The sequence below is a fragment of the Mariniflexile gromovii genome (genome assembly GCF_017814435.1).
In the GTDB taxonomy this organism is placed as follows: domain Bacteria; phylum Bacteroidota; class Bacteroidia; order Flavobacteriales; family Flavobacteriaceae; genus Mariniflexile; species Mariniflexile gromovii.
Map to the genome: position 1 here is coordinate 57,672 of NZ_JAGJCB010000006.1, position 57,671 is coordinate 115,342.

Genomic DNA, 57,671 nt, shown 5'->3' on the forward strand with positions numbered 1-57,671 from the left:
AAAAGCCATAATCCAAGTAGTGGCAACACCAACCACCGAAAAAGCGACTGCTTTACGTGCCTCTTTTAAATTTTTACAACATAAGGCTCGTTGTGTTACCACTTGATCTACAGCATTAGAGCCAAATTCGAAAAATGTACAACCCAAAATACCTACCCATAAGGTGTAGGTTTTATGAGGATCTAAAGACAAATCGAACAGCACCAATTTTGCTTTTTTATCGGCTATGGCCATCATTTCACCAAAGCCACCTGGAACATCGCCAATGGCATAAAACAATGCAAAAAAAGCACCTGCAATAAAAATTATAAACTGGATAGCATCCGTCCAAACCACCGTAGTAATACCGCCTATATACGACCAAACAATAGCGAACAACGCAATAATACCAATACACACTACGGTACTTTGCCCCGTAATAACACTAAGCACTAAAGCAGTACCCAATAAGCGGACACCTTGGCTCATGGTGGCACCAATCATAAAAAAAGTGCGGGATAGTTGGCTGGCTTTTATGCCTAATCTATTTTGAATAAAATCGTATGGACTAAAAACACCTTCTTCATAATACTCTTTCAACAAAACGTAAACGAACAACACATTACCCAATGCAAAACCAAGAGTCATTTGCAAATAGGTCAAATTCCCATCCATAGAAAAAACAAAAGCCGGTACTGCTATAAACGTAGCAACACTGGTTTTAGTAGCTATTAAGGATAACGAAACCGCCCACCAAGGCAAATTGTTTCCGCCTTTAAAAAAGGCATCCAAGCCTTTGTCTTTGTTTTTTACCAATTCCCCGATTACTGTGGTGCCTAGTAAAAAAACAATAAGGATGATCCAATTTACAGTTGAAAAATGACTGGATGCTATTTCGTTTGATTGTTGTGCGAACATTGCTAAGCCACAAAATAAGGCTATCATTACCATGAAAAATTTCTTCATTCCTGTGTTTTTATTTTTTTTCAAATACATTGTTTTTACCTAAATCTTGAGATAATTCTCCGTTAGAAACCACTATGTTATTTTCTGATAGTTCCTTAAAAACTATAGGCATACCTGTTAGGTTATGCCTTCTTCACCTAAACACATCATATAGCCTTTAGGCAATTTGTAACCGAACACTGTATTGAAATCTACCTTATCAGCATCAGATCCTGTTCCTTTTTCGGTCCACATATCATCTGTGGAACGCATAACACCTTCAATGTAGCATCCTTCTATAATTGGCCAATCGGCTGCCTGCATAAACAAGGCATGACCATATGAACGATGAATAATGGTATCATTTTTAGCGTGATTTTTATAACCTCTTACCAAAAACGAGGAATGTTTTCTGTGGTTAATGACACTCTTTCCTCCTTTTCCGAAAGCTTCTCCATAACCATAAGGATAAGAACCTCTGGTTGTGATATGAAAGCCTTCAATTCTGTTCTCTGAACCATCCATAACAATATTGGTAGCACGCCTTGTTGGCGCATCGTGAACGGAACCATCATCAACAATGGTCAGGTTTTTTAATACATTCTTGTTGCCTGTTATTTGTATCTCGTACAGTTCGGTGTTTTTACTTGTGAAAGCACTTAGCACTTCCGTTTTAACGTTGATGGTTACACCTGAAAAATCATAAACACTGTTTTTTCCTGAAAAAAGGAAAAGTACGTTCGCATGGTTTTTAACTACCGTAGCACTTGAAAAATCGCCATTATGGATATCTTTAGCGGTAATGGTGTAAGTGCCTGGTTTTAATTTAACTTCTACGTTATTATCATCTAGATACGGCATTAATTCAGTTAGAGAACTTACTGTGATTTGCGCTTGGGTTTTTAAACCAAGCAAAGCTAGTAACCCTATCAAAAGAAAACGGTTTTGAAGCTTAGAAAAGCATGTGTTTTGAATATGCAACATTAATTTATTCAGTTAGTAATTTAATAAAGTTTTAGAAACCTAAAATTACTTTTCTTAAAGAGCATTTCATATAAACTATGATGCAAGTACTATAACTTTAAATTCAAGTTGTAGGAATGCCGTAAAAAAATAAGTCTTGGAGGTGATTATCTCCAAGACTTATTAAAAATTCAATAAGACAAACTTGCTTAATTTATTTGTTCTATAAGGACTAAACTCCAAGGACTCATGTCACGATTGATGGTGAATTTACCATCTTCTCCAACCGTGATTATTTCTGTTTTTAAGTTTTCGGCGTAGTCTTTCATTATTTTAATTTGCTCACGTGTTGGCGGTTCTGGTTTACCCATTTTTTCCCAATAATTGTAAATATTACCGTGATCTTTATCTAATGTTTCTAATTTAAATTGCGTCCCAGGCTTTAAATTAGTAAGCTCCATTTTTAGCTGACGAGGCTTACCGTTTTCGTACTTATCTATCTTTTTTATACTAGATGGCACAGCATTGTAATGGTCTTCAGGATAGTTATACGCCAAAGCCACTACTTTGCCGTTGCCCGATTTTCGGCTTACAAACAAGTAATCGTTTTTAAACAATTTTTCATCACCCAACTGATGTAACATGCGGTAGGCATGGTAAGATGGCTTCACCAATCCTTGATAGTTTATCATTCCAAAACCACCATGAAAGATGCTTTCTCCACCTCCTTTTTCTTCAAAAATATCAGTAAAGGTCCAAAACGCCAACGAGTTTGCTAGCCCAATACAGTCTAAATTTACTTTGGTTATATAAGCAGCTGGTGGTAAAAAATCGTGCATGGCATCGCGACTGTTAGGACTCGTGTTCCATTCGGTTAAATGAATTTCGGCATTTGGATAAGCACTGTTTTTAATCACTTTGTTTAACCATTCCATATCATCTTTTGTAGAATTTACGTAGCGTGAAAAGTCTTTTCCTTTTCCCGTAGTAGGATTGAAAGGATAATCGGTTGGATACGGATGCGTCGATACAAAATCTACCGGCAATTTCTCTTTTTCACAGTATTTTAAAAAGTCTACTATCCAAGAACCTTTCCATTGCAAATCGTTGATATTATCAGCTGTAAATGTGATTAAATCGCCACTTCGACTTTCAACTTCACCATCATAACGTCCATCGGCCACAAAATTACTACTAGAAGGCCCGCCAACTTTTAAACGCTTATCGACAGAACGAACCGCCAACACCGATTGCTTGTACAATTCGAAATATTGTGATTTGGTGCCATCAAAAAATCCATAATGTAAATTGGGTTCGTTCCAGACTTCAAAATACCATGTAAGTACCTCATCAATTCCGTAACGATCTACGCAATGTTGTGTAAAGGCTTTTACCATATTGTGCCACTCACCGTATTTAGATTCATCGGGCGTAATATTGGCTTTCCACCAAAATTGTGTTTTGCTATTTTCAGCCGCCAAAGGTGTTGGAAAAAATGCCAATTCTACGAATGGACGTACATTTAAATCGAGCATTCTGTCGAACAAATCATCAATGTATTGCCAATTGTAGGTGTACTTGCCATCCTTTTCAAATACAGGAAACATATCATCGTGAAAAATTCCGTGGAATCGCACAAATTCAAACCCACAGTTTTCTTGAACTTTTTCCAGTTGTTCTAACCAACCCGCTCGCAACCCTTCATTGGCGCGACCAGCTCCGACACTTTTACTCCAAAAATGCTCGAATTTTTCGCCTTTTTCTTTTGAATTTACTGAGACGCTTTGTGCCACCCCAATTTTAACTTGTGCTAACAATAGTGCTAGTAATAATACCTTTTTCATGTGTTTATATTTATTTTTTTTCAATGGTCACATTTATCATCCATAACCTCATCGTTCTTAGGTATTATTTTTTTACATTGGATGTTTAAACATATTATATAATTTTTAATGGTTGTTCAACTTTCTAGCTGATTATTATTTTTCTATTATATGGTTGTTTTCACCCTTATTTTCTTTAATACTTCCTTTGGTTTCTATAGTACAATTTTTTGCCATTGCCCCAATGGACATAGGCATTCCTGTTTCATTCTTTAAATGAAGACCAATCACCTCTGCATCACTATACGGAGACATCGACTCTCCATGCATCGGTGGTGTATAGCCCACTAAAATAGGGAGTTCTTGTTTTCTCTTTTTCCCATCAGCGGATTTAAGCACTACTTTATTATTTTCACCAAAAACCGTCATTAAAGCATGTACCATTCGATCGGATTCTGAAGAATCAACCATTAATTCTACATCTACATTACTACCTTCCACAAACAATAGGGGTCCGTAATTAGCATCTCCTTTGCAATTAATAAGCTTGGTGTTATCTCCAATCCAATATCCACGTTCTGTTCCAATAGTTGTGCAATTTTCTACATGTGCACTGTTAAAACGAAGCTCAAATCCGCCACGAGTGTTTTTGGCAGTACAATTTTTAAAGGTGATGTTTTCACTTTTTCCATAGGTTCTAAATCCATCTTCACAAAGTGATTTCATATAACCAGGTGTTACCACATATTCACCTTCACGATTTTGAGTCCATGTTTTGAAATTTACATCGAACGCTGGACCCGATGTTTCCGCCAGAATCTCATCGGTTGAACGCACCTCCCCTTCAGCATAACAATCTTCAAAATATACATTCTTAGGATGTTGTTGAATGAAGAAGCAGTGCCCAAAAGAACGGTTATAAATTTTACATCCATAGAGTTTGGTATTATTTCCCGTAACTAAAAGGCCACTATGCTTTTGGTGTTTTATGGTCGTTTCTGCTTGTTTGCCTTTACCAAATAAATCGCCGTACCCATACGGATAAGATCCTGCTACATGCAAAGTGATGTCTCTAAGAATATTTGATTCGCCTGCCACTTGAAGTACGGTACCTCCAGGAGAGGTTCCTTGTCCAACACATCTAATGGTAAGTCCGAGAAAGGAATTATTAGATCCGGTTATTAAAAATTCGTCCGAATGAATAGGCGGTTTTAATGAGTTTCTAATCTCTGTTTCCAATTCTATTTCAACTCCTTTTAGATTAAAAGTATTATTGCTACCGCTAAACGTGATGTATTGATATTCCTTGTTAGTTCTACGAGCTTTAATAATATCCAGAGTTAAATAATCTGTTAATTTATAGACACCAGGTTTCATGGTAATGGTGTTACCACTTTCCGTAGCGTATTTTGCTAGCGCCTGTAAAGAGTTGATTTTTATGTCTTTGGCATTTATGATTTGACTAACTAAGAATACACCAAATAAAAATAGACTAGATTTTATCGTCATGACTTTTACTTATCGTATTTTATTATCGTTTGGTTCTGTTACCTTCATTTACCAAATTTTCTGAATTGGTAGCTTCACGTACGTTTCCAACACTCTTTACTTTTAAATTTTCTGTACCTTTAAACGTGATGACTTCTGCCGAGGTTTGATTATCCAATGTAATATCCGTAGCATGCATTTTCGCTTTTTCATTAAAATTGCCATAGCCTTCCCATACCGACAACTTAATCGCCATAGTATCTGGAATGTATTCTGAATTATCGGTTTTAATAACTACTGTATGCCCCGTTCCGTTTATTTTCGCTAACAAATTATTAGCCATTCCATTTCTACTATCTAGAATGGTCATTTCAACTTTAGCATTTTTAGCATTAGTATAAGGAATACAAAACGCCTCGCCATATTTAGCATCGGCACTACAATTAATAATAACATCTTCATTTCCTACATTGTATCCTGTTGTTACGCAATCGCGCACTACACAATCAATGATTTTATCCCCTGAAGTGCTTAACCCTGTACAAATCCCTCTGCGCATTTGTGTAACCGTACATGCTTTAACGGTGGTGTTTAGGGTTTTATGTCCATTATAATCTGGGTACATACGTATGCCGTCTTCACTAAGCGAAATGATTTCTCCCGGTAAAATTTTGCCATCTTCGGCCACTATGGTGCCTTCTATATAATTGCCCTTTCCGGCATAAAATTTCTTATCGAACCCATACCCTGAAGTTTCTGCAAGCATAGCGTCGGTAGTACGAAGCAGTCCATCAACCTGACAGTTTTCAATCAACGTGTTTTCTGAGCCTTGTAAAAAGATGGCGTGCCCCATAGCCCGCATATGGACTTTACAACCAAGTAATTTCACGTTTTTTGCTGGATATCCTATACGAATGCCATTCATCTTACGGACATCGTTACCACCAAGTCCGTATAAATACCCATAACCCCAAGGACTTGAACCTGTTGTTCGCACCTCAACATCCTTTAAAGTCACATTCTCTCCAACAAGATTGAAAATTTTGTTTTTGCTTTGTCTACCTGGGGTATCGCCATAAGTCTCAATATATAAACCTTCTAAAGTGACGTTTTTTCCAGATATTTCGATGGCGCAATACATGCTGTTGCCATCATCACTTTTAATTAAATCTGGTCGACTGAATAGTTTGGTATCTACCATAAACCGTGCGCCCCTTAAATCGTAATAGGAATTAGTACTCGTGATTTCCATGAATCTGATTTTTTGAGCATCATCAATTTGATAGTTCCCTTCTTTAAGCTTAACATGTACGTTATCTTGATCCAGATATTTTTTAAATTCTGATAAGGTATTTACTTCTATAATGGCTTTCTTGTTGTCTGTTGATTGCGCTCGGCATGACAAAAACAGTAACAAAACTGAAAGCATAATAAGTGTTTGTTTATTCATTTTTTATTTTTTTTAATTCTAGATTCTTACAAACTCGTTTGAGGTTTCATATTAAACTTCTACCTCTTTATCCACAATAGTAGTTTCACCTGTGATGTAGGAACAAATGCCAGCTGCACCATTGGTTATATCAGACTATTCATAACAGAATTGATGTAAAAATTAATTATCTATTCAACTCTAAACCAATCAAAATCAGTAAAACCTTTACTTTGCTGCATATTAGGATTTACACAGAATAATCCAACTTTTGCACCAATCCAAACACCTTCCTTAGTTCTAAATTCATCACCAATTGCTTTAAAGTTTTTATTATCTAGGCTATATTCATATTGACCAGTAGTATTACCAACAATCTTTACTCTTAAATAAACAACGTCACTATCTAGAGCTATACTTTCAATGACTTCTGCAATGCCATCACACTTATTACTGTCACTTTTTGACATTTCTAATTTAAAACCAGTTTCATTTTTAGTAACATAAAGCGATGTCCAACTTCTACCCATAATAACTAAACCTCCCTTATCACCAACTAAATCACCTCTGAAAGAAACTTTCGTTGTTGCTACAAAATCAGGTCCTGGAAATTTTTGCAATAATAAATTAGGTGCATAATACAAATTACCTTCCTTAGTAATATTCTGAACAGCATTAAGCCTAATATTTCCTTTACCTGAAATTGAATACCACTCATTCCGAGGGTTAGCTTGCCACTGCCATTGTAGTCCAAACTTTTTTGCATTAAACTCATCAGTAGTTTGGGGTGTTTTTATTGGGTGTTTTTTACCAACATTAGGCATCTTGTATTCCGTTTGAGGCTCCCCAATACCATCGTTATTGATATCTTCACCCATTAACGGCCAACCGTCAACCCAATTTACCTTATTCAAGTGAACGATCCTTCCATTAGGTTTTAATTCCTGAAAATGAGCAAACCATGATTCTCCAGATTCCAAATCAACAAGGCCTCCTTGATGTGGACCATTGATTTTAGTATTTCCTGTGTGCAATACAGTCTTTCTTTCATAGGGACCATAAATATTTTTTGAACGAAGGGCAGTCTGCCAACCTTCTCCAACGCCGCCGGCAGGAGCCAAAATATAGTAATATCCATCTTTTTTAAAAAACTTAGGCCCTTCAATGACTGGGTCATTCTCTATATCCCTATATATTAATACTCCATTATCTAAAAGTTTTTTGCCGTCCTTACTCATTTTATGTAGAATTAAATCGTTACCGCATAGTTTACTACGTACCAAATAAGCATTTCCATTATCATCCCAAAGAGGACATGGATCTTCCCACATTTCAGTATCAACAACATGTGTTAGCTCCCAATCATTTTTTGGATCATTTGTTGTAGCCATAAATAACCCATCATAAGGAGTACAAAAATAGACATAGAACTTATTGTTGTGATAACGGATAGATGGTGCCCAAGCCCCTTGACCATGAGCCGTTTTATCATATTTTTCAAGAGGTAAACTCTGGTAAACATGATTTATTATCTCCCAGTTCACCATGTCTTTTGAATGCAAAACAGGAATACCAGGCATACAATTAAAACTTGATGCTACCATATAAAAATCGTCTCCAACTTTTATCATATCAGGATCAGAATAATCAGCATAAATAATAGGGTTTTTAAAATTTCCATTTCCTAAATCTGGAGTCCATTGTTGACCCGAAACAGAACTAATTAACACTATTTGAAATAAGATTATTTGTACTAGTTTTTTCATTTTTATTATTTTTATTATTTAAATTCACATTTCTTAAAATCAATATTGTTGCCGAATACTTCCTAATTATATTAAAGTACATCGACTATTCGCTCCATATCCATTATACTAACTTTATCAATTATTTAAATTTTAGATTTTTAACAAATTCGTTCGAAGTTACATTTTGAGCCTTTACCTTTTCCCCATCCAATATGACATTATCAAACACAACATCCTCAACCAAATGCTCATTATCAAAACCCACTAACTCTATACTGGCATGATCTTTAATAATATAAGGTTTCCAATCTGGACCATCTTGAAATCCTGTAAGTGTTGTATCGATGGGTGCCGACATTGCAGTAATATTTTTGAAAGTCACATTTTTAATGTGTCCTCGTTCTTCTGTTTTAGTCCATCTGGTTTTTCCTATCCAACAAGATATTAATCTGCGGGCTTCTTCAATTCTAATGTTATCAAAAGTAACATTACTAATCACGGCATCATCACAATGATATACTCTTAAGGCTGTTTCTCTTCCTACATCATGAATCACATCACAGTCTTCAAAAAGCACATTACTAATGTTTTCGTGTACTTCAGCTCCAATACTCAATGAGTGTGCTAATTCATTCCACACCACACATTTTCGAGTATGAACATTATTTACTTCTCCATAACCCTCAAAAGATTTAATCACAACTGCGTCATCAAACGTTCTCATAAAACAATTTTCTACCAAAACATCTCTGCTACTGCTAATATCAACACCATCTGCATTTCCCCTCCATCCGATAATTTTTATGTTATCCACATGTACGTTATCACAACTTTGAATAGGAATAGTCCAGTGACTTGGATCAAAAATGGTAACGCCTTCTATCGTTACATTTTCTGCTTTATGTGCCAAAATGGTATAACGTCTTATGTTATTCGGAATACCACTTTGATCTATAATGCCTCGACCGCGAATACTTACATTTTTTCCTTCAAGAATAAACGTTGGTAATTTTCTTAAACGACCTCTTACTTCAATCTCATTTTCACCATCTAATGTACCACAACGTAAATATGCGCCACCTGCAAGATAAATTGTTTGACCATCGCTTATAGTTACGTTGGTAACATCATGTACTCCAGGACCAAAATACACTACGTTTGGATCATCAGGACTAGGAATATTTTCTTCAAATGGATTCGCTAAAATTTGTAACGATTCATGCCATTCCCCATTCACCTCGACTGTTACATGGCCTGGTTTATTTAATTGGAAGGTAATTTTATTTCCCTTGAAAGTTGGTATAATGCCATATGAGGTGGGTAAAATTTTAACTGACTTAACTTTCTCAGGACAGTCTATAGAAACGGTAACACTAGCATTTATATCAAAAGATGCTACAGAAACAAATCCATAATCACCGGCTGGTTTTAATCGAGGAATGGGTCTCGAAGGTGGAATTTTTGTTTTGTACACGGGTACATCCTGTTCCTCAACCTTTACAGCAAAAGCTTTTGATAGTTCAATACCTTCAGGTGCGGAATACACTTTTACCTTTTGGGCTGTAGTATTACAACCAAAAAGAAAACTCACACTGTACAACAAAATTGCCTTTTTTACTCTATTTATCATATCACTTTATTTTAAAATTTAATTTGTTTTTCTGTTCCATCAAAAAAGAATTCTTCATATTTATCACTGCCTACCATGGTTACCAAAATAAGCATGCGTATATCGGGAAATCTCATATATTGGTCATACCCTTTTTTAATTTTTAGGGTTTTATTTTTTTCTGAATAGGTAATAATAACTTCTGAATACATGCCTTTTTCGTAGTTATAAGACTCATTATCATCAAGGTACATGACGTATTCGGCATCTTTCCCCGGATACACTCTAATTTCCATGGGGTCTTCTGTTCTTTCTGTAGCATATTGCACAGGCGGACTCATAGGAATGATGCTTCCCGCCTTCACATATAAAGGTGTTTCATCAAGGGGTGCTTTAACTGAAATATTTCTACCTCCTTCAATCTTTTCACTTGTCCAGAAATTGTACCAATCGCCCTTTGGAAAATACATTTCTTTTTCACGTTTTTGATACTCGGTAACAAAACCAGCCATCATCGATTCACCGAAAAGAAGTTGGTCTTTAATTTCCCAGGTGTTTTTATCGGTTGGATATTGATACACCAAAGGTGCCATCAATAATTTCCCATCGGCATTTACTTTTCTGGCCTCTGAATAAATGTAAGGCATCAGTAGATACCTAAGGTCTATAAATTTACGGGCAGTGTCTTCAAACTCTTGTCCGTACCTCCAAATCTCGGTTTCTGATACATAGCCATGAATACGGAAAATAGGGCTAAACGTACCAAATTGAAACCAACGGGTTAGCAGCTCAATATATTCAGGATTGGTATATTGGTCATCGTAAATAGGATTTAAGGATTTAGAATCTCTAAAAAAGCCGCCAATATCGTGTGTCCAGTAAGGAACACCCGCCATAGTAAAGTTAAGACCTGCAGGAATTTGTTCTGCAAACTGTTTCCAAGTACTTTGAACATCGCCAGACCATGATGCGGCTCCGTAACGCTGTTGACCAGCATAAGCCGAACGGGTTAAATTGAAAACCCTTTGCATAGGGAACTCTTCTCTTCGTCCTTCATACATCGATTTTGTAACCAAAAGCGAATAGGCATTGTAAACCTCATCGTTAGGTCCTACCGCTGTTTTGATGTCTTTACTTGACTTTCCTGCTGGTTCGGTACCATCTAACCAAATGGAATTTACACCAATATGAAACATAGAATCGCTAAGCATACGGTAAAATCGTTCTTGAACACCTGTATCATAGAAATCAAGTTTAGCACTTCCTTTAACCTTTGTTAGGTTATATTTTTTTTCTAAAGGTTCATGTTTAACTTCTGGCCATACCGAAACCATGAGCCTAATATTTAATTTTCTTAACGAATCAACCATGGCTTTTGGGTCTGGGTATTTTGTTCTATCCCACTCCGGACCTTTCATGCCTTCTGGCCAATAAAACCAATCTTGAACAATGTTATCAAACGGAATTTTTCGAGCTCTCATTTCGCTGGCATTCTCTAACAATTCTTCTTGGTTGTGATAACGCTCACGACATTGCCAAAAACCGTAAGCACTTTTAGGAAACATAGGAGCGTTTCCGGTAAGGTGTTGATATTCTGTAATAACATCTGAAGGTTTTTCTCCATACACAAAATAATAATCGATGGCATTTCCAGCTAAACTACTGAACACGGTTTTATTAAAATCGGGTTCGTTGTAATACAAATTACCAGGTATTTTTGCTCCCGTGTTTTGAAAAACTACCTTGTATTCTTTACCTGCTTCCAAATATTTTTTACCCGAATAGCGGGTAGGCACCCAAATGGTTGAATAGCTAATAACATCTTCCCCGTCAATGGTTACCTTAATTTCACCTCGCATTTTACCACCTTCATCACTTAAAGCCATAAAATAATATTCTCCGGTTTTGGTTGGTGTGAAGGTTGTTTCACGAATGTTTTTTTCTTCGTTTAAAGCCGAAGCATAAGCAGCTACATTTTCTTTTTCGATGGATGATTCTACTTTAGTATCAGTAACGATTTCTTTTTTAGGAACGGTAGCAAATTCAATTTCATTTGCAGGTAAATTAAAATCGGTAATACTGTAATTGTTCCAATAAATACCATAACTATTGGTTGAAACTAAAAATGGAATAGCTATTTCTTGATTATACTGTTGAAGACGGATAGGAACATTTTTCCAGTTCATGATACCACTTTGAAATTGCCCTAATCCATACAAAGCTTCATCGCCTGCATGAAATGCTTGCGAAACAGCATGTATTGCGGTGGTATCTTGCTTAATAAAAGTGTTTTCTTTGGTTTCTGCTAGTAACTTTTTATTGTCCTTGTTTTGATATTCTATTTTTCCATCGCTATGCACTAAAACTTTTAAATTATCTGTGCGAATGGTTAGCAAGTCTTCGGTTGTATCTAAATTCCACGATACGTCTTGGGGTTCTAAAACCGTTACATAATCTGGAATGGTTGATGGCGTGCTGCCATTCATTATTTTATTTATACGAATGATAGATTCGTTAATAACGGTAATATTAATATTGGTACTGTCATGATGAATGGTTACACCGTGCTTCGTTTTTTCAACTTGATGCTTAAACTTTGAACTGCATCCCACTGTTACTAGTAGCAATAATACAGCACATAAAATAGCGGACATTTTGGTTACTTTCATTGCTTGGTTCATAGTTTTAGTTAGTTTATTATATGATGACATTAATATTAAATTCTTTCTCACCTTATAACTGTAAAATTAAATCTTGATAAAAACTTTTAATATAAACCATGATTCATTTCCTATAAATAAACAACCCAAATAAGGCAAAAGCTGTTACTAAACGTCCACTTTGTCTTATTTGGGTTATTTAAGAATATATACTTACAATGCTACTTTTACATACATAGCTACGCATAGAATATTATTTTCTACATCATATAAATTGCTTTTTAAAGTTGTTTTTCCTGCATTTAGTTTCACTTTGAATTTCACAGATTTATCTTCTGGTTTAATAGAAATGGTTTTATTAAAATCCCCAATAATTAATTGTGCTTTAGCAATAGTTCGAATGCCATTTTCGAACCCATCATCATAGGAATCAATTATAGGTTTTTGTGATTCTTCAGACCAACGAAAAAAGTTCTATATCATAAGTTCCTTCATTTTCTATAATAATAATAATAATAATAATAATAATATCCCAATATCCATTCCCATCTGCTTTCATAAGGCAATCTGGATTGTCACAATAGCTTCCATTCCAATCGCTGACAGTAGCACCATAACGCTGCTGTCCTGCATATGCCGAACGGGTTAAATTGAAAACACGTTCGTTAGGAAACTCTTCCCTTCTACCTTCGTACATCATTTTTGTAACCAAAAGTGAATATGGATTTTGAACTTCTTATATGGTCCTACAGTCGTAGTTACTTTTGTGTTAGTAACATCTTTTGGTTCGGTACCATTTAACCAAATAGAACTTACACCTTTATGAAACATAGTATCGCTTAACATTCGATAGAAGCGTTCACTAACACACTTGTCATAAATATCAACATAATTACTACTTTTTATTTTTTTAAGATTGTACTTCGCTTCTAAAGCATCGTTCTTTACCTGTGGCTATACCGAAACCCATCAACTTTAGGTTTATTCTTTTTAGTTTATCAACCATGGCTTTGGGGTCTGGATATTTTGCTCTATCCCACTCTGGACCTTTCGTGCCTTTTGGCCAATAGAACCAATCTTGTACAATATTATCAAACGGAATTTTTCGTGCTCTCATTTCACGAGTATTCACTAATAATTCTTCTTGATCGTGATAGCGTTCGCGACATTGCCAAAAACCATAAGCACTTTTAGCGAACATGGGAGCTGTTCCCGTTAGGTTTTGATATTGGGAAATAACCTCATCTGGATTCTCCCCTTGAATTAAATAATAATCAATAGCCTTTCCTTTGGTGCTACTAAATACGGTTTTATTAAAATCTGGTTCGTTGTAAAATAATTTTTCTGGAATTTTAGCACCCGTATTTTGAAAAACCACTTTATAGGTTTTACCAGCTGGCAAATGTTTTTTGCCTGAATATCTCCTAGGCATCCAAATGGTTGAATAATTAATTATATCATCACCATCAATGCTTACTTTAATCTCACCACGCATGCGCCCGTCATTATCGCTCAATGCTAAAAAAGTATATTCACCGGATTTATTTGGTGTAAACGTGGTTTCACGAATGTTTTTCTCGATAGCTTCTTTTGTAATATGAGAGGCAATATCTTCCTTTTCACCATCTACAGCAATGTCTGTATTACTCTTTTTTGTTTGAACTTTTGCTGTTGAAGAAAATTGAATTTCATTTTGAGGTTGATTAAAATCCGTTAAACTAAAGTTTTACCAGTAAATTCCATAACCTATTGTAGAAACCAATAAGGGAATAGCGATTTCCTGATTGTATTGCTGAAAACGAATAGGAACGTTTTTCAAATTCATACTACCACTTTGATACTGACCTAAACCCTACAGCGCTTCATCGCCCGCATGAAACCCCTATGAAACCATATGTGTCTTGGTGGTATCTGCTTGAATGAAGGTATTTTAATTCGTTTTTGATACTAGGTTTATACAGTCCTTCGTTTGATAGTCAATAACATCATCATTTTTCACAAATACATTTAAAGCATTGGTACTGATGGTGATTACATCTTTAGCTTCCTTTAATTTCCAAGCTACATTTTGAGGTTTTAAAACCGTAACATAAACTGGAATGGTGGAAGGTTTACTACCATTCTTCATTTTGTTGACGTGAATGATATACTCATTAATCACTTCAATGTTTATAATAATACTATCTTGTTGAATGGTTACTCCATGACCTGCCTTTTTAATGTTAACAAAAACTTGATTTACGCCCAGTAATTAAAAACACTAAAACCAACAAACTAAAACTCGCAGTTTTATTAAAATTTATCATTATTTTTTTTAATCTACTCTTTATTTGTTATTCAGAAAACTCTATTGAATCATCTTTTGATACATGTCCTCTGTTTGTTTTCTTAACTTCTTAAGAATATCGAGATGCTCTAGACTGTTCACCAAATTATGCTGTTCCATGGGGTCGTTATTTGTATCGTATAACTCCTCGATTCTTGGTGTATGTTCGTAGTAAACGATGTACTTCCAACGGTCTGTACGCACGCCTCTGCTACGGTATGATTTATTGGTATCTATAAGATTTTTATTGATGTCATCAACCTCCTCACTATAACGTTTGCTGAACATGGCCGCCAAAAACAAGTCTTCCATAAAAACAGTATCGCGCCATTCGGACATATCTTGTGTTTGATACAACACACCACTAATATCACGTCCTTGCATGCTTTTTGGTGGTTGTAACCCTGCCATGGATACAATAGTAGACGCCATATCAACTGAAGAAACTAGGGCATTTTCGCGACGTTTGCGTTTAGCTTCTGGCATACGTCCATCATAAGCAATAAGTGGTGCTTTTACAGATTCATCATACAACAAACATTTGTCGAATAAGCCATGCGACCCTTGAAAACGTCCGTTATCACTCGTATAGATAATAATGGTGTTTTCCAACAACCCTTTGGCTTTTAATTTCTCTACTAAAAAACCGACTTGTTCATCGACGCTATAACCTTGCGTAGCGAAACGACGTACCAATTTTTGGTAAAGTTCGGGGGTTGATGATCTTTGACGATGTAAATAAACGCCACGGGCATTTTCTTTAACCACATCTGGAAGTACTGGATTATCGCCTTCAACCCAATTTCCCGGAACCGAAAAATCGTGGTCCTTAAACTGTTCAAAATGCGGCATGTACACATCCTTGTTATTGTCGTGCTTCACCGCATAAAAACTAACCGATAAACAAAATGGCTGATTAGCAGGTTGCGTATCCAAAAAACGCATCATAGCTTCTCCAGTTCTCTTGGTCCTGCCTGAGTTTTGGCGTCCTTCTTTGTAAATATCCAGTAAAGCTTCATCATCTTCTGGCCAGATTACAAAATCTTTTCTATCATAAGTTTCACTTCCTGCAAAAAAATCGAAAACGCCTCCCATTTGATTTTTATAATAATGTTCTTTGGGTGTGCTTGGTCGTACGGCTTCTTCAGTAACCGTAAATCCTACTTTGCCAATAAAACCTGTGCGATACCCGGCGTTTTTAAGGATTGCAGGGTAACTTTTGGAAAAATCTACTTGTGATAATGTATAATCATCAGGTGCCACAAACCCCACTTTGTGGTTTGAATTATACCGACCCGTCATCATCGTTACACGACTGGGCATACAAATAGCTACGGCATAAAAAGCCTTATCGAATATCACACCTTGTTCTGCCAACTTATCGATGTTGGGTGTATTGAATTCCGGTTTGCCATAACAACCCATATTATCCCAACGTTGGTCGTCAGTCATTAAAAAGATGATATTGGGTTTTGTAGTGTCACTTACCGAAATTTCTTTAGTTTGTGTTGTTTTTGATTTACAACCAATTGATAATAGCATTGAAATGAAAGAAAAAAGGATGAAGATTTTTTTTGGATTTGTATCTTTTATAATCATAATATTATCTTTATTGGTAACTAATTACTGGTTTTTAATATGGAGGCTGGCAAGCCTTCTTTATTATATAAATTAGCACCTTCTGGATTTGAAGACCAAGCATAACGAACCTCTATAGGATTTGATATCTCATTATGCCAAACCTCCACTTTATTTTTATCAATAATTTGAGCTTTTGCCCATTTCCACACACCGCTTTCATCACAAATTTGAAAACGTTTTAATGGTTCGTTTACTGGAACAGTGGGTTCTAACAGATGTTTTTTTCCAACCATTAAACCAGAGCCTACATGGTTGAACTCAATAATTATTTTATTGTTCTTTATTTCTGAACTTTTATACAAGGGACCACTGCAAACAATATCTTTATTATAGGCTTGTTTTAAAGCCCATAAAGACAGTCGTTTTCCAGCATCAACCTTGTTTTTTGGGTGAATAGCTTTAGATTCACCAATATCGTTAAGTACTGCTAAACCTGTGTTAGGAAGCTCTAGGATTTGACTTTGCCCATATGAAACCAATGCCCAGCCATCCTCATCACCAACAGGCATTTCGTTGGCTTTTCTATAATTAGCTAATTGACATGTATAAAAATAAAATGTTTCTTGCCCCCAAGCTGCTCTCCAATTTTCTATCATAGATTGAAGACGTACACCATACTGTTCTGCTAATTCACTAGAATTACTTTCTCCTTGATACCACAAAGCGCCTTTAACGGCATAGGGTATTAAAGGATGTATCATTGCATTGTACAAAGTTGCTGGCACTTGTTTATCTTTTGCTGGATGTACTTGTTTTACACCTTTTCTATTTACCAAACCTTCTTCCCAAGAAGCTAATCGTTTTTGGTAATCGGCTATTTCATTATTGTAGTAGACCGCAAAAGTTTCATTAGATTTATACGCACTAATGGGCATCCAAGGCTCTATTTTAGTACCCCCAAAATTACAACTTATTATGGCCACTGGAACCTGTAATTTTTCACGTAATTCACGCCCGAAGAAATAAGCGGTTCCTGAAAATTCATTGACTTGCCCGGGAACGGCTTTAGACCACTCCCCTGTACCCTGCGTTTTTTCTTTGAAAACACTAAAATCTTGACCTACTTTAAACTGGCGAAATAAAGGATCATTTGCTGTTGCTGCTTCTTTTCGTAAATATTCAGCAATTGGTTCGTATTTAGGTTCTACAGCTTCTCCTATTAACATCCTAAAAGAACGGTACATATTAGATTGTCCGCTACAAAGCCAAACTTCACCAACCAAAACATCTACAAACTTTAAAGTAGTTACTTCATTTTTATATTGAGCAGTAATGGATAAAATTCGTGATTCACTTGATGCGTCTAAAGCATCTAAATCAACACGCCAATTGCCTTGCGTATCTGCTTTTATTTCCTTTTTTTGTTCAGCAAATAAAACTTCAATTATCGCATTAGCTTCTGTAGTTCCCCAAATGGGCACTTTTTGACCTTGTTGTAAAACCATGCCATTAGAAAAAATACTAGGCAAATCTATTTCTAAAGCAAAAGCAGTATTGAAAATCAATATGCAAAAAACTACAAAGCTCAATTTTAATTTTATACTGTTCATCATATACTATTACGGCAAATACGATTAATTTTTAGGGAAATCTTTTGGTAAAGGGGGTACGTTTAAAACTTCCTTTTCGTCTGGAATTCTGTTTGATGTAGTTTGTTTATAACCATACCAATACATGCCCACGCCATAGCCCATTTCGCAATCGGTCCAACTCCAGATTTCCATATCCAGTTGCAAGGAGCTGCTAAAAGGCATAATATCCAACGATCGGGTTCGGGTTTCTGTACTATAACCTAAGGTGTTTTTTTCTTTGGTTGTTTTACGGTTTAACTTATTATAAATATAAGCATGAGGTTGTGCATGAAAAGGATGCTCATAGAATTCGGTACTTCTACCTCCCCAAGAATATGCGTAATAATCTTCGGTACCTGTTCCGAAAATAGATGGAAAATCTTCGCCATCTACCCAAATTTTTTCGTCACCTTCACCCCACCATTTTGTAACAGGATTCATAACAGTCAATGCATCACCCACATAAACACCTTTTCCTTTAAGTGTTACATAATTCCAATCGAAAAATGGTCTGGTAGCAACTGGATATTGTCCACGCCATGCCGCATTAAAATACATACTGTCATCATCCCATTTCCAATCGCCTACAATTGCCTTTAAATCTACCTGCACAGCTTTTTTTCCTAAGTTAACTACAGAGATTTTTCCGGATTTTTGATAAGGCATCGGCCATCTGCAAGTCATAGTTCCATCTTCACTTACGGCAATATGCCATCCTTGGTGCGGATTTAATCCAATACCACTACCAAAAAAATCGCCAACAGGCGTCCAGACTGTTTGTTCTCCATCAAATTCAATTTTCAAAACAACCGAACGTGTTACCTCTATGTTATTATAATCTTTTAACTTTAAGTTCAATTCTTTAATGGCTGCATTTCCTTCTGGCAATTCAATGGATTTTTCTTTTTTAGAACCCAATTTGGCTGAGAACGCCACTTGAGTTCCTTCTACAGTCTTTTTAGGCTCTAACAATAATTTCCCGATTTTTTTGATTAAAGGTACTGCTTTGGTAAAATCTTCATTTGTGAAGGTTTTTATAGGCGTATAATCTTCGTAAACCCTGTATGTAAATTGATAGAAGAAAGGTCTTTCAGTAGTTGTTATTTTACAACTTTTAGCATACGGAATGGGGAAAAACGACACCGCAGAACGCAACGATTGATGCGCTAACGGAAACGGAATTTCCCCAGTTCCGTCAAGCAACCCTAACATATTGCCTTCCAAAACTGGCTCGTCGTTGCCATCTAAATATATTTTAATTTGAATATCGGTATTCGGTTTATCGGCGCTTAAAAAAGGCATCCACGTACGTACTATGGCACCTGGCCCCACATGATCCATTAATACCCATTCTTTTTCTCCGTTTTTTTCCTCGGTTCTAATAAAATTGTGGTCGGTATCTTTCGAATTGAAATCATGATTATTAAACCAACCCGCAGTATCAGCAGGCATTATAGACGCTCTGTTATAGCTACTTTCTTGTTTTAACCTGAAATTTGTTTTGGGAAAACGTGCTACAGCATCTCTATCAACCATGTCGTTTAATAAAGATTCCATGGTAATTTTTTCTGCATTTTGAGCGGACGCCAAAAATGTATAAACTAAAAAAATACTGCTTAAGGTTGATTTCATATGTAATTCATTATTGATTTATGTAGACATAGCGTATTCTACAAGCATGCCCCAAACTTTGTGGATCTTTCTCATCAGTAATTCTAATTTCTAGTTGATGTTTTTTATTATTTAAACCGCTTGCCAATGTAAAATACCATGGTATGTGTAATGATTTACTCCATTTCAAAAAAAGATTTTGCTTTTGCCATACACCCTTATCTAAGCGGTATTCAATAATTCCCGCATCTTGCCCAGCGGCTACTGCAATACCCACTGTATTTCCTTCGAATGTTAAATTTATTGTTCTTCCAGGAGTTTCACTTATTAGCATAGGAACATTAACATAATTAGCTCTGGTTCCTTTACCGTCATGGGGATTCCAAGAAGGATCTATTTTCCAACCTTTTTTTAATTTAATATCTTTAACATCTAATAGAATACCATTTTCATAGCTAAATTCATCTAAGGGAATAGGTAAATTATGAGCTGTTAATTTATCATCATTATCCAGTTGACCTATAAAGGCATTATCTAAAAACTGAATCATAGAGTGTGCATAAATCCCTTGACCAAAAGGGGAAGGATGTAAGTTTTTAAAATCATCTTTCCATGTAAATTCGCCATGATCAATTCTTTCGGTAACTTCCTGTGCTAAGTTAATGGTTGGAATACTATAATGCTCGGCAACTTTATTGTGATTTTTAATAACTTCGGGTTCTTTTCCCGCTCGGTAGTCCTGCATTATATCTGGATCTACAAAATGCATCATGACGATATCTACCAGTGGATTGGCTTTTCGTGAATGACGAACAATACCTTCCATGCCCCTTATTTGTTGGGTTGCTGTGTTGCCATTAGTAGCGTCGTTCACAGCGGCTTCTTCAAACAACAAGTCAATTTTCCCTTTAGACAGTACATCTCTTTCTAATCTGAACGCCCCAGGAGTTGTTCCCATTGAAGGAATGCCTGCTGCTATAAATTCGAATTCGGTTTCAGGAAATTTATTTTTTAAGTAGTTACAAACACTATCGCGCCACCCTCTATTGTAGGTAATAGACCCTCCAAGAAAAGCCACACGTCCTTTTTTATGACGCTGAAATTGTATTTGACTATTCTGTAAGCCGCTTCGCATTTGATGGTAATTCGAAGAATTTAGTGGTCCATTTTTGGTACTATGATGAATGATGAAATCAACTACCATATCAGGATCATCAATTTCATAATGATGCCCATTGGATCTTTGTATTCCCGAACTACAAGCAGACACCGTTGCAGTTCCTCCTAATCGGATGTAATTGTTAATAAGCTTTAATGAGTTTTCTTCAGGCGGTACTACACCATCCTTTAAACTCACAGTATGCAAAATGGGCACTCTTGCTTTTGCCAATACGTCCAAATTATCAATGGGGTTATTTTTGTATGCTTTGGCTTCCTCATCATTTTTAAAGCCGTATTCAGCTTTTAAAACCTCCCAATCTTTTTTGCTTCCTTCACTTATACCATAACCTGCTGGCCAACTTTTAAAGTCGCACACTACAGCATCGGCATAAATACAGGCTACTTTTTCAGCATTTTCTTTTGCCCAATTGTAAATAAATAAACCACCACGACTATGTCCATGTAAAGCCACTTTGGCTTGTAATTTATATGTAGTCGTAAGATACTTATAAAAATCATTCCAGACAGTTACCGCTTTAGGACTTCCAAACTGATTATTAGTATTTATATAAGCAATGTGAAACCCTTTAGCTAAAAGCGTGCTGTCTATTTCGGCATGATAATCAGGGAATCGTGCTCGCCAAACCCAAGGATTACCTGGTGACGGTTTTTTAGGTAGTGTTAAAGATGCTTCTTTACCCTCAAATTTAAAGTTAATGTGTTCAAAACTTTTCCATGTAGTTTTAAATGTTTCATCAAATTTATTTTGTGAAATACCAACTGAAAAAGTAAATAATGCTATGAAAAGCACTAAAAACTGGCCTTTATTTTTCATTTAAATATTTTTTTAATTCGTTTACTTTTTTATGGGCGTTATTCGCTATATGGCGATTATAGTCCTGTGTATATAGAGTTGCTATTGTTTGATAATCACTTGAAAGTTTGTTATAATTTTCCCAAGCTTTATCATACCTTTTAATCCATTTTAGAACAGCTTTGTTATTACCTTTTGATTCTGCGTCAGATATATATACAAGTATTCTGTAAATTTCATACAGCCTTAAGCCATATTTTGCTGAACCTACGGCATGATCATTAGCCCCTTCACTACCCCAATCTATTGATTTGGCTAGTTTAACTATAGTCTTCCATTGGGCTACTGCTTCATCTTTTTGAAATAGGTTTCTTTTGCTAGCCACTTCATCTTTTACTCCTGCAGGCCATGCAATTCCTTGATCACGCGTCCACCAAGGATTCATATCTCTATATGTACTATTGCGACCCCTTACTATGGCTTGGGCAGATAACAAGCATAACTCTCTAAACTTGGTAACATCTTTTTCTTTTAAATTCAAACGTTCTATAGCATATCGTTTAAAAACGGTTTCCTCTGTTTGAGTAATATCTTTAGCCCATTGTGCCATGACCCAAGCATTTAAATCGCACCACATTTCATTTTTAATGTAAGGTCCATCCCAGCCACCACCACGTGACCAAGTCCAAATACCGGCATATAATTCTGGTCTTTCTTCAACAAATTCTCGTATACTTTTTATACGATCTTTTGGCATATTGAAATGCTCTTCAAATCCTTCAATAACACCATTAGCGATATAGTTAGGATATGCGCCTTTTCCTTCGTATTCGCGAGCTGACTGCACTTCTATAATTTGTTTGTGACGCCCTTGCCCAATTACTTTACTAAACGCATTGGCACGATGAAAATCGCCTTCACAATGTTTTACACTAATTGTTAGATTTTTATGAGGTTCTATAGATTCACTCACTTTCATATACGCATCCAAATCTACGTCAAAAGCACCCCAAGTTCTAAAAATCAGTTGCTTATTTCTCTTTTGACAAATCTCTTCTTTTAAAATCTGAATTAAAGGAATAATTGTTTTTTCCGGACTTTTCTTATTAGTAATAGAACCTAAATGAAAAGGAGCATCATGTAAATATGTTTCGCCTATTCGAACCACCAAACCATCTAAATCTGGAAACTGATCGAACATCTCATTAATTTGAATTCGAATGAATTTTTCTGTTAAAGGATGATTTAGGTCTCCAAATGTTTCTTGCATTCCAAATATTTCTATTAATCGTTTGGGAAACAGTACTAAATCGGACATAGCATATATTGCCAAATTTGATGCTTTACATGCTTTATGCATTTCTCTTATTTGTGTTGCCTTTTGATCTACCCAATTTCTATCTTCAGAACCTTTTGGCAAAATATTTTCATTTATAGATTCCCAAGTAATTGCTAAGGCTGGAGATTCAAAAAGAAAATACACCTTACCGTTGTATCCCATTTCTTTTATGGTAAGCGGATTATTATAAACCGTTTGATAGGGTAATTCTCCTGGATTATGATGTACCATGTCCAATATTAATGGTTTTGGTATTGGTATACTATTCTGTGCATCCAATTTTATTCCCAAAAAAGAAATTGATAATAATGTTAAATACGTTGTAATAATTAATTTGTTCATATATAAAAGTTTGTTAATGAAAACCAATAGAGTACTCTTTATTATTTTGTGATTTAACTCTATAGTATCAAATAAACTTAAATATTTCAATACATTTACTTTGATAAATTCGACTAATAACTTCTGTACTTCGATATTTAACCAAATTTCTTATTGACTATTATGGCCGAATAAAATTATTTCATCTCCAATTTTTGTTTGTATTTCATATAAATAAGATGTTTTTAAAGACAAGTTTTTTAATTGTAGAGATTCAGATACCAAAGGCTTTTTAATTTACTGAGCTTGACAAAATGGATTTCGATTTTTAGGACAACACAAAACCACCAATACAATCAAAATGAATAATGTATCATTTTTCATTAAAAATCAATTTATTTTTCAAAAGCCATCCATTTAATATCGTTTTAACCAAGCTTCCAATCGCTCTGTCCAAGTAGATAGATAGGCGTTATCGCGTGCTAAGGCGTAGCCATGCCACCCCATAGGATATAGATGCATTTCAGCCTCAACTTTGTTATTCAGTAATGCCTCGTAATACTTAAGTGAGTTCTGTACTGGAACCCCCGTATCGTCTGTTGAATGCATGATAAATGCAGGTGGTGTTTCTGTATTTACATGCAACTCGCTTGAAAAATGTTGGATTAATTTTTCATCTAAATTATTGTTTAACAAGCGTCTTCTTGAGCCAGGGTCTGTAAAATCATCTTTAAAAGTTATAACAGGATAGACTAAAACCGAAAAATCCGGTCTTGCACTCAATAAATCAATACCATCAGTTGGTTCTGCATATTTTTCATTGTAATGAACAGCAAGTGTTGCCGCCAAATGCCCACCTGCAGAAAACCCCATTATACCGATTCTTGAGGAATCTATCCCCCATTCTTTGGCATGATGTCTAGTTAAACGAACTGCCCGTTGCGCATCTAATATAGGCGATTTATATGAAACGATATTTGATTTTGAATGAGGCAAACGGTATTTTAAAACCACTGCTACAATGCCCTGTGAATTTAACCATTTGGCAATATCGGTACCTTCCCAATCCCAATTCATTATGGCATATCCACCTCCTGGACAAATAATCACTGCTTGTCCATTCCTTATTTTTTCTGATGGTATAAAAACTTCAACACCTGGCTTTTTTACATTTCTAATCTTTAAAACACCTTCCTGAACCCTAATTTCTCCCTCTCCAGTTTCCTGATAATTTGGAACAGTATCACTCCACAAGGGTAATTCTAAATGCTGAGCTGCACCTGAAAAACTTATTTGAACCAAAAGAAAAAATAAAATTGTTCTCATCTATTACTTTTTAATTAAGATTAGCTGTTGTCCTGCCTCAGTAGCTACATCATACTCATATACCGATGGTACTTTAAACGTTTGTAAATTGGCTTTGTCCGATACCAAAGGCTTTTTGATTTCAGGCACTTGATAAAATGAATTTGTGTTTTCAGCGGATGCTATTGCTAATTGCTTTCCATTTTGAAGTTTTAATTCATTATATGAACGCACGCGACAGTTTCCGCCTAAAGTTGATTTTATAACCACCTTCACTACTTCGCCGTTTTTCCATTCGAGTTCACTAATTTCGAAACCACCTCTAGCGCGTAATCCTGTTACGTTTCCATCTTTCCAAACATCGGGTAAAGCAGGAACTAAATGAATGGCGCCATCATGACTTTGCACCAACATTTCGGTTAAACCAGAAGTAAATCCGAAATTACCATCAATTTGAAATGGTGGATGCGCATCTAACATATTAGGATAGGTACCACCTCCTTTTGGAGAATCTGGTCTGCCTACTAATTTTATTTGATCGCCCATTAATTTATAGGCGTGATTTCCATCTAATAATCACGCCCAAAGATTGATTTTCCAGTTCATGGACCATCCTGTTGATGGGTCGCCTCTTTGAATCAACGTATTTTCAGCCCCTTGAAATAACTCTGGATGTCTATAAGGTGATATTTGATTGGACGGATACAATCCGTATAAATGCGATACATGGCGGTGGTCATCCTTTGGATCGTCTAAATCTTGCATCCATTCTTGTAATTGATTGTGCTGCCCCACCTTCATTGGAGGTAATTTTTGTAATGCATTTTCTATTTTGGATATCAATGCTGCATCAACATTTAAAATTTTAGCGGCACTGATGGTTTTGGTGAACATATCGAATACCAGTTGATTGTCCATTGTCGTGCCTGCTTCAATAGTTACATTTTTGGAACGTACACTCGGGCCATGTTCTGGAGAAATTGACGGTGCAATTACCAACCAGCCATTTTTAGGTTCTGGTGTTAAAACACTTAAGATGAATTCTGTAGCACCTTTCATGGCAGGATATACCGATTTTAAATACTCTAAATCGCCATTAAACATAAATTTATCCCATACGTGCTGCGTTAGCCAAGTACCACCTGTTGGCCACATGCCCCAAGTAGCTCCGTCTACAGGACCACAAATCCTCCATAAATCGGTATTGTGGTGCGTAACCCAACCATCGGCGCCATACATCACTTTGGCCGTTTCTTTACCAGCTTCCGATAATTCCCGTACCATTTGAATTAACGGTTCGTGCATTTCAGATAAATTGGTAACCTCGGCAGGCCAGTAATTCATTTCTGTGTTTATGTTTACGGTATAAGCACTTTTCCAAGGTGGTGTTAAATCATTACACCATAAACCTTGTAAATTGGCTGGTTGCCCCCCTGGTTGTGAGGAAGAAATTAGCAAATACCTTCCGAATTGGAAATACAAAGCAGCCAATGAAGGATCGAATCCGGTACTAAATTCCTTAATCCTCACATCTGTTGGATTTTTTGCAGCTTCAGAAGTGCCTAAATCCAAAGACACTCTGTTAAAATAGTTTTGGTAAAAGCTGGTATGGTCGTTTACCAACTGTTTGTAATTTTTCTTTTCAGCTTTCGCTATAAAATCTGCTGCCTTTTTATGGGCATTGGCACTCACATCTTGGTAGTTTACAAAATTGGTAGCGATAGAAATATAAAGCGTTACGCTGTTTGCTTTTGAAACGTTTAATTGATTGTTTTTTGCCGATAGCTTTCCCCCTTCTGGAACGATTTTTACACGAGAATCAAACTCTACCATACCCTTAATTGCCGGAGTACCCGGTGATAACCTAAAACTATTATCACCTCCAAACCCTGTCATAACCAATACGCCATTGGCTTCTGTAAATACGGAGACTTTTGCAGGCTCTGGTCGATCCATCGTAGCGTTAAAACTGATTTTCCCTTTTTTATTTGCTGTGATTTTCATTACAATCACCTGATCGGAAAAAGAAGTGAAAATTTCACGTTTGTAGGTAACACCATCTACGGTATAGGTGGTAGTGTTGATGGCTTTTTCGATATCCAATTCACGGTAGTAATCTGAAACGTTTTCTTGATTTTCAAAATTCAACCTTAAATTCCCCACTGTTTCATAAGGCATCCCGTGTGATGTTTTAGAAATAAACTTCTCATTCGCCAAACGGTGGGCTTCATCATATTTTTCTTGAAATAATAATTCCCTAACTTCTGAAAGCGCTCCTTTAGCATCTGGATTATCGTTTCTATGAGGACCTCCTGCCCATAATGTAAGCTCATTTAACTGGATATTTTCGTTGGAAGGGTTTCCAAAAACCATAGCGCCCAAACGACCATTTCCTAAAGGAAGGGCTTCGTTCCAATTGGCTGCTGGGGCATTGTACCAAAGTTTAAGATTATTATTGTCTTGCGCATTACAATTTAGAAGCACTACTAATATTAAAATCTTTAATATAATTTTCATCAACTCTTTGTTTATTATTTATTAATCTTTATTTATAATTCATCATACCATAAACTCAAAAAATATCTTGACTTTAAGGCATGACTATATTTATTCTAAAAGAAGAATATTACTAATAACGAAATTAATATTTTGTGATTTTTTTAATATAAATTATAGGTCATACACTATAAACTATAACTTATTTGTTTCCAAATTGATTTTTTTAAACCATTACAGCTTTTTTATTTGCTGTTTCCCATTCTTAAATGCGCTACTTAACAAGCTATTTGAAGAGTCACCCATCTGTACTGAAATTGCCAAAATTCGATTTTTGTTTGCTTGCTGAAAACGTATCTGGAATTATTGTGAATATTACTTTTTTAAGACGCTTCAGCCTTCCATTCTATTTTATTTGAGTGACCTTGTTGTTGGTTCCGTGGTCTGTAACTTTACCTAAACTTACAACAGTGTTTCCTCTTGATGATGCCTCTAAAACAATTGGATATTCAGTTTCATTTTTGATGGTAGAATTATTGTTTTTTACTACAATGGGTCGCAAATTGGTATCCATAGGCCCTTCAGTTCGATGAAAAACAATGGTGTGATTGTTCCCTAAAATATCGGCAACATTATGGTCTCCAACCGCATTTGGCGATGGAAGAATGGTCAATTCAATATTCTGGTTCGATTTTGATAGCCTAAAATCACTTAAAGGTGCATAAGTAAAGTTTCCTGATGAATTAGTAATTTTTCCACCTTGCGGTAAATTATAATTTGTAGCGCCACAATCAATTGCCGTAGAGTTGGTAACGGTTGCACTGCTAGCCAGATAAACCCTGATACCACCTCTCATTTTTTTGACGGTACAATTTTCAACCGTCACACTGCCACCATGTGTATAGACCCTGATACCATCTTCGGAAAGGGGATACATGACATTTTTAGGAATTGGTTCATTGTTGGTTTTATAATTGGATCTAACGGGCAAATCCACTGGATTGGTTTCCATATATAAATCGGCGCTTGGTCGCATTCTGCCTTCCACAAGTGTGTTTTTTATAACCGATGCATCTGCTGGCTCCTGCATATAAATGCCATGACCAAATGCTCTTTGCTGCACTTCGCAACTGTCTATGACATTGCGTTTGCCTTTTAACAAGATACCACAACGTTTATCCAGTCCAAACACATTATCGCGCCCTATTCCGTAGATGCTTCCATAACCGTATGGAAACGAACCTCTTACCGTTAACTTTATATTTAAAATTAAGTTATCATCACCTCTAACATCCAAAACTGCCTGCCCTTTTAAGCCACTTGCCAAGGTAGATCGTTCTTGATTGTAAGCACTAAAATCTGTTACTTCATCTAATCCGCTAACATAAGTATCTTCAAAAGCACCTCCTTTAAAAGTGTTGTGATTACCCGTAATAACGATGTAACTCTGTTTTGTGGAACCAACAGGTGCATTTACATAAACCCCAGACAAATCTATCATATTGTTAGAGCCAGAGCAAAGAATTTTCCTTTGGTCTTTCGGAAGTTCGGTAAGGTCATATTTACCAGGTTTCAAAATAATATTCTGATTACTGTTTTTTACAGCTTCACATAATTCTGATAAAGATGATACTTGCATCGTGGTTTGCGCCGATAATTCCAAGCCAATAAACCCAATGAATAATAAAGCTATTTTAAAAGTTTTCATATTCTTCATTTTAAATGAGAAAGTATAAAATTGGTAGCATAATCGTTGATTTCGTCGATGGAAGGCGCGATATTTTTTCCATTAAAACTGTGTGCTGCATTTTTAACGGTCAACAACTCTACATGGGCATTTTTTTCTTTTGCTACTTCCACCATGTAGGTAGAATTAATAATTGGAAGCACGGGATCTTCAGCGCCATGCAACAACAATATGGGCGGACTATTTTCTTCCAAAAGTTCTGTTGGACTTAACAACTTTGCCAAGTCCGGTTTTTCGCTTAATGGTGCTCCTAAAAGACGCTCAAAAAGCTTTCCATCTTCAAAAATAGAACCCGGCCTTAAATCTGGATTTAAACATGATGTAAAAGGAAAATACGAAGCCACACATTTAAAATTAAGGGAATAATTGGATAATTGTGGGTCTCCTTTAAAATCAGGATCCTTACCTAAAGCTGTTACCAAACTTAAATGTCCGCCAGCAGAACCACCCCAAACACCGTATTTTTCCTTATCCAATTTGTATTTTTCTGCATGTTTTAAAAGAAACCGAGCCGCATCCTTGGCATCTACAGCGGCATCATAAGCATTCGTTTTCCCCTTGGCCAACCTGTATTCAATAGTAGCACACACAACTCCATTATCAATTAAGGATTGTAAAGTGCCAAGAAACGCTTTTCTAAATATATTGTATTGAGTGCCTCCTGCCCAACCACCGCCATGAACATAAAGCATCCACGGATTATTTTGTTTCATTTTATCAGCCTCTGGATAGAAAATAGTCATTTTTAATTCTTTCCCATCTACCGTTTTATAGACTACTGCTTCTTGGTTCTTAAAAGTATTTAAAATTTCTTGTTCTTCTGGGTTTTGACCATAAACAACAGACACACTAATTAGTGACAGTAAAAACATGAAACATACTCTACTTAATAATGAATTTGTTCTAACTTGAATATAATTCCTCATAATATCGTTCTATAGTTAATGAATATTCTTGTTTGTTTATATTTAATTCGTTTATGTATGGAAGTTGCGTGTTTGTATGCGAGGATTTTCCGAAGGAAAATCAGAAGCTAGCAAACGAGCAACTAACTTTGGTTTATATAAAACTAGCAATTTTTTTTTACTGTGTTAGGCAGCGTTTTTTTTTTAATTTTCACTATTAGGTTCATAATCAAGAGGCAAAGAATGTGCAAACTTTTCATAAGACCAATATTCTTCATATAAAACATCTAATGGATTAGCTAAAATTCCTTGTGGATAAACTATAAATTTTTCTGTTAATGGAATTATGTTCGATGTTTGTGGAAACGCTTTACGGGGTTTACTAGATGGATTTCTTAAAATATAACCTTTTTCTTCATTTTCTCTGAGATATGTAATTCTTAAATTATTGTCAAACTGAAGATAAGTTGTATTATTTTCTTTATAAATGATATCTGAAGACGCTATTTCAGCCTTATCTAAATAGTCAATATATTTTGGCAGTTTTGCCTTTTTTAAAATAATTAGTGCTGAATCTATCGCATTTTCAGGTATGTCAATTTTTCTTGACAAATTAAGAGTAGCATTCGATTTAGATACTGCCTTTCTAGCTTTTAATATTTCTTCTTCACTAGGTCTATCTTTATTTTTCTTTCGCACAAATTCATTTATAACAAAACCTTCTTCTTTTGATGAATTTTTCAAAAGGCTTTTATAAAAGTGTACTTGAGAACCATTATAAGCCTTTAACCTATTTTTTATCCACTTCTTCTTATCACCTTTTAATGCTTTAAAATAAGAATACCCTAAATAGTTAGTGATTTGGTTTTCTATTGAAAAGTGTTTCAAATCGTAGAATATATCATAGCCTAGAGCTTCATTTTTTATATGTAATGGTTCAATTGCTTCTGCCGTGAAAATACTGTTTTCTGAATCAAATTCAAAAAACAAAACCTCTGGATTTTGTACAGTACAAAATTTTGAAAACTCACTAGCACCAATAAATGCACGAAAGAAAACGGAAAAATTATATTCCCATTTAAAATTGTTTTTTTCACCTTTAATAATAACTTCATCTAATACAAATTCTTCTTCTGACAGTGAAAAAACAAGTGGTTTTGTGTAAGTAGAAGTATCAAAATTATATTTTATAGTCTTAAATCCTATATGCGAAATTATTAATTGATAAACACCATCTTTTATCTCTAAATTGAACGCTCCATTGTTATTTGTAATAGTTCCTATTGTGGTGTTATTAAGGTATATCGTTACATTACTCTGGGGTTCGTTGTTAAAATAAATTGTCCCATTCAAATTTATTTGAGCCGATAATTTGAAAAAAATCAAGTAAAAAAAAAGAATAAAATATATAGTTTTAGTCATCAGATTGCATGGTGATTTTAAATGTTACTTAATGGTCTTGTTGCCTACAGTATTTTAATTCGTTAATGTTAGTTTAATTGCCAATTCCGGATATTTGCCATTGAAGTAACCATTATTCTTCTCTTGTTTTAAGTAATATTTCCATGTTCCTTGATCAAAAAACCAGCTGCTTTTTTTGTCTGAATTACTAGCAATCCCTAAGAATGCTGGTGCGTACATAATTTTTTCTATCCATATATTTGAATCTCTTTCTCTGTATCTAAATACATATTTATTTGATTCTATAATTAGCCATTCGATAGCGATAAAAAATCCTTTTTTTGGAAATTTTATATTTAAATCCGATATGTCAATTTCAGTTGTTTTTTTTCCATATTTTGCAACTCCTATTATATTCTTATTATAGACATAACCATAAGGTTCCCCTCTATCATTTATATCATAAAATATAATATTGAATTTTGAGTTTTTAACTTTACTATCCGTAAAAACTTTGATTTTTTTTAAAAATGGGGTTTTATTATAAGACTCTTTATATTCAAAAAATCTTGCGACAATACAAGGATTTTCATAACCAGGATAGTAAGTAGGTATTTTATCTTGTTTTAAGTTACCAATGATTAATTCTTTAGACGTTTTTTTTGAATTAATAACAATTTCGTCTAGCTCGGTAATGAGTGGTTTTAATTCAAGACTATTTTTAATAGCATCAGAAGAAATCTTTTTTGTTTCATATCCAATTGCTGAAAAAACAATAGTTTTTCGACCTTCAAATTTTAATTCAAATGCTCCATTTTCATTTGATGTCGTTCCGATACTTTCATTTTCTACCCAAATATTTACATACGGAATTTTTTCCTTTGTTTCGCTGTTAATTATAACCGCCTTTAACTGACCAAAACAAAAGTTTGAAATAAGTAAAATTGTTAACGAAAGTAGTTTTTTCATATGTTACCTAACACTGGTGTATATTTAATTACAATACTTCCTTCTTTAATTGGTTTCTCAAAATCAATACCAATTCTATATGCAGTACCTCCTTCGCGTAAACTTTTAACAGGTACTTGTTCATCCTTAATTTTTATTTGACCTCCAATACCTGCAACTTCAGCTTTTACTTTTTGACTTTTCGAAGTTAATATAACCGTATGATTATCAATGATTTCATATTTAGTGTACGTCATAATCGCCGTTCCGAAGGTTACTGGTTCTGAAGCAGCAAAATAATCTTGCACGCTTATAGTTCCTGTACCCGATTTATCATTCACCATGGTTCTGGTCAAGGATTTTAACATAGGTAATTCATAAGCAGCCTTCATATCCATAACCACTTTATCTGAATTATTTTCAAAGATAGTTTCCGTTATTTTTCCTTCAAACTCCCTTCCGTTCGATTGTAATGTATTATTGATTCGAGGAACCGGATGCCCCCAAGAACTTCGCGCTTTATTGTCTTTAGAAAATGATCCTGCGGTATATGATGGCGCACCAATATCACCAGACATGAAATCTTCATCCAAAATAAGAATATAGGTTCCTACGTCGCTATGATTATGGTTTTCGGCATTATGCCCTGCTTTTATGGCTATTGAAAATGGTACTTTTTGTTTGCCACGAGAAATTACCATACCAAAATCGTCAAAATACGTATGACCATTTAATTCTGATTTTTGAGTTTCACTCTCATTATTCACACTGAATAGTTCTGGATTATTCCACGCTATAATTTGTTCCACAGCTTCCTCCATTCTAATTTCTGAAGGTTTGATGGCGCCATAATGTTTTGAAGATAGCATCTCAGCAAAATTGCTGCCACTGCTTTCGGTATGCGAAACGCCATCAGCAAATGGGGCGCAGGTACCATTTTGAATTTCGAAATGCTCAGGAAAATTTCCTATTCTTTTTAATTTTTCAGGATTATCAAAACTGAATAAATTTATTTTTCCTTCGGTATAGTCGGATAGCATTTGTGCCAAATACAAGTAATGGTTAAAGCCATAACCCCAATATCCCAATCCTTCGGAGCAATACCCATCATCACCAAAGCCACTTATATAATATTTCATGCTGTTTATTGAAGACCCAACGGCTGCCAAACGTTCTTCAGCACTTTTAGAATTTATAATGGTTACCAATACAGAGCCACTTGTACAAACCGAATTCCAGTTGCTGGTACTCTTAATCCAAGTATTATTTTTATCGTTAAGTTTACAACTTTTTAAATAGGAATCGGTAATACGCCATTGCAATTGCTTCTTAATTTCGGTGCGCATCGCCTGAGAAAGTGAATTTCCTAAAAGTGATTCCGCTATAGCTAAAACACCCCCAAACTTACGGGCGCCCAAATCTATCGTCACACGTTTTCCTTCTAAAACACCGTTATTGTTATCATCATGATTGGGATGTAGCCACGACTTCATGTCCATAATAGCTTGAACATAAGTGTTTATTTGAGGTAAAAAACGTCCTTTATTTTCTAAACATTCTGCTAAAATAAAATGCTCTAAACGATCCATGGTTCTGTAATACCTCGGTTTATAAATTCCACGATTGCCTTCTTTATTGGCTCTTCTATATATTTCATCTGAAATAGGCACTTCAGGTTTTTCATCCAATAAGGACATTGCTTTATTTAAATACACTTTACCTGAAGATGTAGCCGCCATAGCATCCCAATAGGCGCGATCGGTTATTTGAGGTGCTGCCTTATATGCATCATTAGGCATCACTTTTTTAAGCATCTCCATTTGTTTTGCTGAAGGATATATTTTATCGCCATCGGCATGTTTTAAATATTCAGCAATATTTAAAGTGTCTCTTTCTGGATTATTATAGCTAAAAGCCCCCATAAAACAGAGAAAGAACCCAATGCTAATTAGTGTTTTCATTTTAATATTCATAACCATATGTTTAGGCTATTTTTAATTTAAGTCTATAACTCGAAAAGCTCCCACATTAAACTGCTTTTCTTTGTTGTTGTAGGTTATTGTTACGGGAACTTCATTATTTAAAAACAATTTCCCTCCTTTTATTTCAAGTACCACATTTCCTTTTTCACTTGCTGAAATGATAAAATCTTTTGTGCTAAGTTCGGTGCCATTCCCCATAAATAGAACAGCATCACCGTTTTTCTCTTTTCCAATTAACGCATATGTTGCATTGGTGGATATCTCTTTATATTTTGCTGATTTGTTATTAACTGAAGAAAAAATTAAATCCGCTCTTCCAGATGTACTCATAATATTTAAACCTACAAAATCTTTACTTCCGTTTTCATCTTCAAAACTTTTTATAGATGTAACACTTTTTCCATCTGTTGAAGTAAATGGTTCGTAAACGGATACAAAAGGATGCTCCCAAGCCTCCCCATATTGGCGTGCATTAAAGGTTAAATATGGTGCTTTATCCACATCGTAAGGCAAACCAGAGTTTCCTTTAAACGCTTTATTTGGTGGCGACTTCAATGAAAATATCTCTCTGTTTTCAGAGCCTTTCATCCAAAGATTCATAAACACATCTTCTTCACCCTCTGGCCTATCAATTTTCCATTGTGCTTGATAATCGTTGTTTGTTTTGATGGATTTTTTATCCCATTGATAATCAAAAGCATACAGATAACCCCCAGCAAACGCCATACCTTCGGATGGAGACAGGTTTAAAGGTTTCCCAGAAGCGTCTAAAACTTCCATACTCTGACCTAAATTATGATAGAAATAATCATGGAATTTATCGCCTTTACGTTGTTTTTTTGAACGGAAAACATCCACATAATACCCTGTAGTTGCTCCTGTTTTTATGGCACTTACCAATCTGCTTTGGTCGCTTCGTGTTTCGGGTTCTAAAAAGTAAACATCGGAATAGGTGATGTTTGGATAATAACCATCTTTTTGCTCAGATTTTGGATATTCGCCCATTAAATCGAAGGCATGGTTACTAAACATTTCGGTATAGGAGGAAACACCATCTACCATCACCGTATTATGCGCTGGAAATTGGGAGTAAAACTCTAGATAAATAGGTTGCAAATAACCCGCACCCTTTCCTGGGTCTGCCCCTTGTACAAAACCTTTTCCGTACAACTCCATATTGATGCCATTGGCATGCATATGGTTACCCAATGAGGCATTTAATGACACCATCATGCCATCTTTACCAGTGCCCATGCGTTGCACATGCCAACTTACATTAGGTGCATAAAAGGTTTGAGTGATGTAATCTTTCATATCGCCTGCTGGATATTTAGGATTGATTTCCAACGGTTTGCTTTGAAAAAAGGAAGATATATTAGCTCTTGGCTTTCCGCCACCTCTACCAGAACGTTCAGAATCTTTTACAAACAAATGATACATGCCCGTAAATTCTTTTTCTAAAGCTTCGTTCTTATTTTTTTGTGCCATACGTATCATATCGGTAATCGCATCAGTTCCAATGCCTCCATAATTGGAATCTCCAAAAGCCACGGTTTGTCCGTTAGGAAACAAATATTGGGGCAGCATTTTTACAGCCTTCGGTATTACTGGCGTGTAAGGCAAAATATTGTGATTGAATGTGTTATCAAAATCACTAATAAAATGAACTAAATCTTTTGTAACGCCTTGTGCATACCCTGGACATTCGGCCCAAACACCCGTATTAAAATCGTAAGCAAACTCCATAAATTTATTTAAGGACCATTGGCGTGCAGAAGTTTTATTCAGGATATAATCGATATAATATTCACGTCCTTTTTTGTCTTCATAGTTTTTATTATCCTGCAACACCATGGCAGCTTTTAAAATAATTTTAGCCTGGTGCAAGTTCCAATTATTTTGAGGCACCCCATTTTTTATGATTTGGTCTGTCCATCGTTTAATGGTTTTATCATACATGGGGATATTTTCAGCATGTGACGCTTCAATATATTGATGTAAATAATCATAAAGTTCGGCTACGTCAATCAGGACGTTTTCATGTATTACTTGAAAATTAGTAAAACCAACAAGCGTTTGAATATGCCCATTGAGCAAATCGATGGGTTCACTTCTATATGACATGCCTTCTAAATAGGTATGGATAATATCATAAGCAAACTTAGCATAACGCTCATCATTTTCTAACCAATAAATAAAGGCAGCATCATGCGCCAACTCAATTATTTGCTCATTAATGGAATAAATGACTCTTCCTGTTTTAGAAGGATCTACCCACTCAAAAGGGCTGCCCTCTTTACTACGGTTAGGTAAATATAAACCGCGAGGGTCATCCATATACGGTAAAACATCTTCTAATTTTGGTGTTCCATAAGATGTTGTATAATCGCGAGAACCTACAAAACGAACTGTAGGAACAGGTGCTTCACCATCAGCATGCGAATAATTTATACCATCAACATAAATGTTGGTCGCTTTTGTTTTCCAATGCATTTGTAAACGAGACACCATCCATTCTGGGTCTTGAACATGACGCTGTACATACACATCTATCCTATCATGAATACCTTTAAGTACTTCTTGAGCCCAAGTTTCTTTCTTAATTGTTTTTTGAAGATTCTTTTTTCCAGCTTGGGTAATATACATGCGTGGATATCCTTCTTCCAAATTATTGGGAAGCGGAATTTGAGCGTGAGACCAATTTCCTAAAGAAATCAGCATCATTAACACTAGTATCTTTTTCATATGTTTACGTTTATTGTTCTTATTTATCGCTAAAACTTAATATGGTTTTTAACTCGGGGTTTCCACCTCTGTTACCACAACCAGAAGCTATGTAAAGTTTCTTTTTATACCAAATAAGTTGGGTTCCATGCCTGCCTTCCGGTAAACTGGGTAAAGTACTCCATGTACCTGTTTCGGTATCAAGGCTTTCCAATTCATTATGTGCTTCTTTTTGAACTGTACTTTCGCCTCCTGCAAACAGAATGTTATTTTTAATAGTTACCGCAGTACAGCCGGCGCGTTCCGTTGGCACTTTAGATTCTAAAGTAGTCCATGTTCTTGTTTTAAAATCGAACACATCTACTTCTCCTTTGGTTAATTCAAACACCTTTTTTATTTTGCCCGAAGTAACCCTACCTCCTAAAACATATAATTTATCATTACAAACCACCGATGTAGCATGATCTCTAGCACGAGGAGCATTTGGAAGTATTTCCCATTTACCTGTTTTAAAATCATAACAATCAAACCAATTAACATGTCCATCCCAATGCCCATCAATAATGCCTCCTGTTAAATAAAGCTTGTTTTTATAAATACTTGCGGTGGTTGAAGCTCTTAGCCTATCTTCTGGCATTTTGAAACTTTTAGACCATGTATCGTTTTTAGGGTTATAAACAAAAACATCTTGTACGGGAGTTTCATGGGGGTATTTACCAGTATGGGCACCTGCAACATAAACATTCCCTTTATAAGACACTCCTTGAAAATGATGCAATTCCATGGGCGGTTTAGCACCTGAAGTCCATGTGTTCGTCTTTGGATTAAAAATAGAAACCTCTTGAATTCGGCGCCCCCCTAACAAATAAAACTTACCTTCAACTTCTACAAAAGCAGCTTCATGACGTTCTACGGGTTCTCCAATACAATTTAATGTTTGCCAATGATAGCCATCAAAAGTTTGAGCTGATAGCCTTTGGTTTAATCCTATGGAAAGAAATATTAATATAAAAACGGAACCACGCATCACTTCTTTATTTAAAGATTTATTTATGTTTAATTACTTTTTAGTGACGGTTTGTATTCCATACACTAAAGGAAAAGCTACAATTAGCAACAAAAAAATCCAATATTTTGGGGGAAATTTCATCTTTTTCATTTAAATGTGCAATTTCCTGTTTTTATAATAATTTAACTATAAATTATGTCTCATTAACTATAAATTATAGGCGATTTTATAAAAAAAAACACGGTGTGAAATACATGATGAGATGTACATGTTTTTTAAGATGAATAATTTATTTTGATACAACAAAAAAGGTTGCACGTTAAAGCAACCTTTTTTGTTGTATGTCAAATTTTATTATCATTTTACAATCTAATTTTAATCAATTTGTTTGAAGCATCATAACTTCCATTTTTATCACTTGCATTCACAGTTAAAGATGATTTGCTTTTTGGACTGAACAAACTAAATGTTGCGATTGGTTGTCCTTGAAAAATAACATTTTGATTTGTTTGAAAATCTTCAACCAATGCCGTGTATTTAGAAAGTGAATGGATTAAAACCTGCCCATCGCGACGTAAATAGCTTCCATGTCCAATAAATAATTCTTCGATATTTTGGATATTGCTTTGGTCTGCACCTTCTTTAAATTTCAAAACCGTTAAATAAGCATCAGTATCCCAACCTTCTATGTTTATTAAACTATTTCGGTGCTTCAATCGGCCATCTGCCAATAAATTAAAATACACAACGGTTGTTATTCCGTTTTGGGTGATGGAAACTTTTTGATAATCTTTACCTTCTTCCTTTGTAATTATTGGAAGGCTTTTGACGTTTTCAGGTGTTTCCAGAGTAATAGTCGTTACAAATTTTGTTCTTGTTGTTTTTTCAAAATGACTGATGGACCAATATGGTTTTTGAGTATCTGGATGATGGTCTTCGTACCCTATCTTTTCCTTTAATCGCATATGCTCAGGAAAATCATGAGGGCGCTCACCACCCGGAGGAAAGGTTTCTGGGAATAACGGACGTACCAATACCTTCGCATCACCGTCCTTAATGGATAAATCGATACCGCCTTTTAAGGTAGATTCGCCATTGTAATGCAACAACCATTCAAATTGTCCAGGTTCATAAGCCAACAAATCATCTATCACTAAAATAACATCGCCTACCCATATAAAATTACGATAATTGCGCGCTAAAATATGCGAGTAAGGTCCCGTAGCATTTGCCAACAGGTATTTAAAATCTTTCCCTTCAACTAAATTATGAAGTGAACCAGAATTAACGCTGCCAAAGTAGGGGTCGTTTCTATTTTGTCCTTTGCCGTCGAACATCACCACATTGTGGGCTTCACTTTGGCAATAATATTCGGTAAACAACGGATTCAAATAACTACCTGTCCCTGAATCTATTATTAAGTTTTTTCCTTTGTGAAATAAAATAAACGAACCCGCATCGGCATGGGCATGGTTCCAAGTAAATCCAGATTTTACGGCTAACATGGAAGCATTGTCATCCCAAGAGTTTCGCATGGTTGCCCAACCCATATCTTGATATAATGTTGATTTAGGTCGGTTTGATGAAATAGTTGCATCCTTTATGGCTGATCCTGGATTTAAAATTAAAGCTTCGGCTGAACTTGAATCGTTATGTTCAGCGTTGGTAACATGATTCATATACCAAGCATAATCTTTGTTTTGATATCCTAAATTCCAAAGTAGCCTTACAATTCTATTTCCATTAGCTATAATTTTAGAATCGCCAAAATTGACTGCAAGATCCTTTCCGCCTTCAACAAAATAGGTAGTGTTTATAAAAAAGTCGCCAATTTTATCAACTACAGACGATTCTATTTTTGGTGCATCAGGCAACACATTGGCATAAGCATAAAGAAATAGTAAGTATTGAGATGTACCATAAGCAGCGTAACCAACACTTTCATAAAAACCGCCATCCCTATCGAAAGTAGGTGGCTTATTTTGTAAAACACTTCCTGTGAAATTCAACCATTCTACAGAAGATTCATGACTATCTTGCGCCCATTTTTTAGCTTCAGGTATTTCGTTCCTAACAGCCAATGATGCCAGACCAGACATGTACACACAAGCGCTCCACCAGTTATGCCCCATTGTATCGTAGGTATGCATATTGGTATTGGGCTCTAACCAATCATATCTTGCAGGTGTGATGCCCAATCGAACAATGTCTTTAGCAATTTGCTCTTTTTCAGGTACTGTTAAATAATTATAAATGCAATCAAAGCCCACAGCAATGTCATAACTTGTATGCGAGGTTCCTAATCCTCCCTGCCATGGCGGATTTCTTTTTAGCAAGGTACTGCCTTCCCAGGTTTTCTTAGACCCGTAATCTAAAAGTAATCCCTTTAGTTTACTGGCGAATTTTTCTTCACCCGTCATTCTATAAACCAATCCTAATAAAAGCGCATCGGTTGACTTTAGTTTATCTTTTTTAAGCAATTCCTTAGCTTTTTTGTATTGCTCATTCCAATCGCTTTTTATTGTTTCATCGGTCTTAATTTGATCTTTTAACCTTGCAATATTTTCATCGGTATAGATTAGATAATTTCTTTTTTGTGCCGATATATGAAAAGTTGCAAGACACAAAAAAATGATTATAAATTTTTTCATTTTTTAAAATAATATAGATTTAGAAGTTTTATTTCTTTTTCAATATTACCAATTATGAAAATCAATTGATATAAACTATAACTCAATGATTATAAATTATGAGTAATTATATATTACTTGTTCCAATTAAACGCTTCACCACCCAATTTGTCATTCAATAATTGTTTCAATTCCTTAACAATTTCCGGATTTTGATTTGCTATATTTTTGGTTTCTTCGCCATCATGAATGTGGTCATAAAGTTCTACTGCGCCATTCTTGTGCTGCGTGAAGCGGTATTTATCAGTTCTAATTGTGGTTGCCTCTGCTGTATAAGCGACTGCCGCCCTCTTTTTAGTTTCTTTGCTTTTCATCAAAGGATATAAAGAATTACCATTAACAAATTCTGGTTTAGGTAACTGACACATGTCTGAAAGTGTTGGAAAAACATCTAAAGACTCTACAATATCATCGATTTTCTCTCCTTTTCTGGTCATTTCAGGATTACAAATAATTAAAGGCGAACGAAGAGATTCTTCAAACAAACTATGTTTTCCCCAAATAGCGTGTTCACCTAAATGCCAACCATGGTCGCCCCAAAGTACCACAATCGTGTTTTTATCGGCACCTGTTTCCTTCAATTTCTTTAAAATATCACCTACATGTTTATCGGCATAACTAACGCATGCGGCGTAGTATTTGCGTAATTCTAAAGCAAAATCTCCATCTTCCCTCGGGTCTTTGCCCCAGCGATTGTAGTTCATAAATTCATTGGAATTATGCCATGTTGTTATACCTTCTGGCTTTTCCGGGTGTGGTATTGAAGGAAAAGTAACGTTATCATATAAGTCTAAATATTTTTTAGGAACTCCAAATGGCAAATGTGGTTTTATCAGTCCAATAGCTAAAAAAAATGGTTTTTTGGATGAAGCTAATGTCTCTAATTGTCTTAAGCCTTCTTCAGCAATCCATCCATCTGGGTAACTGGTATCTAAACCATCGACGGTTTCGAAGACATCACGATCATTGGAATCTCGCGTTTTTCCATATGAAAGCCCATGCATAGCACCTCTGGGGGTTTCCCATTCCGCTACTGGCATGAGATGTTTATCCCACGCATTGGGCATTTCAATAACGGAATCATTGTTCCAATCCTTACCGCCTCTTCCCCCAGGGTGATGAGATACTTTACCAACGGACACCGTAGTATAGCCATTTTTTTTAAACCACTCTGGCATACTGGGTGCTATCTTTTCACCTCCACTATCCATTTCTTCTGCTCTGGAAAATAAAGCTTCATTACTATCACCTCTGTACTGTACACCATATTGTCCCGTTAAAAACGTGTATCGGGATGGCCCGCAACTAGGTGAATTCACATAATGTTGATTAAAAGAAACACCTAAAGCTACCAATTGATCTATGTTTGGCGATTTGATATATGTTGCTCCAAAAGCATTTAATTCAGGGCGTAAATCGTCAATACAAATAATTAACACATTCTTTTTTGCAACTTCCTTCTTAGCATGGCATGAAAAAAGCAACAACACAAACATCAATAAAACAGAATACTTCATAATTTAAATATTTGGTTCTAAAAGAAACGCCCCTTAATACCTTAGAAAATTAAAAGTAATAAGGGGCGTTTTATCATCATAGTATGACAACGTTTATTTTAATGCTTTTTTAATAGCTGTTATCACCAAAGGTTCCATTACATGATAGCCTTCTAAATTTGGATGCACGGTATCTCTGCCATATTCCTTTTTCAAGCCTTTTTCATCATTTACCATGGATGAATAATAATCTAAATACACCATACCGTTTTTCTTGGCGTAGTTTTTAATTAATGAATTTAGCTCGCTGATTTTTTCTATAGGTTCTATGGAAGGACTCCAAGAATAACTACTTGCGGGCAGTACCGAAGCTAATACCACTTTTATGTTATTGGCTTTTGCAATTTCTGCCATGGAGAAAATATTTTCGGCAATTTCAGGTATTGTAATGGGTCCTGTATTGCCTGCAATATCATTAGTTCCTGCGTGAATAACTACGGCTTTGGGTTTTAAATTAACAACGTCTTGTTTAAACCTTAAAAGCATTTGTGATGAGGTTTGCCCACTAATACCTCTACCTACATAATTGTTTTTAGTAAAAAAATCTGGATTGAAATCTACCCATCTTTCAGTTATGGAATTCCCCATGAATACCACTCTGTTTTCTTTTTTATCCGGAGCTTTCAGTTCCATGTTAGCCTTTTTATACCTTTTTAAATTTGCCCAATCATCATTAGGTATTAATTGAATTTTTACAACCGAAACCTGAGCATCAGGCGCTTTCTCGGGTAATAAAACGGTTAATTTATCTTCAATTAATACTATTTTTATTTTCTTATCTGGCTCTGAAAGTAACCTTGCCTCTCTTGGCTTAATCGCTCTATCTATAACCAATTTTCCGTCTTCTGGCCAATTAAAAACATGTGCTAATAAAAAGCCATCTTCCCCTTCTGTATACGCTCCCCATTCTGGTTTTTCATAAGAAATTGTTTGAGAAAACCCAACACCAATATTTAAAGCAAAAGCAACTACGATAATTATTAATTTCTTGTAAACATTCATCTTCTATCTTTATTTAAATTATTTTGATTTTATGTAACAACAAGTACTAATTAACTAAGTTTGTTTTAATAATTACTGCCGTTTTAATTTATTCAAAATAAGGCTATCTAAAAAGTGTATTATACTTACTTTGTCAGGTTGAGCTTGTCGAAACCGATATTGATTACCGGTTAGTTGAAATATTTTGACAAGCTCAATATGACATAGAACTACACTTTTCAGACAGCCTTATTCATTACTTTTTAAATCTACTTGGTTGATCTTATTTTAACAACTCTATTTTAACAACAGTAACAGGATTGTCTGGTGCTAGCATAGGCACTTCAACCAATACATCACTAGATGTTCCCAATGCTTTTAATTCAACACCTGGATTCGTTAATAAGGTCACTTTTTTAAACTTAATGTCTTTATGAAGCTTTAACAAACCATCTTTTGGCCAATCGAAAACATGGGCGTATAATACACCATCCTTTTTAGTATAGCGTCCCCATTTTGGTTTTTCATAAGGACTTGCAGAAGCTCCATAAATAGCTTCGCCGTTTTTCTTAGTCCATTGCCCCATAGCATCTAAACGACGGATGCTTTCAGATGGAAATCTTCCGTAGCCATCAGGACCTATATTCAACAAAAAGTTTCCGCCCTTTGAAACAATATCAACTAATTTTTCAATTAAATCTTCACTGCTTTTCCAGTTATTATCGGCTGGTTTATAGCCCCAAGTGCCATTCATAGTCATACATGCTTCCCAATCTGTATCAATTCCGGTATCTGGAATTTCTTGTTCAGGTGTACCAAAATCACCAGCAAACTCACCTGGATTATTGTTCATCCCGTCCATTCCTGTTCTTCCTTTATCAACTCGATTATTTACAATAGTGTTGGGCTGGATATCACGAATGAATTTATAAAGGTCTTTACCCATTTCTGTGGTATAATCTGAAATCCAGTCACCATCAAACCAAACAACCCCGATATCACCATAATTTTTCAATAATTCGCCTACCTGAGGTTTCATATAGTTTTCATAATATTTTGGAAATTCTGGGTTAACAACTGATGGATCGTCATGTTGTGAAATGTTGTAGTTTGGGTACAAGTTTCCTTGTGCCTGTGGATGGTGCCAATCGACTATAGAGTAGTAAAAACAAAATACAATGCCTTGTTTTTTACATGCTTCGGATAATTCTTTAATAATATCTCGTTTGAATGGTGAGGTGTCCATCACATCATATTTTGTGACTTTTGAATCCCATAAACTAAAACCTTCGTGGTGTTTAGATGTAATAACGATATACTTCATACCGGCATCTTTTGCCATTTTCACCCAAGCATCGGCATCAAACAATACGGGATTGAACATTTTTGGAAATTTCTCGTAGTCCTCAATGGTATAATCCAATTTATCCATGGCCCATTCGGCACCACCGCCAGCAATTTTAGTACCGCGTTCTCCACCAATAATGGAGTATGCACCCCAGTGGATGAACATTCCAAATTTAGCATCACGCCACCACGCCATACGCTCGTCATCAGACAATTTCTTAACTTTTGATTTACTTTGTGAAAATCCAGTATTCACACTTAACATGGTAACCAATACCAAAATACTTAACCGCCTTAATGTTTTCATTTTCATTCGTTGTTATTAATAATTCTACTTTTATTTTGTGTTGATTGTAATTTTTTGTTCCGATTGATTTCGCATGATTACCAAATCCATTTTATCTGTTTTATTTTCGACGTTTATTTTGAAAAAATCCTGAACATTTTTTACTTTTTTGCCATCAGCTTGAAGAATAACATCACCTTTTTTGATACCGTTATTTTGAACTGCAGGACTTGGTGCCCAGGTACGCAATATGATGACACCTTCGGCAGAATTCAAACCGTAAGCCGATTGTTCTTGCTCGGAATCCACACTTTTGATATTATTTCGTAACCAAGCAACCTCAGGACTGCTTTTCTTTTCCGATGGATCTTTTATCACCGGAACCTCTGGTGTTTTAGCTATTTTTTTCAGTTCTGGTTTTTGCACCCCAAATTGATTCATTGGGAAATTTTTAAATCCGATTTTTAGCGCTGGTGAGTTTTCAGCAACACTAAAATCTAAATTTGCAGGATCTTTAAACATGGGGTCGCCATACACACTGTGTGTATCTCTATCATAAATTTGAGGTTTCATCATAGACACTTCGTTTGGAAATAAATTATAATCCAATTCTTTTCCCCAGCCTAACAAACCAACATCTTGATAGGTATCGGCTACAATGTTGTGTTTAAAGACATCTTCACTATTAGCGAACCATACATGGGGATGCAACGAGTTGTTCACCATAATGTTATTTTCTGCCACACGGTTAAACCCTTCGCGCAATTTCAAACCACTATTCAACATCAAGTTATTGTAGATATGGTAGTTTGAAGACCCATCATCTAAATCGACATCCCAACCATGGTCGCAACGAAAACGGTTGTTTCTAATGATGGTTGTTTTTATGGCATCCCACTTGTACATATCTGGAATTTCTGTAGTAAGTTTATTCATTTCGTCACGTTTAGGGTGCCAAAAACGATCGCGTCCCCAAGAGTTGAACGACCCATGATCGCTAGTTTCTAATACGGTATTAAACACATCGTTAAACTCTAAAATATGTCCGCCCCAAGTACCATCGCCAATATTAATTCCTGCTCTTGGCACATCGTAAATACTATTGTGGCTTACTGTAATATCCATAGCCATAGAAATTTGAACACCAGCGGTTTGCTTTTCGGTTCTACCAATTCGGTGAATTAAATTATCTTTCACCAAACATTCGCGTGGATACAACTCATTTTTTGGTCCTGGTAACGTATCCATTTCCGCAAGCGGAACAAATTTTCCATAATTGAAAGATGGAGAACGTACCGCAGATGGATCGCCTACAAACGAAACTGCACTAGCACCACACTCATGAATATGGTTTCCTATAATTTCCAATCCTTTGTTGTATTTGCTAGCCATGATAACGTTTCCACCTAAATTGGTAAATTCATTATCAATCACTTTACAGTTTTCCGTACCTTCAAAAAACACCACACTGCCTCTGTAAATATTCCAATCGCTCCTTAACAAAGGCTCAAATTCCTCCATAAAGGTGCGTTGGGTATGTTCAAAAGTGATGTTACTAATGGTGATATTTTTTACAGGATTTTCTAAAGTCCCAACGACTTGTATCAAATCTTTAAGTACAGCGACTTCAACCTTCGCAGTATTAAGTTGTACATTTTCGGTTGGCCAATAGTACAATTTGCTGTTTTCTTTATCTAAAAACCATTCGCCAGGACTGTCCAGTTCTTCAAAAACGTTCTCTACCATGCGGTATTCTTCATGGGGTTTAGAGCCTCTGTTGTTTTGATGTCCGCCCTCCAAAATAACCGTACCATCTACATTTACTCCGGTAATTTCAAAGTGAAATCCGCCCCATCTACCACTATGCAAGGCATGAAAATAAGCGCCTTTTGGATTTTTCCATGTGGCAATGCGTTCTTTAGAAATCGCATCGGCAGCAAATCCTTGCCAGTAGTGACCATCTTCATTATAGTTTGGATAACGCGCTAAAATTTGCGGTGTTCCGTTGATTACCAGTTGGTCGAAATTTAGATTTTTGGGAACCGATGTTACATACATCCATTCATTGAACTTTTTCCATTTAGGATTTAAGACCACGGAACCTTTTATACGCACTTCGGAAGCATCGGTGCCTTTAATAGTCAATCCACTTAAGGATGCAGGAATTTTTACGGCTTCAGATAAATGATATTCACCAGGTAAAACATGAATAACAATACCCGATTGAGTATTATTGGCTCTTAATTGAGTAGCCTTAGCAATGGCATCTTTTATACTTGCAAATGGCTTTTCTTTACTACCGTTTGAACTTGTAGAACCTTGTTGTGACACGTAAATTTCGATGCTTTTTGATTGTGCTGCGCACGAAAAAAACACGACTAAGGTTATCAATAAAATACTTACTCTTGTCATTTATAATTTTAATTTTTTATAATTGTTGGTTTTCCTTGTATATACCCCAAAGACTCTAAAAACACATCGGCTTCATATACCGTTTCAATGTAACATCTATCGTTCTTTTGCTTGCCCTTATTAAAAAATCCATGTTCTTGATTATCAAAAATAAACACATCACATCTACTTCCTACGGCTTCCATTTTAGCCTTAAATGCATCCGCTGTTGCCACTGGAATCAATTTATCTTTATCGCCTAAAAAGAAAATAGTAGGTGGTGCGCCTTTTTTAATGTTATGCATAGGCGAAAATTCTAAATAACGCTCACCAATACGCTCATAACCATAGCCTTCCGGTCCGTTATCAACAACAGGATTAAACAACACCAACGCATTGGCTTTTGTGCTGATGGACAGATCTTCTCCTTCTTCATCTAAACCTGAAAGCATGGTGGTTGCTGCTGCCAAATGGCCTCCTGCCGAACCTCCTGCTGCAACCATTTTATCTGTATCGACTTTTAATTCTTTTGCGTTTAGTTTAATATACCTCATGGCCGATTTTGCATCTTTCACAGATTCAAACGGTGTGGTTTTGTGTTTATTTTTCACGCGATAATCCACTAAAATAGATACCATGCCTCTAGAAGTGAAATATTTTGCTTGGTCTTCAAACTGTGTGATGCTGCCTCCGTTCCATCCGCCTCCAAAAAAGAAGACGATGGTTGGGTATTTTTTATTTTTGCCTTCGGGATGGTACACACTTAATTTTAAAGTATCAGAGCCTATTATTTTATAAATATGCTCTTGTGGTAAAGGTGGTGTTAAAGTATTATTTTGACTATTTACGTTGGTAAATGTCAACATCAAAACCATCATTATTATTAAATTTCTTATCATTTTCTATATCTTCAATTAATATACTATGACTACTTTACTGCGGGCCTTCATTAATCTAAATTCCAATTGTTCTGGGTTTGACCTGTTAATTTGTCCTTGTCTGGCAGCAATTAACTTACCATTTTCATAAACCTGTAATTCGGCCGATTTTTTCCCATCTAAAAACGGCGCACGTATTACAACAGGCGCATCGCTTTCAATTACAAAGGTATTTTTTGAACGTTCTATGGATAGGGTTACAGGTTTCCCTGAAGCCACAATACTCCAGCCATCTTGCTGGTAATTATAGATACCTGAAAGAAACACATAATCTATGGCATTACTACCTTTAGCTTTTCGAGTGATAGATACAACTCCTTGTTGGTACAAATTATCGGTTTTAATGATATCACCTTCATTTGAATTTAAAATGATTTTATCAGTTGTTTTATTATCACTCAACAACACCTCAACAACTTGGGTACTTGGATTTTCTTTAAATGTTGAAAACGTTACGTTTGAAACAGGGTTTTCTTCCCCATCAATATACGGATTAAAAACCATAGCAAACGGATTCTCCCAAGCAGCCTCCTCCCTTTTTACAATTAGAGTTTCCATAGGGTTATCCACTACCTCAGCTGGTGCCGATCCTTTGGTTATGGCATTGGATTTTGGCGATAAAGCCGTATAAATACTTTGCTGCTCACTTCCTTTTACCCAAACTTTCATGATGTTGTCTGCTTCATTTTTACTTTTCAACCTAAAAAGTGCTTGAACATCTTTAGAAGTTTCTACCTTCTTTTTGTTGGTTAAATAATTGTAAGCTTTTAAATCGCCTTGTTTGCTTCCAAAATCGGTGGTTTCTGTTACATTTAAAGGTGTTTTCGCATCTAAAAGTTCTAACGATTGCCCTAAATTACGGTAAATATAATCGTGTCTTTGTTTACCTTCTTTTTGTTTTTTTGATCGGAATACATCAACAATATACCCTTTAGAATTTTTTCCTTTTACAATAGCAGTAAAACGTTGTTGATTTGCCTGTGTTGCAGGTTCGAAAAAGGACACTTTTGAAAATGTCAGTTTATCAAATTGAGGTATTGTTCCCGCTTTTGGAAAATGATTGTCTAATGCAAATGGGTGGTAACCTCGCATGGCATTGTAATCGGATTTTCCATCTACCACAACCGTATTGTGGGCAGGAAATCTGGAATAGAAATCGCGATGGTCGGTATGCCAATAACTTGGGCCTTTACCCATGTCTGGCCCCAACACATAGTTGTTGGCGAACAACTCCATTGAAATACCATTTACATGCGAATGGTTGCCGTATGAACCCGCCAAAGAAACCATCATCGCATCGTTTCCTTTCCCCAATCGCTGATTAAACATACTCACGTTGGAGGCATAAAATGTAGGCGACGTTAATTTACTTAAGCCATCTTGAGCTTCATTGGACTCTTTTAAATCATCTACATAAAAAAACAGTTCGAACAAACCATCTGCTTTTCGTTTGTATTCGCCCTTTGCAATCATATCGTTTAGCAAACCAGAAATAATAGCTTCCTTTTCTGTGTTGTTATATTTTCTATAGTTTGAAATTAACAATTCAAAATTTTCTGGCGGAAGCGGTTTGTGTGAAGAGTCCCCAAAACCAACCATATACCCGCTAGGAAATAGATATTGAAACGAAGCCAAAGCCGCTTTTTCTATAATAGGATAGTTAGACAACTCGTTTTTATTCGTAAAGTGATCCAACAAAGTGAAAATATCGAGCAAACTTGCAATGACGTGCACCGAATAAGTGGCACACTCTGGCCACATGCCCGTTTCTTGGTCGTAAACCAATAAAGATTCATCAATCGATAACTGTCTTTCGGTAGAAGTATCAAAGGTATATTTTAAGAAATACTCGCGCCCTTTTCCGTTTCTATACGCTTTATCGGTATCTAAAACCAAGGCAACATAGGTTAAAAAACGTGCTTGAAATAAGTTCCAGTTATTATCAGGGATTCCGTTTACAATTATTTGGTCGCCCCATTTTTGAAATACCGCATCGCTGTGTGCTATGTTTACTTTTTCTTTTTTGAAATAGTCATATAAAAAATCGTAGGTAGTTGCCAACCCTTTAAGGATGCCTTCATGAATCACCTCAAAAGTTGCTAAACCGGAAACACGCTGTTGGGTACCGTTTTCCAAATCGATTGGGGCATCTCTATAATACATGCCTTCCATATATGTTTCGAAAACAGGCTTTGCAAATGCAGCATATTTTTCATCGCCCGTTACCCAATACAAAAAGGCAGCATCTTCTAGCAATCCTATAATTTGTTCATTGATTTTTTCGATGGTGAAACCTATTTTGGATGGATGCACCCATTCTTTAATCCCTTCTTTATTTTCTAAAAAGAAACCTCTTGGGTCGTCAAAATAAGGCTCCACATCTTCAAGTTTCGGACGTTTATAATCGGAAGCCCAATCGCGTGTACCCGAAAAACGAACCGTTGGCACAGGTGCTTTTCCTTCGGAATGCGAAAAATTGCCGCCTTTTAAAAACACTTTGCTGTGCTTGGTTTTCCAATTCATTTGTAAACGGGATACCAACCATTTTGGGTCTTTTTCACAATACGCCAGATACTTTTCTAGGTTTTCAATTTTCTTGTCTACTAAATTTTTCTTCCATTCGGTAGTTTGAATGCTCTCTAAAAATTTGGTTTTAGCGGCATTGGTGGTATAAATTCTAGGGTGCCCCAATTCTTGTGCAAACGATACCATCGGGCACATGAACAAAGTCATTGCTAAAGCAACCAAAAATTGTTTCATTTTTATAATCATCTAACTAATTATTGAATTTTTATATGATAACCAGCCGGATATTCCTTTGATTTTCCTTTGTTTAATTGAATCAACACAGGTTTATCTGCCGAATAATAATAGCTTCCATTTTCTATTTTTAACTCTGCTGAAACCGCTTCGTTTACAGCTTCAATTTTATAGTTTCCTTTTTGAAGCAGCTTTCCTTTTCCTAAATATAAATATTGAAAGTTGCCATGTTCTTCTGAAGCAACACCGAAAATGCCTTGGAATTTCAAATCTTTTATAGGTTCATAAACCTTAGTATCAATAGCATTGCAGATATATTGCTTGCTATTCTTTGAAGTTACCGCTATACTTGTGAAGTTATCTGAAGTTTGAAGTTTTGAAATGTCTTGAATGGCTTTTTCACCAGTTTCGTATGCTTCAAAAACAGACACAAACGGATGCGCTTTGCCATTAATTCCATTTTGACGCACAATTAAAGTTGGCGTAGTTTCTGGACTTTTATTCACTTGACCCGGAGAAACATCATCACGTAAAGTTGTTGGCGGCGCATCTACCACAAACAATTGTCTGTTGGCTTGCCCCATCATCCACATATCGGTTATCAAGGCTGGAGAAATAGTGTTTATAGTCCAAGTGGCATTAAAATCGTTGGTATGATTTACTTTTCTTTGGTTTTTGAAGAACGCATAAAACTTATCATATTTCACGCCTAAATCGTTTGTTTCCTTCAAACTTAAAGATTCATTTGATGCATTTTTAAGCGTGACTGCATTTCCTAAATTATGATGAATATAATCGTTATTATTTTGATCTGATCTGAAAATGTCAACATAATAGCCAGTGGTTTCAGAAGTTCGTATCATAGCTACCAAACGGCGTTTTTCATCAGCAGACACATCTGCAAACGAACAATAGTTTGACGTTTCTGTGCTATTATAAAAAGCACCTTCATCGGTTTTAGGATCCATCGCATTGATGGTGATGTCTCCTTCTTTATACCCTGGCACAATGGTATTAGAGCTCATAATACCTCGGTGATACCCTGCATCTTCAGACCAATACGACTCATACGCCGAAGCATCTGGTGCCAACGCCCAACCTTTGCCGTAAAATTGCATGGCTAGTCCGTTTGCTGTTAAATGCGATTTGCCCTTTCCGCCGTATAAAGTAAACATCAATCCGTTGTCTTCGTCGTTGCCATTCTTCATAATCAAATGTCTATGAAACTCTGAATAGGCTGCCTTATGAAATGGCAAATCACTTCCTGAATCTGGTAATAGCTGATTGAAAACAATCCCTTGCCAATCGGACTTACTTCTATCATACTGACCTGCCGCTATGTTTTTACGAATAACGGTGGCCATCGCTTTTGCTGTTTCCGTATCACCTTCCCAAGTTGCATAGGTTAATAAGGACTCAAAAGCTGAAATATTTGAAGGACCACCTCGCATATCTCCAAAAACAACCAAATTACCTCGCGCATCCAACCAACCCAAATTGGCCATGGCTGCTTTGGAAATTATGGGATTTCCCGCTAAGGTATTCACACCAGCTTTATACAAAACAACGCCCATATCCAAAACGGTAGGAATCATGCCAGAAGCATACCCTGGCGATTCTGGCCATAAACCAGTTTCTTTGTTATAGAAATCCATTATTACGGGCAAACCTGCATAATGATCGCCTGACTTTTCGGTGTAAAACGGAATATAATAGTCGCGCCCTTTGCCGTCTTCATAAAAATCGTTGGATTCTAAAACAAGCATGCTGTTTAAAATGTTTTTGTAGCGATTTACATTCCAGTTTCCAACTTTTCCACCTCTTATCAAGCCTATTTCTATAAAACGTTTGAATACTTCACCTGCAATATCAACTGGTTTTTTGTTGATGGTTTTTAAATGTTGATGCGGATGCGCGTTCAAATAATCATATAAAAAATCGTAGGCAATTGCGGTTGGAATTTGTCTGTCGTCATGAATCACTTCATAATCGTAATAGCCCATAATCCCCCCTGGTTCGTAACCTCCAGGTCCGTTGGTTGATTTTTCTGGATCTAATGGTGGCTTCATATAATAAGTTCCTATGAGCCACGTATATAAAATATCGGATGAAAATTTAGCATACTTTTCATCTTGAGTCATATAATAAGCAAATGCCGCTTTTTCGGCCAGTTTTAGAATTTCTATATTGTTCTGTCGAATCATATGGCCCGTTTTTTTGTACGGAATCAAAACAGGTGTTTTATCGGCACTGGAACGACTGATGCCTAGCATATCACCCGATTCGTTATAAGGAATTCTGTCTTCTAATGGTACGTTCAAATAATCATTCCAAGTACGCATGCCGGGTAAGCGCACGGTGGGTACAGGGGCATTGCCTTCGCCGTAATCCCAATTTTGATTTTTAATGTAACATTGGGTGTAATGTTCGCCTTTTTTCCAATACATGGCCAATCGAGACACTATCCATTCTGGGTCGGTGACATGACGGTTTACATGAACATCAATATCATTTAAAAGTTTATCCCATGATGCTTTTGCCCAATCTTCGTTTTCAATTTTTTGTAACAATTGCGCCCTGTCTTCCTGCGCCGCATATAAACGAGGATGCTCCCCTGCCTTTTGTGCATGACTGAAAATTGTTCCTAAAAACAATGTAATAATTAAAATGGTTCTATTTGTAAAGCTCATAAAGTTTAGACTATTTTTATTTTTTAATGAAGCGGTACTGTTTCAATATCTGGATTGTTTTTTGCCTCTAGATATTTTCTAAGTATTTCTTGATCTAATTCTGAACTATCTCCATAATGTTTACGCATTTCGGATAGTTGTTTTTTCAATTTTACAACCACTTTGGCATAGGCAGGATCGTTAATCACATTCTTCATTTCTTGCGGGTCTTTTTTACGATCGTATAGTTCCCACTCATCTACATCATAATAAAAATGTGCCAATTTATACTCTTGGGTAATGATGGCATAATGCCTTTTCACCATATGAATTCCTGGGTACTCGTAATAATGGTAATAAACTGCATCACGCGTCCATTCTTTATCGTTGCCAAGTAGTAATGGGATTAAACTTTCACCTTGCATATCAGAAGGTGGAATAATATGTGCTGCTTCTAAAATAGTTTGTGCAAAGTCTAAGTTTTGAACCATTTCGGTATTGGTAGTTCCTGGCTTAATTACATTTGGCCATTTGATTAATAAAGGTGTTTTGAATGATTCGTCGTAAACAAAACGCTTATCGAACCATCCGTGTTCTCCTAAATAAAAGCCTTGATCGGAGGTGTAAATGATGATGGTATTTTCATCTAATCCTGTTTTATCTAAATAATCCAATAAACGTCCCACATTTTCATCCACAGAAGCAATACAACCTAGGTAATCTTGCATGTAACGTTGGTAACGCCATTTCATCAACTCGGTGTCGTTCATGTTTGGATATTCTTTTTTGAATGCATCCATCATAGGGCCGTAAACCGAATCCCAAACCGCTCTTTGTTCGGCATTCATAGCACCAACCTCACGTTCAAAGGCTTCCAAATCCCAACCAGATTTATCTTCAATACCCAATTCTGCCATTATTTCTGGGTACATTTTAGAGTCTCCAGCCCAATTCATGTGCTGCAATAAATTCATTTCAGCGGTTTTAGCGGCAGTACCTCTACCTTCGTAATTATCGAACAAGGTTTCAGGCTCTTTGAAGGTTTTTTTGGTGTATTCCTTGAAATGACGCGGGGCTGGCAACCACTCTCTATGCGGTGCTTTTTGCATGGAGAACAACATAAACGGCTTGCTTTCATCTCGTCTGTTTTCCAGCCACTCTAAAGTCATGTCCATGATAATATCGGTAACATACCCTTCAGCCGTAATTTGGCCGTCGTTGGTATCGAAAATAGGATTGTAATATCTTCCCTGTCCCGGTAAAATTTTAAATTCATCGATGCCTTTAGGATTGTTCCCAAAATGTAATTTTCCAAACATAGCCGTTTGATAACCTGCTTGTTGCATTAACTGGGGAAAGGTGGTTTGAGACTCATCAAAAGGAAACACATTATCTACTTTTCCGTGAATGTGACAATGTTTACCCGTTAAAATGGTAGCTCGTGAAGGTGCACAAATGGAATTGGACACACAGGCATTGGTAAATTTGATGCCTTCTTTCGCGATACGATCGATATTTGGGGTTTGTATCAAATGATCACTATACGCACTAATGGCTTGGTATGCATGATCATCAGACATCATAAAAATAATATTAGGGCGCTCTGTTGGCTGTTTCTTTTTTAAAGTCTCAACACCTTGTATTCTACAAGATACCATTGCCATTAATAGTACTGCCGATACTAACTTTAAAACAATGAATCTCTTCTTCATAATATTATTTCAACTTTATTTTATTCTAAATTTTCTTTATGTGAATAACAAAACCATTGTTGCTTTTCACATTTAAGTTCAATTTTGAATTAGTGTTGAATTCTTTTTCTTCAATGTTGACTTTGGTTCTAGTATTTACGCTCTCATCATCGGTATATACCTTTCCTTTATAGTTTGAATTTTCATTTAAAAACGAAAAGTCTATCGCAACATTACGTTCTGTGTTCCCATTGATACACCCAATAAACCAATCGTTTCCTTTTCTACGGGCAATAACGCCAATTTCTCCTATTTCAGCTTGAAGCACTTTGGTTTCATCCCAAGTAGTTGGTACATTGTTGAAGAATTCCAACTCTGGTTCATTTCCAATAGTATTGGTATTACCCCAAAGGGCATCGTCTTTCACTGGGGCTGCCGGTGCTTTATCATACCAATATAAAAACTGAAGCGGACTAAAAATACAAACCGTTTTCGCTAATTGAGAGGCGTGCGAGCCCATAGTTTCTACACGTTTATTGTAATAGCACACGGTGTTATCGGCTGCTCCTGCCAACATTCTGGTAAACATGGTGATTAACGTATGTTCGTTTGGCACGGTTTCTTCGTCGCCACGAATCCCTTCTTGGGTTAATAAGTTAGGGTAGGTTCTTGAAAAACCTGTTGGGCGGTATTCATCATGAATATCTATCACCAGTTTATACTCTGCTGCCTTTTTAACCGCCTCGTGCATCCAGGTGGTAGCATCTTGGTCGCCTACACGAACAAAACCATATTTTACTCCAGAAACACCCCATTTTTTTAATACAGGAAATACCTCATCTACTTTACCCTCTAAAGCTCTACGGTTAATATACAGCATAACTTTTACGTCTTTTTCTTTGGCATATTTACATATCGCTTCAATATCAAAAGGCCCTTTAGAACGCTTAGGGTCAAGCGTAACCGTTGTGGCATCAGAAGCATTATCCATTTCGGGACCATACCAGCCTGCATCAAAATGAACATATTGCATGTTATGGCTTGCTACAAAATCGATGGCCGCAAAACCGCCTTGGGTGGTTAAGGTGGTTTCACGAAGTACCTTACCCGGAGTAATCCAAGATTCATCTTCAATTTCTGATGGATCGTTTAAATTTTGAATGATGTAATTGTTCTCAAGCAATTCGCCATAACTATTTCCCATCATAACAACTCGCCATGGTGATTGAAAAGGCAATTTTTTATGAATTGAATTTGACTCATTAAGACGTTCTGAAATAACTGCACCCGTAATGGTATCTTGCTTTTGCTCTCCCATTTTTCCATCAAGAGAAGATACAATGCTGTATTTTGAAGATGTTCCTTTGTTAAAGCTCAACCTCGCATAATCTACTAATTTGGCTTCTGCCAATGCTATTTTAATGCTATCGCTAATCTCTATTAAAAGAGGACGTTCAGCTCCTTCTTCTAAACTTGAGATTGGAGTTTTTCTATATTTTCCTTGCGCTGTTAACACCTTTATCTCTCTTTTAGGCGTAGACCAAACAGAATAATCATCTGAAAAATTATAATGAATATTTTCACTTAGACTTATTTCTCCGATATTATTTTGCTCTGGAATTTCATAAGAAAAAGCCACACCTTCATTATAAGCTCTAGCAATTAAATTTAGATTGACTTCACCTTGCTTTAAATATATTTTAGTTTGGTTAAAATGATTTGGAATAGTACTCAATTCGTTAAATCTTGAGTTCCAATTTGAATTTTCTGTTGAATTTTCTATTTTTTCTACAGATACTTTTCCAGAAAAATCCAATTCGTCAGAAAGCAATTCCAAAACAGAGTTTTGAACAATTTGATGACCATCATAATATACAGAAAACGTGATGTTTTTTTGGTTTTCACCCTCTAAAAACACAATTTTTTTAGTAGCGTCTGGTGAAGATAATTTAATAACTTCTATTTGTTTGCAACTAGCTAAACCGATAAGTAGTAAAAATACCATACTACACTTTTTGAAAAATAAGTTCATTTAATTTATTGTTTTAGATTAATTTATGTTTTTTTAATTGATTCTTTCTTTATATTCGTTCCGCAGTATACCACTGTTAGCTTTAATCTTGCTCATTTATGACAAATACATGAAATGTAAGTTTAATATTCATACTCAGGTACTGAATAGATCATTTCTTCATTATAATTCATTCCCTTCTTGACCCCATACAAATTAATTTCGGTGGCGTGATGTTGTAAAGGATTGAGTTTAGGTTGTATTATATCTTCAGATTGAGCCAAAATGATTTCCTGCCCTTTTTTTAAATTTATTTCAAATTCACCATCCGCTATTTTTGTGATTTTCACTTGCTCTCCACCACTAACTTGTGTAGCAGTATTCCAATCAGGAACATTAAGTATAC

At 35.8% G+C, this 57,671-nt stretch carries 35 protein-coding genes and 2 pseudogenes (2 of these 37 cut by a window edge); all 37 read right to left on the reverse strand.

The annotated features are described in order from the left end of the window. Positions 1 to 945: the 5' portion of a sodium:solute symporter family transporter gene (locus tag J8H85_RS08335; RefSeq protein ID WP_209654494.1), read on the reverse strand. Its footprint begins 606 nt before the window's first position; the window shows 945 of its 1,551 coding nt (coding positions 1-945); its start codon is at positions 943 to 945; its stop codon lies off the left edge, out of view. A gap of 117 nt (positions 946 to 1,062) precedes the next feature. Beyond that, positions 1,063 to 1,857 carry a hypothetical protein gene (locus J8H85_RS08340; RefSeq protein WP_209654496.1) on the reverse strand — a complete coding sequence of 265 codons (795 nt, stop codon included), beginning with the start codon at positions 1,855 to 1,857 and terminating at the stop codon, positions 1,063 to 1,065. A 239-nt stretch (positions 1,858 to 2,096) separates the two neighbouring features. Then, complete coding sequence (locus J8H85_RS08345; protein ID WP_209654497.1) at positions 2,097 to 3,731, reverse strand: GH39 family glycosyl hydrolase; 1,635 nt, start codon at positions 3,729 to 3,731, stop codon at positions 2,097 to 2,099. Positions 3,732 to 3,866: 135 nt separating this feature from the next. After that, entirely contained in the window at positions 3,867 to 5,219 is a 1,353-nt protein-coding gene (locus J8H85_RS08350) for a hypothetical protein (RefSeq protein WP_209654499.1), read from the reverse strand. A gap of 22 nt (positions 5,220 to 5,241) precedes the next feature. Next, positions 5,242 to 6,648 carry a hypothetical protein gene (locus J8H85_RS08355; RefSeq protein WP_209654501.1) on the reverse strand — a complete coding sequence of 469 codons (1,407 nt, stop codon included), beginning with the start codon at positions 6,646 to 6,648 and terminating at the stop codon, positions 5,242 to 5,244. Positions 6,649 to 6,818: 170 nt separating this feature from the next. Further along, complete coding sequence (locus J8H85_RS08360; RefSeq protein ID WP_209654503.1) at positions 6,819 to 8,393, reverse strand: glycoside hydrolase family 43 protein; 1,575 nt, start codon at positions 8,391 to 8,393, stop codon at positions 6,819 to 6,821. 121 nt (positions 8,394 to 8,514) lie between these two features. Beyond that, entirely contained in the window at positions 8,515 to 10,005 is a 1,491-nt protein-coding gene (locus J8H85_RS08365; protein ID WP_209654505.1) for a glycosyl hydrolase family 28 protein, read from the reverse strand. Between the two features lie 11 nt (positions 10,006 to 10,016). Continuing rightward, the gene (locus tag J8H85_RS08370) at positions 10,017 to 12,653 is read right to left on the reverse strand and encodes a glycoside hydrolase family 31 protein (protein WP_209654507.1); all 2,637 of its coding nucleotides are present in this window, start codon (positions 12,651 to 12,653) and stop codon (positions 10,017 to 10,019) included. A 445-nt stretch (positions 12,654 to 13,098) separates the two neighbouring features. Continuing rightward, positions 13,099 to 13,368: pseudogene (locus tag J8H85_RS08375) on the reverse strand (TIM-barrel domain-containing protein); the annotation flags it as partial. Positions 13,369 to 13,554: 186 nt separating this feature from the next. Next, entirely contained in the window at positions 13,555 to 14,160 is a 606-nt protein-coding gene (locus J8H85_RS08380) for a TIM-barrel domain-containing protein (protein WP_209654511.1), read from the reverse strand. A 414-nt stretch (positions 14,161 to 14,574) separates the two neighbouring features. Then, positions 14,575 to 14,772, reverse strand: coding sequence for a hypothetical protein (locus J8H85_RS19165; RefSeq protein WP_379936949.1), 198 nt, complete (start codon positions 14,770 to 14,772; stop codon positions 14,575 to 14,577). A 219-nt stretch (positions 14,773 to 14,991) separates the two neighbouring features. Beyond that, positions 14,992 to 16,569, reverse strand: coding sequence for a sulfatase-like hydrolase/transferase (locus J8H85_RS08390; protein ID WP_209654513.1), 1,578 nt, complete (start codon positions 16,567 to 16,569; stop codon positions 14,992 to 14,994). Positions 16,570 to 16,589: 20 nt separating this feature from the next. Then, on the reverse strand, positions 16,590 to 18,140 hold the full coding sequence (locus J8H85_RS08395) for a sialate O-acetylesterase (RefSeq protein ID WP_209654515.1): 1,551 nt from the start codon (positions 18,138 to 18,140) through the stop codon (positions 16,590 to 16,592). A 45-nt stretch (positions 18,141 to 18,185) separates the two neighbouring features. After that, positions 18,186 to 19,814, reverse strand: coding sequence for a glycoside hydrolase family 172 protein (locus J8H85_RS08400; RefSeq protein WP_209654517.1), 1,629 nt, complete (start codon positions 19,812 to 19,814; stop codon positions 18,186 to 18,188). Positions 19,815 to 19,824: 10 nt separating this feature from the next. After that, positions 19,825 to 21,789, reverse strand: coding sequence for an SGNH/GDSL hydrolase family protein (locus J8H85_RS08405; RefSeq protein WP_209654518.1), 1,965 nt, complete (start codon positions 21,787 to 21,789; stop codon positions 19,825 to 19,827). Next, positions 21,779 to 23,449: a hypothetical protein gene (locus J8H85_RS08410; protein ID WP_209654520.1), complete on the reverse strand. Its 1,671-nt coding sequence runs from the start codon at positions 23,447 to 23,449 to the stop codon at positions 21,779 to 21,781. Before J8H85_RS08410 ends, J8H85_RS08405 begins: the two co-directional genes overlap by 11 nt. A 396-nt stretch (positions 23,450 to 23,845) precedes the next feature. Then, on the reverse strand, positions 23,846 to 24,754 hold the full coding sequence (locus tag J8H85_RS08415) for an alpha/beta hydrolase (RefSeq protein WP_209654522.1): 909 nt from the start codon (positions 24,752 to 24,754) through the stop codon (positions 23,846 to 23,848). Between the two features lie 3 nt (positions 24,755 to 24,757). Then, entirely contained in the window at positions 24,758 to 25,147 is a 390-nt protein-coding gene (locus tag J8H85_RS18920) for a glycoside hydrolase family 95-like protein (RefSeq protein ID WP_379936986.1), read from the reverse strand. 6 nt (positions 25,148 to 25,153) lie between these two features. Continuing rightward, positions 25,154 to 27,250: pseudogene (locus J8H85_RS08420) on the reverse strand (glycoside hydrolase family 95 protein); the annotation flags it as partial. A gap of 385 nt (positions 27,251 to 27,635) precedes the next feature. After that, complete coding sequence (locus J8H85_RS08425) at positions 27,636 to 28,937, reverse strand: right-handed parallel beta-helix repeat-containing protein (protein WP_209654524.1); 1,302 nt, start codon at positions 28,935 to 28,937, stop codon at positions 27,636 to 27,638. Positions 28,938 to 28,942: 5 nt separating this feature from the next. Next, the gene (locus J8H85_RS08430) at positions 28,943 to 29,902 is read right to left on the reverse strand and encodes a prolyl oligopeptidase family serine peptidase (protein ID WP_209654526.1); all 960 of its coding nucleotides are present in this window, start codon (positions 29,900 to 29,902) and stop codon (positions 28,943 to 28,945) included. A 183-nt stretch (positions 29,903 to 30,085) separates the two neighbouring features. Then, positions 30,086 to 31,303, reverse strand: coding sequence for a carboxypeptidase-like regulatory domain-containing protein (locus J8H85_RS08435; protein WP_209654528.1), 1,218 nt, complete (start codon positions 31,301 to 31,303; stop codon positions 30,086 to 30,088). A gap of 54 nt (positions 31,304 to 31,357) precedes the next feature. After that, positions 31,358 to 32,251 (reverse strand): carboxypeptidase-like regulatory domain-containing protein, encoded by an 894-nt coding sequence (locus J8H85_RS08440; RefSeq protein ID WP_209654530.1) that lies wholly within the window; start codon positions 32,249 to 32,251, stop codon positions 31,358 to 31,360. After that, positions 32,248 to 34,191, reverse strand: a complete 1,944-nt coding sequence (locus tag J8H85_RS08445) for a hypothetical protein (RefSeq protein ID WP_209654532.1) — start codon at positions 34,189 to 34,191, stop codon at positions 32,248 to 32,250. Before J8H85_RS08445 ends, J8H85_RS08440 begins: the two co-directional genes overlap by 4 nt. A gap of 33 nt (positions 34,192 to 34,224) precedes the next feature. After that, the gene (locus J8H85_RS08450) at positions 34,225 to 36,957 is read right to left on the reverse strand and encodes a hypothetical protein (protein WP_209654534.1); all 2,733 of its coding nucleotides are present in this window, start codon (positions 36,955 to 36,957) and stop codon (positions 34,225 to 34,227) included. 19 nt (positions 36,958 to 36,976) lie between these two features. Further along, a complete protein-coding gene (locus J8H85_RS08455; RefSeq protein WP_209654536.1) occupies positions 36,977 to 37,963 on the reverse strand; it encodes a Kelch repeat-containing protein in 987 nt (328 codons plus the stop codon). Positions 37,964 to 38,307: 344 nt separating this feature from the next. Then, positions 38,308 to 40,596: a heparinase II/III domain-containing protein gene (locus J8H85_RS08460; protein WP_209654539.1), complete on the reverse strand. Its 2,289-nt coding sequence runs from the start codon at positions 40,594 to 40,596 to the stop codon at positions 38,308 to 38,310. A 113-nt stretch (positions 40,597 to 40,709) separates the two neighbouring features. Then, positions 40,710 to 42,152 (reverse strand): sulfatase, encoded by a 1,443-nt coding sequence (locus J8H85_RS08465; RefSeq protein ID WP_209654541.1) that lies wholly within the window; start codon positions 42,150 to 42,152, stop codon positions 40,710 to 40,712. A gap of 93 nt (positions 42,153 to 42,245) precedes the next feature. Beyond that, on the reverse strand, positions 42,246 to 43,193 hold the full coding sequence (locus J8H85_RS18925; protein WP_245243768.1) for an SGNH/GDSL hydrolase family protein: 948 nt from the start codon (positions 43,191 to 43,193) through the stop codon (positions 42,246 to 42,248). A gap of 262 nt (positions 43,194 to 43,455) precedes the next feature. Beyond that, positions 43,456 to 44,826, reverse strand: coding sequence for an alpha-L-fucosidase (locus tag J8H85_RS08475; protein WP_209654543.1), 1,371 nt, complete (start codon positions 44,824 to 44,826; stop codon positions 43,456 to 43,458). A gap of 30 nt (positions 44,827 to 44,856) precedes the next feature. Further along, positions 44,857 to 47,217: a PDZ domain-containing protein gene (locus J8H85_RS08480; RefSeq protein ID WP_209654545.1), complete on the reverse strand. Its 2,361-nt coding sequence runs from the start codon at positions 47,215 to 47,217 to the stop codon at positions 44,857 to 44,859. A gap of 8 nt (positions 47,218 to 47,225) precedes the next feature. Further along, complete coding sequence (locus tag J8H85_RS08485; protein ID WP_245243769.1) at positions 47,226 to 48,095, reverse strand: alpha/beta hydrolase; 870 nt, start codon at positions 48,093 to 48,095, stop codon at positions 47,226 to 47,228. A gap of 15 nt (positions 48,096 to 48,110) precedes the next feature. Beyond that, entirely contained in the window at positions 48,111 to 50,894 is a 2,784-nt protein-coding gene (locus J8H85_RS08490) for a heparinase II/III domain-containing protein (RefSeq protein ID WP_209654552.1), read from the reverse strand. A 20-nt stretch (positions 50,895 to 50,914) separates the two neighbouring features. Next, positions 50,915 to 53,584, reverse strand: coding sequence for a hypothetical protein (locus J8H85_RS08495; RefSeq protein WP_209654554.1), 2,670 nt, complete (start codon positions 53,582 to 53,584; stop codon positions 50,915 to 50,917). A gap of 23 nt (positions 53,585 to 53,607) precedes the next feature. After that, on the reverse strand, positions 53,608 to 55,275 hold the full coding sequence (locus tag J8H85_RS08500; protein WP_209654556.1) for a sulfatase family protein: 1,668 nt from the start codon (positions 55,273 to 55,275) through the stop codon (positions 53,608 to 53,610). A 25-nt stretch (positions 55,276 to 55,300) separates the two neighbouring features. Continuing rightward, entirely contained in the window at positions 55,301 to 57,259 is a 1,959-nt protein-coding gene (locus tag J8H85_RS08505; protein ID WP_209654558.1) for a glycoside hydrolase family 97 protein, read from the reverse strand. 149 nt (positions 57,260 to 57,408) lie between these two features. Continuing rightward, positions 57,409 to 57,671: the final stretch of a glycosyl hydrolase family 95 catalytic domain-containing protein gene (locus J8H85_RS08510; protein WP_209654560.1), read on the reverse strand. Its footprint extends 2,080 nt past the window's final position; 263 of the gene's 2,343 nt are visible here — the last part of the coding sequence; its start codon lies off the right edge, out of view; it ends in the stop codon at positions 57,409 to 57,411.

Coding starts and splice junctions, on each gene's coding strand:
- J8H85_RS08345 (WP_209654497.1), bottom strand. CDS start 3,731: ATGAAAAAGGTATTATTACTAGCACTATTGTTAGCACAAGTTAAAATT.
- J8H85_RS08350 (WP_209654499.1), bottom strand. CDS start 5,219: ATGACGATAAAATCTAGTCTATTTTTATTTGGTGTATTCTTAGTTAGT.
- J8H85_RS08355 (WP_209654501.1), bottom strand. CDS start 6,648: ATGAATAAACAAACACTTATTATGCTTTCAGTTTTGTTACTGTTTTTG.
- J8H85_RS08360 (WP_209654503.1), bottom strand. CDS start 8,393: ATGAAAAAACTAGTACAAATAATCTTATTTCAAATAGTGTTAATTAGT.
- J8H85_RS08365 (WP_209654505.1), bottom strand. CDS start 10,005: ATGATAAATAGAGTAAAAAAGGCAATTTTGTTGTACAGTGTGAGTTTT.
- J8H85_RS08370 (WP_209654507.1), bottom strand. CDS start 12,653: ATGAAAGTAACCAAAATGTCCGCTATTTTATGTGCTGTATTATTGCTA.
- J8H85_RS19165 (WP_379936949.1), bottom strand. CDS start 14,772: ATGAAGAATGGTAGTAAACCTTCCACCATTCCAGTTTATGTTACGGTT.
- J8H85_RS08390 (WP_209654513.1), bottom strand. CDS start 16,569: ATGATTATAAAAGATACAAATCCAAAAAAAATCTTCATCCTTTTTTCT.
- J8H85_RS08400 (WP_209654517.1), bottom strand. CDS start 19,814: ATGAAATCAACCTTAAGCAGTATTTTTTTAGTTTATACATTTTTGGCG.
- J8H85_RS08405 (WP_209654518.1), bottom strand. CDS start 21,789: ATGAAAAATAAAGGCCAGTTTTTAGTGCTTTTCATAGCATTATTTACT.
- J8H85_RS08410 (WP_209654520.1), bottom strand. CDS start 23,449: ATGAACAAATTAATTATTACAACGTATTTAACATTATTATCAATTTCT.
- J8H85_RS08415 (WP_209654522.1), bottom strand. CDS start 24,754: ATGAGAACAATTTTATTTTTTCTTTTGGTTCAAATAAGTTTTTCAGGT.
- J8H85_RS18920 (WP_379936986.1), bottom strand. CDS start 25,147: ATGTTGGTGCAAAGTCATGATGGCGCCATTCATTTAGTTCCTGCTTTA.
- J8H85_RS08425 (WP_209654524.1), bottom strand. CDS start 28,937: ATGAAAACTTTTAAAATAGCTTTATTATTCATTGGGTTTATTGGCTTG.
- J8H85_RS08430 (WP_209654526.1), bottom strand. CDS start 29,902: ATGAGGAATTATATTCAAGTTAGAACAAATTCATTATTAAGTAGAGTA.
- J8H85_RS08435 (WP_209654528.1), bottom strand. CDS start 31,303: ATGACTAAAACTATATATTTTATTCTTTTTTTTTACTTGATTTTTTTC.
- J8H85_RS08440 (WP_209654530.1), bottom strand. CDS start 32,251: ATGAAAAAACTACTTTCGTTAACAATTTTACTTATTTCAAACTTTTGT.
- J8H85_RS08445 (WP_209654532.1), bottom strand. CDS start 34,191: ATGAAAACACTAATTAGCATTGGGTTCTTTCTCTGTTTTATGGGGGCT.
- J8H85_RS08450 (WP_209654534.1), bottom strand. CDS start 36,957: ATGAAAAAGATACTAGTGTTAATGATGCTGATTTCTTTAGGAAATTGG.
- J8H85_RS08455 (WP_209654536.1), bottom strand. CDS start 37,963: ATGCGTGGTTCCGTTTTTATATTAATATTTCTTTCCATAGGATTAAAC.
- J8H85_RS08460 (WP_209654539.1), bottom strand. CDS start 40,596: ATGAAAAAATTTATAATCATTTTTTTGTGTCTTGCAACTTTTCATATA.
- J8H85_RS08465 (WP_209654541.1), bottom strand. CDS start 42,152: ATGAAGTATTCTGTTTTATTGATGTTTGTGTTGTTGCTTTTTTCATGC.
- J8H85_RS18925 (WP_245243768.1), bottom strand. CDS start 43,193: ATGAATGTTTACAAGAAATTAATAATTATCGTAGTTGCTTTTGCTTTA.
- J8H85_RS08475 (WP_209654543.1), bottom strand. CDS start 44,826: ATGAAAACATTAAGGCGGTTAAGTATTTTGGTATTGGTTACCATGTTA.
- J8H85_RS08480 (WP_209654545.1), bottom strand. CDS start 47,217: ATGACAAGAGTAAGTATTTTATTGATAACCTTAGTCGTGTTTTTTTCG.
- J8H85_RS08485 (WP_245243769.1), bottom strand. CDS start 48,095: ATGATAAGAAATTTAATAATAATGATGGTTTTGATGTTGACATTTACC.
- J8H85_RS08490 (WP_209654552.1), bottom strand. CDS start 50,894: ATGAAACAATTTTTGGTTGCTTTAGCAATGACTTTGTTCATGTGCCCG.
- J8H85_RS08495 (WP_209654554.1), bottom strand. CDS start 53,584: ATGAGCTTTACAAATAGAACCATTTTAATTATTACATTGTTTTTAGGA.
- J8H85_RS08500 (WP_209654556.1), bottom strand. CDS start 55,275: ATGAAGAAGAGATTCATTGTTTTAAAGTTAGTATCGGCAGTACTATTA.
- J8H85_RS08505 (WP_209654558.1), bottom strand. CDS start 57,259: ATGGTATTTTTACTACTTATCGGTTTAGCTAGTTGCAAACAAATAGAA.